Source organism: Pseudomonas sp. NMI542_15 (assembly GCF_021283425.1).
GTDB classification, from domain to species: Bacteria; Pseudomonadota; Gammaproteobacteria; order Pseudomonadales; family Pseudomonadaceae; genus Aquipseudomonas; species Aquipseudomonas fortuita.
Genome location: NZ_JAJSRO010000021.1, coordinates 57,442 through 113,566 on the forward strand (window position 1 = coordinate 57,442; position 56,125 = coordinate 113,566).

At 62.3% G+C, this 56,125-nt stretch carries 56 protein-coding genes and 1 pseudogene (1 of these 57 cut by a window edge); 11 read left to right on the forward strand and 46 right to left on the reverse strand.

Features of this window, described 5'->3' with window-relative positions; translation table 11 throughout:
* From flhA to LU684_RS24255, 42 genes are all read right to left on the reverse strand, one after another.
* Positions 1–649, reverse strand: the beginning of a protein-coding gene (gene flhA, locus LU684_RS24050) for a flagellar biosynthesis protein FlhA (RefSeq protein WP_016488417.1). Its footprint begins 1,481 nt before the window's first position; the window shows 649 of its 2,130 coding nt (coding positions 1–649); its start codon is at positions 647–649; the stop codon falls past the left edge of the window.
* A 199-nt stretch (positions 650–848) separates the two neighbouring features.
* Positions 849–1,991, reverse strand: coding sequence for a flagellar biosynthesis protein FlhB (gene flhB / locus LU684_RS24055; protein ID WP_060519412.1), 1,143 nt, complete (start codon positions 1,989–1,991; stop codon positions 849–851).
* A 2-nt stretch (positions 1,992–1,993) separates the two neighbouring features.
* Positions 1,994–2,770, reverse strand: coding sequence for a flagellar biosynthetic protein FliR (gene fliR, locus LU684_RS24060; RefSeq protein ID WP_016488419.1), 777 nt, complete (start codon positions 2,768–2,770; stop codon positions 1,994–1,996).
* Positions 2,771–2,777: 7 nt separating this feature from the next.
* The gene (fliQ, locus tag LU684_RS24065; protein ID WP_012273497.1) at positions 2,778–3,047 is read right to left on the reverse strand and encodes a flagellar biosynthesis protein FliQ; all 270 of its coding nucleotides are present in this window, start codon (positions 3,045–3,047) and stop codon (positions 2,778–2,780) included.
* Positions 3,048–3,068: 21 nt separating this feature from the next.
* Positions 3,069–3,824 carry a flagellar type III secretion system pore protein FliP gene (gene fliP, locus LU684_RS24070; protein WP_016488421.1) on the reverse strand — a complete coding sequence of 252 codons (756 nt, stop codon included), beginning with the start codon at positions 3,822–3,824 and terminating at the stop codon, positions 3,069–3,071.
* Positions 3,824–4,258, reverse strand: coding sequence for a flagellar biosynthetic protein FliO (gene fliO / locus LU684_RS24075; RefSeq protein WP_033734953.1), 435 nt, complete (start codon positions 4,256–4,258; stop codon positions 3,824–3,826). Before fliO ends, fliP begins: the two co-directional genes overlap by 1 nt.
* A 12-nt stretch (positions 4,259–4,270) precedes the next feature.
* On the reverse strand, positions 4,271–4,738 hold the full coding sequence (gene fliN / locus LU684_RS24080; RefSeq protein WP_023048288.1) for a flagellar motor switch protein FliN: 468 nt from the start codon (positions 4,736–4,738) through the stop codon (positions 4,271–4,273).
* 47 nt (positions 4,739–4,785) lie between these two features.
* Positions 4,786–5,754 carry a flagellar motor switch protein FliM gene (fliM, locus tag LU684_RS24085; protein ID WP_013973595.1) on the reverse strand — a complete coding sequence of 323 codons (969 nt, stop codon included), beginning with the start codon at positions 5,752–5,754 and terminating at the stop codon, positions 4,786–4,788.
* 9 nt (positions 5,755–5,763) lie between these two features.
* Positions 5,764–6,261, reverse strand: a complete 498-nt coding sequence (fliL, locus tag LU684_RS24090) for a flagellar basal body-associated protein FliL (protein WP_016488424.1) — start codon at positions 6,259–6,261, stop codon at positions 5,764–5,766.
* Between the two features lie 157 nt (positions 6,262–6,418).
* Entirely contained in the window at positions 6,419–7,675 is a 1,257-nt protein-coding gene (locus LU684_RS24095; RefSeq protein ID WP_232895120.1) for a flagellar hook-length control protein FliK, read from the reverse strand.
* 72 nt (positions 7,676–7,747) lie between these two features.
* Complete coding sequence (locus tag LU684_RS24100) at positions 7,748–8,095, reverse strand: Hpt domain-containing protein (protein WP_016488426.1); 348 nt, start codon at positions 8,093–8,095, stop codon at positions 7,748–7,750.
* A gap of 48 nt (positions 8,096–8,143) precedes the next feature.
* Positions 8,144–9,835: a fused response regulator/phosphatase gene (locus LU684_RS24105; protein WP_016488427.1), complete on the reverse strand. Its 1,692-nt coding sequence runs from the start codon at positions 9,833–9,835 to the stop codon at positions 8,144–8,146.
* An 8-nt stretch (positions 9,836–9,843) separates the two neighbouring features.
* Positions 9,844–10,149 (reverse strand): STAS domain-containing protein, encoded by a 306-nt coding sequence (locus LU684_RS24110; RefSeq protein WP_016488428.1) that lies wholly within the window; start codon positions 10,147–10,149, stop codon positions 9,844–9,846.
* Positions 10,150–10,369: 220 nt separating this feature from the next.
* The gene (gene fliJ, locus LU684_RS24115) at positions 10,370–10,819 is read right to left on the reverse strand and encodes a flagellar export protein FliJ (protein WP_016488429.1); all 450 of its coding nucleotides are present in this window, start codon (positions 10,817–10,819) and stop codon (positions 10,370–10,372) included.
* Between the two features lie 6 nt (positions 10,820–10,825).
* On the reverse strand, positions 10,826–12,181 hold the full coding sequence (fliI, locus tag LU684_RS24120) for a flagellar protein export ATPase FliI (RefSeq protein WP_060519404.1): 1,356 nt from the start codon (positions 12,179–12,181) through the stop codon (positions 10,826–10,828).
* Positions 12,171–12,965 carry a flagellar assembly protein FliH gene (fliH, locus tag LU684_RS24125; protein WP_095117236.1) on the reverse strand — a complete coding sequence of 265 codons (795 nt, stop codon included), beginning with the start codon at positions 12,963–12,965 and terminating at the stop codon, positions 12,171–12,173. Before fliH ends, fliI begins: the two co-directional genes overlap by 11 nt.
* Positions 12,966–13,129: 164 nt before the next feature.
* Positions 13,130–14,149, reverse strand: coding sequence for a flagellar motor switch protein FliG (fliG, locus tag LU684_RS24130; RefSeq protein WP_016488432.1), 1,020 nt, complete (start codon positions 14,147–14,149; stop codon positions 13,130–13,132).
* A complete protein-coding gene (fliF, locus tag LU684_RS24135; RefSeq protein WP_016488433.1) occupies positions 14,142–15,920 on the reverse strand; it encodes a flagellar basal-body MS-ring/collar protein FliF in 1,779 nt (592 codons plus the stop codon). Before fliF ends, fliG begins: the two co-directional genes overlap by 8 nt.
* A 15-nt stretch (positions 15,921–15,935) precedes the next feature.
* On the reverse strand, positions 15,936–16,268 hold the full coding sequence (gene fliE, locus LU684_RS24140) for a flagellar hook-basal body complex protein FliE (protein ID WP_003254438.1): 333 nt from the start codon (positions 16,266–16,268) through the stop codon (positions 15,936–15,938).
* A gap of 229 nt (positions 16,269–16,497) precedes the next feature.
* Positions 16,498–17,853, reverse strand: a complete 1,356-nt coding sequence (locus tag LU684_RS24145; protein ID WP_232895122.1) for a sigma-54-dependent transcriptional regulator — start codon at positions 17,851–17,853, stop codon at positions 16,498–16,500.
* Positions 17,853–19,070: a sensor histidine kinase gene (locus LU684_RS24150; protein WP_060519401.1), complete on the reverse strand. Its 1,218-nt coding sequence runs from the start codon at positions 19,068–19,070 to the stop codon at positions 17,853–17,855. The genes LU684_RS24145 and LU684_RS24150 overlap by 1 nt, the downstream gene beginning before the upstream one ends.
* Positions 19,071–19,482: 412 nt before the next feature.
* A complete protein-coding gene (gene fleQ / locus LU684_RS24155; RefSeq protein ID WP_232895124.1) occupies positions 19,483–20,958 on the reverse strand; it encodes a transcriptional regulator FleQ in 1,476 nt (491 codons plus the stop codon).
* A gap of 168 nt (positions 20,959–21,126) precedes the next feature.
* The gene (gene fliT / locus LU684_RS24160) at positions 21,127–21,468 is read right to left on the reverse strand and encodes a flagellar protein FliT (protein WP_232895126.1); all 342 of its coding nucleotides are present in this window, start codon (positions 21,466–21,468) and stop codon (positions 21,127–21,129) included.
* Entirely contained in the window at positions 21,437–21,838 is a 402-nt protein-coding gene (gene fliS / locus LU684_RS24165) for a flagellar export chaperone FliS (protein ID WP_060493036.1), read from the reverse strand. Before fliS ends, fliT begins: the two co-directional genes overlap by 32 nt.
* Positions 21,839–21,965: 127 nt before the next feature.
* Positions 21,966–23,354: a flagellar filament capping protein FliD gene (gene fliD / locus LU684_RS24170; RefSeq protein ID WP_232895128.1), complete on the reverse strand. Its 1,389-nt coding sequence runs from the start codon at positions 23,352–23,354 to the stop codon at positions 21,966–21,968.
* An 83-nt stretch (positions 23,355–23,437) separates the two neighbouring features.
* Complete coding sequence (locus LU684_RS24175) at positions 23,438–23,788, reverse strand: flagellar protein FlaG (RefSeq protein WP_232895130.1); 351 nt, start codon at positions 23,786–23,788, stop codon at positions 23,438–23,440.
* A gap of 76 nt (positions 23,789–23,864) precedes the next feature.
* Positions 23,865–25,289 (reverse strand): flagellin N-terminal helical domain-containing protein, encoded by a 1,425-nt coding sequence (locus LU684_RS24180; protein ID WP_232895132.1) that lies wholly within the window; start codon positions 25,287–25,289, stop codon positions 23,865–23,867.
* Positions 25,290–25,688: 399 nt separating this feature from the next.
* Entirely contained in the window at positions 25,689–26,618 is a 930-nt protein-coding gene (locus LU684_RS24185) for a ketoacyl-ACP synthase III (RefSeq protein WP_232895134.1), read from the reverse strand.
* 404 nt (positions 26,619–27,022) lie between these two features.
* On the reverse strand, positions 27,023–28,585 hold the full coding sequence (locus LU684_RS24190) for a flagellar hook-associated protein 3 (protein ID WP_060519389.1): 1,563 nt from the start codon (positions 28,583–28,585) through the stop codon (positions 27,023–27,025).
* Between the two features lie 13 nt (positions 28,586–28,598).
* Positions 28,599–30,641, reverse strand: a complete 2,043-nt coding sequence (gene flgK / locus LU684_RS24195; protein WP_060519388.1) for a flagellar hook-associated protein FlgK — start codon at positions 30,639–30,641, stop codon at positions 28,599–28,601.
* A 12-nt stretch (positions 30,642–30,653) separates the two neighbouring features.
* A complete protein-coding gene (flgJ, locus tag LU684_RS24200) occupies positions 30,654–31,808 on the reverse strand; it encodes a flagellar assembly peptidoglycan hydrolase FlgJ (RefSeq protein WP_016488458.1) in 1,155 nt (384 codons plus the stop codon).
* Between the two features lie 11 nt (positions 31,809–31,819).
* Entirely contained in the window at positions 31,820–32,929 is a 1,110-nt protein-coding gene (locus LU684_RS24205) for a flagellar basal body P-ring protein FlgI (protein ID WP_024717755.1), read from the reverse strand.
* Positions 32,930–32,941: 12 nt separating this feature from the next.
* Positions 32,942–33,637, reverse strand: coding sequence for a flagellar basal body L-ring protein FlgH (gene flgH / locus LU684_RS24210; protein WP_016488460.1), 696 nt, complete (start codon positions 33,635–33,637; stop codon positions 32,942–32,944).
* A gap of 36 nt (positions 33,638–33,673) precedes the next feature.
* Entirely contained in the window at positions 33,674–34,459 is a 786-nt protein-coding gene (flgG, locus tag LU684_RS24215) for a flagellar basal-body rod protein FlgG (protein WP_012273525.1), read from the reverse strand.
* 47 nt (positions 34,460–34,506) lie between these two features.
* Positions 34,507–35,247 carry a flagellar basal body rod protein FlgF gene (locus tag LU684_RS24220; RefSeq protein ID WP_016488461.1) on the reverse strand — a complete coding sequence of 247 codons (741 nt, stop codon included), beginning with the start codon at positions 35,245–35,247 and terminating at the stop codon, positions 34,507–34,509.
* A gap of 160 nt (positions 35,248–35,407) precedes the next feature.
* Positions 35,408–35,590, reverse strand: a complete 183-nt coding sequence (locus LU684_RS24225) for a hypothetical protein (RefSeq protein WP_024717754.1) — start codon at positions 35,588–35,590, stop codon at positions 35,408–35,410.
* 74 nt (positions 35,591–35,664) lie between these two features.
* Positions 35,665–36,987, reverse strand: a complete 1,323-nt coding sequence (flgE, locus tag LU684_RS24230; RefSeq protein WP_016488463.1) for a flagellar hook protein FlgE — start codon at positions 36,985–36,987, stop codon at positions 35,665–35,667.
* A 28-nt stretch (positions 36,988–37,015) separates the two neighbouring features.
* Positions 37,016–37,717, reverse strand: coding sequence for a flagellar hook assembly protein FlgD (gene flgD / locus LU684_RS24235; protein ID WP_016488464.1), 702 nt, complete (start codon positions 37,715–37,717; stop codon positions 37,016–37,018).
* A 12-nt stretch (positions 37,718–37,729) separates the two neighbouring features.
* The gene (gene flgC, locus LU684_RS24240) at positions 37,730–38,173 is read right to left on the reverse strand and encodes a flagellar basal body rod protein FlgC (RefSeq protein WP_024087485.1); all 444 of its coding nucleotides are present in this window, start codon (positions 38,171–38,173) and stop codon (positions 37,730–37,732) included.
* Positions 38,174–38,175: 2 nt separating this feature from the next.
* Complete coding sequence (gene flgB, locus LU684_RS24245) at positions 38,176–38,586, reverse strand: flagellar basal body rod protein FlgB (protein WP_016488466.1); 411 nt, start codon at positions 38,584–38,586, stop codon at positions 38,176–38,178.
* A gap of 367 nt (positions 38,587–38,953) precedes the next feature.
* Positions 38,954–39,781 (reverse strand): protein-glutamate O-methyltransferase CheR, encoded by an 828-nt coding sequence (gene cheR / locus LU684_RS24250; RefSeq protein ID WP_023047020.1) that lies wholly within the window; start codon positions 39,779–39,781, stop codon positions 38,954–38,956.
* 51 nt (positions 39,782–39,832) lie between these two features.
* Positions 39,833–40,762, reverse strand: a complete 930-nt coding sequence (locus LU684_RS24255) for a chemotaxis protein CheV (RefSeq protein ID WP_016488468.1) — start codon at positions 40,760–40,762, stop codon at positions 39,833–39,835.
* A gap of 76 nt (positions 40,763–40,838) precedes the next feature.
* Here LU684_RS24255 and flgA point away from each other — a divergent pair, with 76 nt between their 5' ends.
* From flgA to LU684_RS24275, 4 genes are all read left to right on the forward strand, one after another.
* Positions 40,839–41,591 (forward strand): flagellar basal body P-ring formation chaperone FlgA, encoded by a 753-nt coding sequence (flgA, locus tag LU684_RS24260; RefSeq protein ID WP_016488469.1) that lies wholly within the window; start codon positions 40,839–40,841, stop codon positions 41,589–41,591.
* Positions 41,592–41,753: 162 nt separating this feature from the next.
* A complete protein-coding gene (gene flgM, locus LU684_RS24265) occupies positions 41,754–42,068 on the forward strand; it encodes a flagellar biosynthesis anti-sigma factor FlgM (protein ID WP_023047021.1) in 315 nt (104 codons plus the stop codon).
* A 49-nt stretch (positions 42,069–42,117) separates the two neighbouring features.
* Entirely contained in the window at positions 42,118–42,585 is a 468-nt protein-coding gene (locus LU684_RS24270) for a flagella synthesis protein FlgN (RefSeq protein WP_016488471.1), read from the forward strand.
* Positions 42,586–42,664: 79 nt separating this feature from the next.
* Positions 42,665–43,408, forward strand: coding sequence for a flagellar brake protein (locus tag LU684_RS24275; protein ID WP_016488472.1), 744 nt, complete (start codon positions 42,665–42,667; stop codon positions 43,406–43,408).
* Between the two features lie 169 nt (positions 43,409–43,577).
* On the opposite strand, the gene LU684_RS24280 is transcribed toward LU684_RS24275, so the two are convergent.
* The 3 genes from LU684_RS24280 to bkdR form a co-directional block, all read right to left on the reverse strand.
* Positions 43,578–44,918, reverse strand: coding sequence for an MFS transporter (locus LU684_RS24280; RefSeq protein ID WP_023047023.1), 1,341 nt, complete (start codon positions 44,916–44,918; stop codon positions 43,578–43,580).
* 128 nt (positions 44,919–45,046) lie between these two features.
* The gene (locus LU684_RS24285; RefSeq protein ID WP_232895138.1) at positions 45,047–46,288 is read right to left on the reverse strand and encodes a glutamine synthetase family protein; all 1,242 of its coding nucleotides are present in this window, start codon (positions 46,286–46,288) and stop codon (positions 45,047–45,049) included.
* A 274-nt stretch (positions 46,289–46,562) separates the two neighbouring features.
* Complete coding sequence (gene bkdR, locus LU684_RS24290) at positions 46,563–47,048, reverse strand: Bkd operon transcriptional regulator BkdR (RefSeq protein ID WP_012273540.1); 486 nt, start codon at positions 47,046–47,048, stop codon at positions 46,563–46,565.
* Positions 47,049–47,246: 198 nt separating this feature from the next.
* On the opposite strand from bkdR, the gene LU684_RS24295 reads away from it, so the two are divergent.
* From LU684_RS24295 to lpdA, 4 genes are read left to right on the forward strand one after another with little or no spacing between them, the layout of a single operon-like run.
* Positions 47,247–48,479, forward strand: coding sequence for a 3-methyl-2-oxobutanoate dehydrogenase (2-methylpropanoyl-transferring) subunit alpha (locus tag LU684_RS24295; RefSeq protein WP_016488475.1), 1,233 nt, complete (start codon positions 47,247–47,249; stop codon positions 48,477–48,479).
* Position 48,480: 1 nt separating this feature from the next.
* The gene (locus LU684_RS24300; RefSeq protein WP_016488476.1) at positions 48,481–49,539 is read left to right on the forward strand and encodes an alpha-ketoacid dehydrogenase subunit beta; all 1,059 of its coding nucleotides are present in this window, start codon (positions 48,481–48,483) and stop codon (positions 49,537–49,539) included.
* Positions 49,540–50,811 (forward strand): dihydrolipoamide acetyltransferase family protein, encoded by a 1,272-nt coding sequence (locus LU684_RS24305; protein WP_016488477.1) that lies wholly within the window; start codon positions 49,540–49,542, stop codon positions 50,809–50,811.
* 2 nt (positions 50,812–50,813) lie between these two features.
* Positions 50,814–52,193, forward strand: coding sequence for a dihydrolipoyl dehydrogenase (gene lpdA / locus LU684_RS24310; RefSeq protein ID WP_145913871.1), 1,380 nt, complete (start codon positions 50,814–50,816; stop codon positions 52,191–52,193).
* A 115-nt stretch (positions 52,194–52,308) separates the two neighbouring features.
* Here lpdA and LU684_RS24315 read toward each other — a convergent pair whose 3' ends face one another.
* Positions 52,309–53,307 carry a sensor domain-containing diguanylate cyclase gene (locus LU684_RS24315; RefSeq protein WP_016488479.1) on the reverse strand — a complete coding sequence of 333 codons (999 nt, stop codon included), beginning with the start codon at positions 53,305–53,307 and terminating at the stop codon, positions 52,309–52,311.
* A 273-nt stretch (positions 53,308–53,580) separates the two neighbouring features.
* On the opposite strand from LU684_RS24315, the gene LU684_RS24320 reads away from it, so the two are divergent.
* The 3 genes and pseudogenes from LU684_RS24320 to LU684_RS24330 all read left to right on the forward strand — a co-directional run.
* On the forward strand, positions 53,581–54,201 hold the full coding sequence (locus LU684_RS24320) for a GntR family transcriptional regulator (protein ID WP_096426987.1): 621 nt from the start codon (positions 53,581–53,583) through the stop codon (positions 54,199–54,201).
* A 347-nt stretch (positions 54,202–54,548) separates the two neighbouring features.
* Positions 54,549–55,922, forward strand: coding sequence for a fosfomycin efflux MFS transporter AbaF (gene abaF / locus LU684_RS24325; RefSeq protein ID WP_096426605.1), 1,374 nt, complete (start codon positions 54,549–54,551; stop codon positions 55,920–55,922).
* A gap of 37 nt (positions 55,923–55,959) precedes the next feature.
* A pseudogene (locus LU684_RS24330) lies at positions 55,960–56,125 on the forward strand (dihydrodipicolinate synthase family protein); the annotation flags it as partial.

Genomic DNA, 56,125 nt, shown 5'->3' on the forward strand with positions numbered 1-56,125 from the left:
ACAGGATAAGCAGGCCGGCAATGGCGTCACCGCGCACGAACTTGCTGGCACCGTCCATCGAGCCGTAGAACTCCGCCTCCTGCGCCACCTCGGCACGGCGGTGCTTGGCCTGGGCCTGGTCGATCAGGCCGGCGTTGAGGTCGGCGTCGATGGCCATCTGCTTGCCGGGCATGGCGTCGAGGGTGAAACGCGCGCTCACCTCCGAAATACGCCCGGCACCCTTGGTCACCACCACGAAGTTGATGATCATGAGGATGGCAAACACCACGGCACCGACCACGTAGTTGCCGCCGATCACCACCTCACCGAAGGCCTGGATTACCTTACCGGCAGCACCGTGGCCCTCCTGGCCGTGCAGCATGACCACACGGGTGGACGCCACGTTCAGGGCCAGGCGCAACAGCGTGGCCACCAGCAGGATGGTGGGGAAGGCGGCAAAGTCCAGTGGGCGCAGGGCGTACACGCAGACCAGCAGCACCACGATCGACAGGGCGATGTTGAAGGTGAAGAACACGTCGAGCAGGAACGGCGGTATCGGCAACATCATCATTGCCAACATCACCAGCAGCAGCAACGGCACACCCAGATTGCCCCGGCCGAGGCCGGCCAGGTTGTTGCGGGCGTTGCTGATTAACTGAGTGCGATCCACCGCGAGTCCTCTTGATGCAAAACTTTGACGCCCAGGGGGCGCCTGGGCGTGGCTTTGCAAGAAGCCTTCCAACTTTGCTCGGTGGGAGATTTATGTTTCCTGTGCTGGCCTCTTCGCGGGCATGCCCGCTCCCACAGGCCCCCGCAATACCTGTGGGAGCGGGCGTGCCCGCGAAAGGGCCAGAAGCCCTGACACAAGGTCAACTGTCGCGGCGCAGGTCCGGCGGGATCGGCAGGTCTTCTTTCAACGGCTCTGGCCGCTTGCCCCTGCCAGCGCGGTACTGGCGGATCTGGAACACATAGGCCAGTACCTGCGCCACGGCCAGGTACAAGCCGGCAGGGATTTCCTGCTCAGGCTCGGTGGAGTAGTAGATCGCCCGCGCCAGCGCCGGCGATTCGAGGATCTGGATCTTGTGCTCCACACCAATCTCACGAATCTTCAGGGCCATGAAGTCGGTGCCCTTGGCCAGCAGCAAGGGTGCTGCCCCGCCCTTCTCCGGGTCGTACTGCAGGGCCACCGCATAGTGCGTCGGGTTGGTGATGATCACATCGGCCTGCGGCACCGCCGCCATCATGCGCCGCTGCGACATCTCGCGCTGCAGTTGGCGAATACGTTGCTTGACCTCGGGCTTGCCCTCGCTGTCCTTGTACTCGTCGCGCACTTCCTGCTTGGTCATCTTCATTTTCTTGTGCGTCTGGTACAGCTGGATGGGCACGTCCGCCGCCGCAATCAGCAGCAGCCCGGCCGACATCCACAACGCACTCCAGCCCACCACCTGCAGGCTGTGAATGATCGCCTGCTCAAGCGGTTCGTTGGCGATCGACAACAACGCCTGGCGGTCGCTGACCAACACCACCACCGCCACCGCCAGAATCACGAAGAACTTGGCCAGCGCCTTGAGCAGCTCGGTCAAGCCATTCACCGAGAACATCCGCTTGATCCCCGCCAGAGGGTTCATGCGGCTGAATTTTGGCTGCAGCAAGCTGCCCGAGAACAGGAAACCGCTAAGGGCAATGGGCGCAACGAAGGAAATCACGAACAGCAGGATAAGCACCGGCTGCACCGCCCATATCGCCATCTTGCCCGAGGCCAGCAGGAAGGCGCCCATTGCCCGCTCGTCGACAATGATGTCGCGCGTGAGGCTGAAGTTCATGCGCATGATGCTCAGCAACGTCTCGGCCATGTGACCGCCGAACGCCAGCAGGCCTCCAGCGCCAGCCAAGGTCACCGCCACCGTGTTCAGCTCCTTGGAGCGCGCGATCTCGCCTTTCTCGCGGGCATCGCGCTTGCGTTTCTCGGTGGGGTCTTCTGTCTTGTCCTGACCGCTCTCGCTTTCTGCCATGCTCAGCGCGCCCTCGCCAGTTCACGCAGCCATTGCAGCGCTTCGCTGGCCAATGCCTGATAGTGGGACAGCACATCGGCCAGACCCACCCAGAAAATGAGCATGCCCAGGACCAGGGTCAACGGGAGGCCAATGGAGAAGATGTTCAACTGTGGCGCGGCTCGGGTCATCACGCCAAAGGCGATGTTCACCACCAGCAAGGCGGCGACGACCGGCAGGATCAGCAGCAGGCCGGCCGCAAACATCCAACCCACTCGCCCGACCAGTTCCCAGAACTGGTTGACCACCAGCGCATTGCCCACCGGCAAGGTGGTAAAGCTTTCGGTCAGTACTTCGAACACCACCAGGTGGCCGTTCATCAACAGGAACAGCACGCTTACCAGCATGGTCATGAACTGGCTGATCACCGTGACGTTCACGCCGTTGGCGGGGTCGACCATCGAGGCGAAGGCCATACCCATCTGCACCGCGACGATCTGCCCGGCAATCACGAAAGCCTGGAACAGCAACTGCAGGGCCAGGCCGAACAGCGTTCCGACGATGATCTGTTCGCCACACAGCAACAGGCCTCGCAGGCTCAGCGGGTCGAATTCGGGCAGCGGCGGCAGCGCCGGCACGATCACCACGGTAATGGCCACCGCCACGTACAGGCGCACCCGCGCCGGCAGCATGCGAGTGCCAAAGATCGGCATGGTCATCAGCACCGCAGTCACCCTGAACAACGGCAGGATGAAGGTGGCGACCCAGGTGCCGATCTGCGCGTCGGTCAGCTCCAGCATGTCAGCGTCAACCGATGAGCTGCGGGATGTTGGTGTAGAGGGTGGTGATGTACTCCATGAACTTCTGTACCAGCCATGGCCCGGCAACGATCAGCGTAATCAGCATTACCAGCAGGCGCGGCAAAAAGCTCAGGGTCTGTTCGTTGATCTGCGTGGCGGCCTGGAACATCGCCACCACCAGGCCCACCAGCAGGCTCGGCACCACCAGCACAGCGACCATCAGGGTGGTCAGCCACAGGGCGTCACGGAACAGGTCGACGGCTACTTCGGGTGTCATCGGCGGCTCTCCTTGACGGCGTCAGACGCCGCCGAAACTGCTGGCCAGGGTGCCCATGATCAGCGCCCAGCCATCCACCAGCACGAACAACATGATCTTGAACGGCAGCGAGATGATCAGCGGCGACAACATCATCATACCCATGGCCATCAGCACACTGGCCACGACCATGTCGATGATCAGGAACGGGATGAAGATCATGAAGCCGATCTGAAACGCGGTTTTCAGCTCGGAGGTAACGAATGCCGGCACCAGAATCGTCAGCGGGACCTGATCGGGGCCGGCGATGTCGGTGCGCTTGGACAGGCGCATGAACAAGTCCAGGTCGCTTTGCCGGGTTTGCGCCAGCATGAAGTCCTTGAGCGGCACCTGGGCCTTGTCGATGGCCTGCTGGGCAGTCATCTGCTCCTTGAGGTACGGCTGCAGGGCGTCCTGGTTCACCCGGTCGAACACCGGCGCCATGATGAACATGGTCAGAAACAGCGCCATGCCGGTCAGGATCTGGTTGGACGGCGTCTGCTGCAGGCCCAGGGCCTGACGCAGGATCGAGAACACGATGATGATGCGGGTAAAACTGGTCATCAGGATGACGAACGCCGGGATGAAGCTGAGCGCCGTCATGATCAGCAGAATCTGCAGGCTGACCGAATACTCCTGCTGCCCGTCCGCCCCGTTGGACAGGGTAATGGCCGGGATCGACAACGGGTCGGCGGCCAGGGCCAGCGGCGCAGCCAGCAGCAGCGCCAAAGTCAACAACATACGCAGCGGGCCGCTCATCACTTCTTGTCCTTAGGGTCCTTGCCCATCAGCTCCATCAACCGCTGGGCAAATTCCGGCGTTGCCTGACGTGCGCCAGCCGGCACTTCCACGGGTTCGGCCAGCACATGCAGCGCCTCGATGCTACCGGGGGTGTGGCCAATCAGGATCTGCTCCTTGCCCACCTGCACCAGCAGCAGGCGGTCACGCGGGCCGATGGCCCGGCTGCCGACGATCTCGATCACCTGCCCGCCCTTCACCGCCGTGCTCTGCATGCGCCGCAGCACCCAGGCCAGAAAGAAGATCAGGCCCACCACCAGCAGCAGACCGAAGACCATCTGCGCCAACTGACCGCCAAGGCTGCCAGGCGCCGTCGCCGGGGTTGCCGCCGGCGTGGCTGCAGCCAGACAGGCCTGGCTGGCCAGCAGCGCAGCGAACGCCGCAAAGGCGCGCATCGTGCCCTTCACTCAGCGCAGCTTCTTGATACGTTCGCTGGGGCTGATCACGTCGGTCAGGCGAATGCCGAACTTCTCGTTGACCACCACCACTTCGCCATGGGCAATCAGTGTGCCGTTGACCAGCACGTCCAGCGGCTCGCCGGCCAGGCGGTCAAGCTCGATCACCGAGCCCTGGTTGAGCTGCAGCAGGTTGCGGATGTTGATCTCGGTGCTGCCCACTTCCATGGAAATGTTCACCGGAATGTCCAGGATCACATCCAGGTTCGGGCCTTCGAGGCTGACGTTTTCGTTCGGCTTCGGCGAGCTGGCGAACTCTTCCATCGGCATGCGGCCGGGGCCCCCGCTGCTGCCGGTGTCACCGCCCAGCAGCGCATCGATGTCGGCCTGCCCCGCCGAGCCGGTCTCTTCAAGGGCCGCAGCCCACTCATCGGCCAGCGCCTGGTCCTCTGCGGAGGTGATCTCGTTTTCGTTAGCCATGGTTTCCTCTACAGGCATTCAATTCGTTATGAGCGACCGGCACGCCGTCAGCGGCGTTCGATCGGGTCGATGATCTGCAGGGCCAGGTTGCCCTTGTGCGAACCCAGGCGCGCCTTGAACGACGGCACGCCGTTGGCACGCAGCACCAGGTGCTCGGGCAGTTCCACCGGGATCACGTCGCCAGGCTGCATGTGCAGAATGTCGCGCAGTTTCAGCTGGCGGCGGGCGACCGTGGCGGTCAGGGGCACGGCCACATCCAGCACGTCCTCGCGCAGGGCCTTGACCCAGCGCTCGTCCTGGTCGTCCAGGTCGGACTGGAAACCGGCATCGAGCATTTCCCGCACCGGCTCGATCATCGAGTACGGCATGGTCACGTGCAGGTCGCCGCCACCGCCGTCCAGCTCGATGTGGAAGGTGGACACCACCACAGCCTCGCTGGGCCCGACAATGTTGGCCATGGCCGGGTTGACTTCGGAGTTCATGTACTCGAAGGTGACCGGCATGATCGCCTGCCAGGCTTCCTTGAGGTCGACGAAGCACTGGTCCAGCACCATGCGCACCACGCGCAGTTCGGTAGGGGTGAATTCGCGGCCTTCGATCTTGGCGTGGCGGCCATCGCCACCGAAGAAGTTGTCTACCAGCTTGAACACCAGCTTGGCATCGAGGATGAACAGCGAGGTGCCGCGCAGCGGCTTGATCTTCACCAGGTTGAGGCTGGTCGGCACGTACAGCGAGTGCACGTATTCGCCGAACTTCATCACCTGCACACCGCCCACGGCCACGTCGGCAGAACGGCGCAGCAGGTTGAACATGCTGATACGGGTGTAACGGGCGAAGCGCTCGTTGATCATTTCAAGGGTCGGCATGCGACCCCGTACGATACGGTCCTGGCTGGTCAGGTCGTAGCTTTTGATACTGCCAGGCTCGGATGCGCTTTCGGTCTGCACCAGCCCGTCGTCGACGCCGTGCAACAGGGCATCGATTTCATCCTGGGACAGCAGGTCCTGTACGGCCATTGCGGACTCCTACTGCAATACGAAATTGGTGAACAGCAACTGGTCGATGACCGGCTTGCCGACTTCCTTCTGCGCCACTTCCTGGACCACTGCGGTAGCCTTCTGACGCAACATCTCCTGCCCGACCGGGCTGCTGGCCAGGGTGTCGAAACCCTGCCCGGAGAACATCATCACCAGGTTGTTGCGGATCACCGGCATGTGCACCTTCAGGGCATCCAGGTCAGCCTGGTTACGCGCCTGCATCGTGATGCTCAGTTGCATGTAGCGCTGGCGGCCGTTCTGGTTGAAATTCACCACGAATGCCGGGGTCAGCGCCTCGTAGATCGCCGCAGGCTTGACGTTGCCGGCGGCAGGCTCGGCGGCCGGGGCCGACTCGCTCTTGTGCATGATGAACCAGGTAGCGCCCACCGAAAGGCCGATCGCCAGCAACAGGCCTACGACCGCCAGCAGGATCAGCTTGAGTTTGCCTTTAGTGGCGGGGTCTTTGACTGCTTCGCTCTTCGCCATGCCAATAATCCGTCGTCCATCGGGGGTTCAAAGGTGGATGGCTTGGCTTGAGCAAGTGTTATGCCAGAATTCGGCTTCAGGGATTTTACGGCGGTGAGATCGAGCGCCGCGCGGGCGGCGCTCGATCTAAGTAGGCGCCACCCCCCCCAGCCATGCATCACGCGTAGTAATCAACCGCACTGTCGCCGATAACCACTTGCTGTTCCACAGGTCGGGCGCTTTCGACTGGCTCGGCCCCACCCTGCTCCGCCTGCCGTGCCGCCACCCCGGACAGGTTGCTGCCCTGCGCCTGCCCCTGCTGCTGTTGCTGCCCGCGCGACTGGTCGGCCACGTTGACATCTGGCTGCGCCAGCCCCTGCTGGGCGAACAGTTCGCGCAAGCGGTGCACCTGGCTGTCGAGTGCATCACGCACACCGGCGTGGCCGCTGATGAAGGTGACTTGGGTCGATTGGTCCGTCGCAACATTGACGCGAATATCCAAACGGCCCAGCTCGGCCGGCTCCAGCTGGATATCCGCCGACTTGAGGTTCTGGCTGGACAAGTACATGACCCGGTTGACCAAGCTCTCGGCCCAGGCGCCCTGGTTCATCGGCAATGGCTGGTGCAGCGGGCCGGCATTGGCCGGTACGGCGTTGGCGGTCTTGGCCGTGGCAGCCTGGGTCAGGCTGGCCAGGCGGTTGGCAAAATCATCGATGCGGGTGTCGCTATCGGCGCTCTTGGTGTCTTTCAGGCCATCTTCAAGCAGGGCACCAAAAGCCTTGTCACCCGACTCACCCGCTTCACCCTCGGCATGCTCCACCAGGTTCGCCAAGGTATTGACGGTTGCCTGCCCATCTTCGCCCTGGGCGCGGGACGGGTCCAGGGCATGCGCCGAGGTAGCGCCTTTGGCCTGGGCGCTGTGCTCCAGCGCCAGGCGCAAGGTTGGCAGGTTGGCCAACGGGTCGGCATCGGGGTCGAAGGCTTCTTCGGCAGATGGCGCTTCGGGCAGTGCCGCAGCCTGCGCCGTGGCCGCCTGCAGCACCGGCGCGACAGCCTCGGCCTGCGCCTGGATCAGTTGGGCGCCAGGCTGGGCGTCGGTGACCTGGCCGGCCACCAGGCTGGCATCACGCAGCCCGGTATCGGCCTGGGCAGCGTCATCAGCTGGCAACTTGTTGCCGTCATCGGCAACCGCAGTTTTCTCGGCGGGCTCTTTCTTGCCCCCCGCTGCCGCCTCAGGTTTGTCCTTGGGTTGGGCCGGGGCGACCTTGTCATTTTGCCCAGCGGCCTTGTCACGCCCCTGCCTGGCCATCACCTGGCCAAAGCCGTCACCCTTGTCACCCAACGCCTGCAGCGGTTTATCCGCCTGCGCGGTGGCCGAACGCGAGGTGCTTTTAATGGCGTTGGCTTGCAACAAAGGGTTGGGTGCGACAGGCATTGAGCGGTCTCCGCGCCAGGAACAGTAAAATCATCCAGCCAGAGAAAAGCAAGACTCGCGCCAACTCACGCATCAGCCTGCAGAAATACGCTGCTGCTCATCACGGTAGAAGCGCTGCACCACGCCATATTCCAGATCGATACGGTTGATCAGGTCTTCGATACCATACAGTGGACGCTGCCGGGCGCGGTCTTCCAGTTGCTGACACAAGCGAGCCAGGGCCACTGCGCCCATGTTGCTGCTGCTGCCCTTGAAACTGTGGGCGGCAGCACCGAGCTCTTCGGCGCTTTTGGCCGCGTGCAACTGGCTCAAGCGCCGCTCGGAATCGTCGAGAAAGGTCTTCACCAACTGCAGGAAGCCATCTTCCATGACTTCACGCAGGTCACTGAGGACCTTGTGGTCAATATGCATGTCAGTCACTTGCTCACTCCTTGATCAAGCCAGATTATGCCCGAGCCAACCTGTGGCTCACCATATGAACTCCACATGCGCGCGACGCCCGTCCTCGCTCCAGCGGGCGTTGCTGGCCAGCCGCTGGACCAGGTTCAGGCCACGCCCGCTCAGGCCTTGCGCCAGCGAAGGCCGCGACAGCACACGCTGCACGTCGAACCCGGCCCCGCTGTCGAGCACCTCAACTATCAGACGCCCGCCATCGGCGTGCGGTTCAACCGTAAAGTCGATGCGCACGAACCCGTCGGTCAACGCACCCAGACGCCGGGCGCGCTCCTGGTAATAGTCGGCAAACCCCTGCCCATCGCGCTTGAGCCGCGAATCCAGGCCCAGCACCCCATGTTCCAGCGCATTGGAATACAGTTCGCTGAGCACTGCGTGCAGGCTGCCGGTGCGTGCGCGCAGGCCGTGAATTTCCTGCAACAACTGCACCAGGTACGGCACCGGATTGAAGCGCTTGAGGCTTTCGCCCCGCACCTCGAACCCCAGCGACCAGTCCAGCGGGCTGGAGCGGCCGCTATCAGAGTAGATGATCGGCGCCGGCACCCGCTCCTCAGCGCTGAACATGCGAATGTCGCACAGGCTGATATCGTCCCGCGGGCGCCCGCCAAAGCGCTTCAATGCCTGCATCACCTCATCGAACAGCCGCTCCGGGTCGCGATTGTCGGCCAGCACCGTACGCAGGCGCCGGACGCCGAATAACCGCTCCTGGTCATCGGCGGTATCCAGCACGCCGTCCGACAATAATAACAGCCGCTCACCCGGCGCCAATGGCAACACTTCGGTGCTGTCATCGAAACGCTCCGCAGCCAGGATGCCCAGTGGGAGGTGCCGCGACCTCAGCGATGATAGCACCTGGCCATCAATCGACAAGTGATAACCATCGGGCATGCCCCCATTCCACACCTCTACTGCGCCACGCTGCAAGCTGAGGTCGAGCAGCAGCGCACAGCAGAACATGTCCACTGGCAGGATGCGTTTGAGCTTGGCGTTCATCTCGCGCAGGATCTGCGCCATGCCGTAGCCCTTGGCAGTCATGCCGTAGAACACCTCTGCCAGTGGCATGGCCCCCACCGCCGCCGGCAGGCCGTGGCCGGTGAAATCGCCGAGCAGCACGCGCATGTCACCGGCCGGCGTGAACGCGGCCAGCATCAGGTCGCCATTGAACAGCGCATAGGGCGATTGCAGGTAGCGGATGTTGGGGGCAGACAGGCATCCGGAGTGAGCCACCTTGTCGAACACCGCCTTGGCCACCCGCTGCTCGTTGAGCAGGTGGTGGTGGTGCCGGGAGATCTGGTCGCGCTGCTCCAGCACGGTAGCCTGCAGCCGGCGCAGGCGGTCCATGGCGCGAATCTTGGCGCCGAGGATCACCGCACTGTAAGGCTTGGCCATGAAATCATCGCCCCCGGCCTCCAGGCAACGCACCAGGCCCTCTTCTTCATTCAGCGACGTCAGGAAAATGATCGGCACCAGCGCCTCGCCGGCCAGGGCCTTGATCTGCCGCGCCGCCTCAAAGCCATCCATCACCGGCATCAGTGCATCCAGCAGCACCAGCTGCGGGCGCCGCTCGACGAACAGCGCCACCGCCTGCTCGCCATTTTCTGCGGTGACTACCTGATGGCCCTGGCGTCGCACGATCTGCGCCAACAGCAGTCGGTCGGCGGCTCCGTCTTCGGCGACCAGCACTGTCAACGCCTGTTCGGCGGGCATGTCGACGCTCAACTGATGTCGAAGAGTTTTTCGAAATTGGAGATCGCAAGGATCTTGCGCACATCAGAGCTGGCATGCACCACGCGCACGTCCGACTCATCGCCGCCCGCGTGGTCCCTGAGCAACAGCAGCATGCCGAGCGCGGAACTGTCGAGGTAGGTGGTGTCTTTCAGGTCAACGATCACCGAATCGGGCCGGTACGGCTGGCGTTCGTAGGCGTCACGAAATTCCTGATGCTTGCCGAAATCGAAGCGCCCCTTGATCTTGATTGTCAGCTTTTTCCCTTCCTGCGAAAAATCAGTCTCGACTGCCATGCTAGCGATTCCTTCGATGATGGCGAATGCAACTCCAGTAAGGTTTAGCAGGCGATGGCATGGGTCGCAAGAACGCGCCCCCTGTAGGAGCGGCCTTGTGCCGCGAAAGGGGCGCGTAGCGGCCCCAGATTTTCAGCTTCGCAGCAGATATCGCCGGGGCCGCTCTGCGGCCCTTTCGCGGCACAAGGCCGCTCCTACAAGGCACAGCGCAAGGCTTTGGCTAAAGGATTTGGCGGGGCAGGCGCTGCGACAGTTCGTCCAGCAACCGCTGCTCACGCTTGTCTTCGGCGCGCCGGGCTTCGTCCATGTAGCGCTGCACCAGCTTGCGCAACCCCTCTACCCGGGCATAGGCCTGCTGCCAAATGCCACGGGCATTGTTGAGGTTGTTCTGGTGCCAGACCAGGCTCTGACGCTGCTGGGTCATGGCCGTTTCAAGCTGCCCCAGAAAACGCTGGTAGTTGACCAGCCAGCTGCCATTTACCCCCTGCCCGCCACGGTTGATCCACTGCAGCTGGTAATCCTCACGAAAACGCTCCAGTTCGGCCAGCTTGGCCTGAGCCGTGGCCACTTGCTGCTGGAAATGCCCCAGGCGCTGGGCGGCCTTGCGCTCGGCCTCTTCGGCCATGCCCACCACCGGCGTCAGGCGCGCCGCGCGCCCAGGCAGGGCCATGCCCTATCAGCCTGCCGGGGGCGTGAAGATCGCCCCCAACTGTTCGCGGCTCTGCGCCATGCCCACATTCTCCTGCAGGCCTTGGCGCAGAAAATCCACAAGCCTGGATTGCAAGGCAATGGCCAGGTCGGTTTCCGGGTCGCCGCCGGCCACGTAGGCGCCCACGCTGATCAGGTCGCGGCTTTGCGACAGGCGCGACCACAGTTGCTTGAACTTTTGCGCCTGGCGCAAGTGGTCGGCGTCGACCACCTGGGGCATCACCCGGCTGATCGAGGCTTCGATGTCGATCGCTGGGTAATGGCCCTCTTCGGCCAACCGGCGCGACAGCACGAAGTGGCCGTCGAGTACACCGCGCGCCGAGTCGGCGATGGGGTCTTGCTGGTCATCACCTTCGGACAATACGGTGTAGAACGCGGTAATCGAGCCACCGCCCGGCTCGCCATTGCCCGCCCGCTCCACCAGCTTGGGCAGCTTGGCAAATACCGACGGCGGGTAACCACGGGTGGCCGGCGGCTCACCGATGGCCAGGGCAATTTCCCGCTGGGCCTGGGCGAAACGGGTGAGCGAGTCCATCAACAACAGCACGTTCTTGCCTTTGTCACGGAAGTACTCGGCAATGCGCGTGCAATACATGGCAGCACGCAGGCGCATCAGCGGCGCATCGTCGGCAGGTGAAGCCACCACCACCGAGCGCTTGAGGCCCTCCTCACCCAGAATGTGCTCGATGAATTCCTTCACCTCGCGGCCCCGTTCGCCGATCAGGCCAACCACGATGATTTCGGCTTCGGTAAAGCGGGTCATCATGCCCAGCAACACCGACTTACCCACGCCGGTACCGGCGAACAGGCCCAGGCGCTGGCCGCGACCGACGGTCAGCAGGCCATTGATACTGCGGATGCCCACGTCCAGCGGCTTGCTGATGGGGTCACGGTTGAGCGGGTTGATCACCGGCCCATCCATCGGCACCCAGTCCTCGGCCTTCATCCCGCCCTTGCCATCCAGCGCACGGCCGGCGCCATCCAGCACCCGACCGAGCATGCTCATGCCCATGGGCAATCGGCCGCCGTCGTCCAGCGGCACCACCCGGGCGCCGGGGGCGATACCGACAATGCTGCCGACCGGCATGAGGAACACCTTGGGCCCGGCAAACCCCATGACTTCGGCTTCCACCTGGACCGGGTGATAGCTGTCGTCGTTGATTACCAGGCAGCGGCTACCCACGGCGGCGCGCAGGCCTTCGGCCTCCAGGGTGAGCCCGACCATGCGCAGCAGGCGGCCTTCGACGATGGGTTGGGTCGGCAGCGCGATGGCCTCGGCATAACTGCCCAGGCGCTTGCCGAAGCTGGTGCGCTTAAGGTGCATCAGGGCTTTCCACCGAACGCTCGACGGGGGCGTCCAGGTCTACCGACATGTCTGGCGCCGCCGGGTGCAGAGAATGATCGTGCAACTGGTCGAACAGCTGCGCCACGGTTTTCTCGATGCGCGTTTCCATGGTTGCATCAATGCGGCTATGGGCAGTCTCGATACGGCAGCCCCCCGGTAGCAGTGCGCTGTCTTCCAGCAACCGCCAGTTTTCCTCATGGCGTTCGCGCAGGGCCTTGACCAGCTCGAAGTCCTGCGGGTTGAGGTGAATGCGGATATTGTCCGCCCCCATGGGCAGCAGCTTCAGTGCTTCGCGCAGCACCTGGGTGATCTGGCTGGAGTCGTTGCGCAATTCGCGGCCAATCACCTGGCGGGTCATGTGCGCCACCAGGTGAACGAGGGTTTTCTCGATCTGCGTGTCTTGCTCGGCGATCGGGTCCATCAGGTGGGTCATCAGTTGCTCGAGGCTGTCGAGCTTGGCCTTCAGGGCCGCTTCGGCCTCTTGGCGGACCTTGAGCTGAGTGCTGTGAAAGCCCTCTCGCTCGCCGGTGGCGAAACCTTCGTTGTAGGCTTCCTGGCGGATCGCCTCGAGCTCTTCCAGGGTGAGTGGCTGGACTTCTTCCAGCGGCACTTCCTCGATTTCTTCCTCGACCGCCTCGGGTTCCGGCTCAGGCTCGGGTACGGGCTCTGGCTCCGGGTCGAAGCTGGGCAGCGTCCACACGTCCACGCCCTCGAGGTCGCGGGCGCGGATCAGGTCGCTGGGGTGATGTTCTTTGCTGGACATGTTTTCAGGTACTCACAACCCTGTTCAAAGGGATACAGGTCTGGCCCCTGTGGGAGCGGGCTTGTCCCGCGAAGCAGGCGCCGCGGTGCATGGCACCGGCGTTGCCGGTGTTCGCGGGGCAAGCCCGCTCCTACACAGAACCCTCAAGGCCCGCCGCTAGTGACTCAGATCATTTCCTCGGCACCCTTGCCGCCGAGCACGATCTCGCCGGCCTCGGCCATGCGGCGGGCGATGGTGAGGATTTCCTTCTGCGCCGTTTCCACGTCGCTGACCCGCACCGGCCCTTTGGCCTCCAGGTCGTCGCGCAGCAGTTCCGAGGCACGTTTGGACATGTTCTTGAAAATCTTGTCCTTGACCCGCTCGTCGGCGCCCTTGAGCGACACCACCAACACGTCGGACGACACTTCGCGCAGCAGCGCCTGGATACCCCGGTCGTCGACGTCGGCCAGGTTGTTGAAGACGAACATCAGGTCTTCGATCTGCTCCGACAGGTCGCTGTCGACTTCGCGGATCGCATCCATCAGTGCACCTTCCACGGAGCTGTCGAGGAAGTTCATGATGTCGGCAGCGCGCTTGATACCGCCCAAGGTGGTGCGCGCGGCGTTGGAGTTGCCCGAGAACTGCTTCTCCAGAATCTGGTTCAGCTCTTTGAGCGCCGCCGGCTGCACGGTGTTCAGCGACGACACGCGCAGGACGATGTCCAGCCGCACCTTGTGGTCGAAGTTGCTCAGCACTTCACCCGCCTGGTCAGGGTCGAGGTAAGCGACCACGATGGCCTGGATCTGCGGGTGCTCGTAGCGGATCACGTCGGCAACGGCGCGCGGCTCCATCCACTTCAGGCTGTCCAGGCCGCTGGTGTTGCCACCCAGCAGGATGCGGTCGACCAGGCCGTTGGCCTTGTCCTCGCCCAGCGCCTGGTTGAGCATCTTGCGGATATAGGCATCGGACCCCACGCCCAGGCTGGTCTGGTCGCCGACAATGTCGACGAACTCGCTCATCACCTGCTCCACCTGGTCACGGTGCACATTACCCATCTGCGCCATGGCCACACCCACCCGCTGCACTTCCTTGGGGCCCATGTGCCGCAGTACCTGGGCCGCATCGGTCTCGCCCAGCGAGAGCAACAGGATTGCCGCTTTGTCGACGCGGCTCAGCTTGGCGGTAACGGCTCGGTTATCACTCATCGGCGTTGATCCAGTCTTTGACGACCTGGGCTACACGGCCCGGGTCTTCGGCCACCAGGCCTTTGATTGCGTTGAGCTGTGCCTCGTAACCCTCGCTCGGGCTAGGCAGCAGAATGCTTGTCGGGCCACCCAGGCTGACGCGGTCGTTGGCCAGTTCGCCATCCAACCCCACCATGCCGCCCAGCTCCATGTCGCTATCGGAAGCCGCCTGCTTGCCGCCCCCTGTGATGTTGTTAAGCACCGGCCGCAGCACGCCGAACACCAGCACCAGAATGAACACCACGCCCAGCACTTGCTTGACGATGTCCCAGAACCACGGCTGCTGGTAGAAGGCGATATCGGCGATTTCTTCGCCACGGTCGGCGGCAAATGGCACGTTGATCACCGTCACGCTGTCACCACGGCTGGCGTCGAAGCCGACCGCGTCCTGCACCAGGCGAGTGAAGCGCGCCAGGTCTTCGGCAGCCCACGGCGCACGGCTGGTGTTGCCGGTGGCCGGGTCGATCTTGACCTGGTCGTCCACGACCACCGCCACCGACAGGCGGGTCATGCGCCCCTGCTGCTGACGGGTGTGGCTGATGGAGCGGTCCAGCTCGAAGTTCTTGGTGCTTTGCTGGCGTTTGTCCGACGGGTACGGCGCGAGCATCGGCTGACCGGTGGCCGGGTCCATGACCTGCTGGCCGTTGGCATCCACCAGCGGCTGGCCAGGCTGAATGGCGGCGGCCGGGGTAGCGGCGCCACCGGTGGTTTGCGGTGCCGAAGCGGCGCCTGGCGGCTGGTTGCTCAGCGCACCAGGCACGCCTTGCGGGCCTTGGCTGCTGGCACGTTGCTCTTCAACCGACTGCTCGCTGCGCAATGCTGGCTGATCGGGGTTGAACTGCTCGGCGGTCGACTCGACGGCACTGAAGTCCAGGTCGGCAGACACTTCGGCCTTGTAGCGGTCATTGCCCAGCACGGGCTGCAGGATGTTGCGCACGCGCTGGGTGAGCATGCTTTCCATGCGGCGGCTGTAGTCGTACTGCTTGCCGGCTTCGGTCAGGGCAGAGTCCTGCAACTGCTCGGACAGCAAGTTACCCTTCTGGTCGACCACGGTGACCTGGGATTTATCCAGCTCCGGCACACTGGTCGCCACCAGGTTGACGATGGCCAACACCTGACCGGCCTCCAGGGCACGGCCCGGGTACAGCTCGACCAGCACCGAGGCGCTGGGCTTGCGATCGTCACGCACGAACACCGAGCTTTTCGGGATGGCCAGGTGCACGCGCGCGGCCTTCACGTTGTTCAGGCTGGAAACGGTACGCGCCAGCTCGCCTTCCAGGCTGCGGCGGTAGCGCGTGGCCTCCATGAACTGGCTGGTGCCCAGGCCTTGCTCCTTGTCGAGCAGTTCGAAGCCAACATTGCCATCGCTGGGCGCTACGCCGGCAGCCGCCAGTTTCAGGCGCGCACGGGAGAGGTCGTCGGCCTTGACCAGCAGAGCACCGGAGTTGGGCTCAACGTTATAAGGGATATCAGCGGCACCCAGGGTGTCCATGACCTGCTTGGTGTCCATGCCCGACAGGCTGCCGTACAGCGGACGGTAATCGGGTTGTTGCGACCACAGCACCACGGCAAAGCCGATCGCCACGCTGGCCGCCAGGCCGACCATGAGGCCGACCTGGCGCAGCATGGGCATCTGCGCGATGTTTTCCAGGAACGACATACCTGGCAGCGGGCGCTTGGCCGCTGCCGGGCCCGTCTTGGCGGGGGCGTTGTCGACGACTGCTTCAGCCATGGTTTACGTCCGTCCTCAAACCGGCATCTGCATGATGTCCTGATACGCCTGGACCAGCTTGTTGCGTACCTGGGTCATGGCCTGCATCGACACGCTGGCCTTTTGCGAAGCGATCATCACGTCAGTCAGGTCGACGCCGCTCTTGCCGATCTCGAAGGCATTGGCCAGTTGGGTCGATGCCTGCTGCGTCTCATGCACCTTGCCGATGGCCTGGCCAAGCATGTCGGCAAAGGTACTCTGCCCCGGTGCCAGCTCGGGGGCTGCGGTGACCTTTGGCAGCGACATGGCATCGGCCTGCATGGCCCGCATGTCCAGCATCAGACGATTGAATTCAACACCTTGGCTCATGACCCTTCTCTCTCCTGCGGCCGCATTTTTTTGACACTCATGCGGCGAATAGCCTACGTAAAGCAACAAAGGTGCCAGCCTTGGCAATCACCTTCACGGGTTGGTGCGGCCCCTGTGGGAGCGGGCGAGCCCGCGAACACCGGCGCAGCCGGTGCCAGCCACCGCGTGGGGTTCTTCGCGGGCATGCCCGCTCCCACAGGGTGGTATCCATTCACAGCGGGGCGCAGTGTCAGCCGAACAGGCTGGCCTCGACGTCGAACCCGGCATCGCGCATCTGCGCCAGCTTGTAGCGCAAGGTGCGTGGGCTGATGCCCAGCCGTTCGGCCGCCTCTTTGCGCCGACCGCGCTCGGCGCGCAGGGTGTCGATGATCATCTGGTACTCATGGCGACGCATGTCATCGCCCAGCCCGCTGGCCTCGACTGACACTCCAGGTGATGGCTCTGTGCCAGCTGACAATGGAATGGCGCCTGCCAGACAGAAATCCGCCGCCTCGATCACCCCGCCCTGCTGCAGGATCAGCGCCCGCTGAAGCGCGTTGTCGAGTTCGCGCACGTTGCCCGGCCAGGCATAGGCCTGCAGGCAAGCCCGGGCCTGCGGCGACAGGCGCACCGGGGCGTGTTTCATCTTGGCCGCGTGGCGCGCCAGCAGGCGCTCGGCCAGTTGCAAGATATCGCCCGGGCGCTCACGCAATGGGCACCAGGCCAGGGGGAACACTGACAGGCGGTAGTACAGGTCTTCACGGAAGCGCCCGGCGGCCACTTCGCCAGCAAGGTCGCGGTTGGTCGTGGCCAGCACACGGATGTCCAGGCTGATCGGCTTGCGCCCGCCGACCCGCTCCACCTCGCGCTCCTGCAACACGCGCAGCAGCTTGGCCTGCAAGGCCATTGGCATTTCCGAAATCTCGTCGAGCAACAAGGTGCCCCCTTCGGCCTGCTCGAACTTGCCGGCCTGGGCAGCGATAGCACCGGTGAAGGCACCCTTTTCATGGCCAAACAAGGTGGCTTCGAGCATGTTGTCGGGGATGGCCGCGCAGTTGATTGCCACGAAGGGCTGCGTTGCCCGCTGCGATTGCTGGTGGATGTAACGTGCAAGCACTTCCTTGCCGGTGCCGGATTCCCCGGAAATCAGCACAGTCGAATCACTGCGCGCCACGCGCGCGGCCAGCTCCAGCAACTGGCGGCTGGCCGGCTCGCAGGCCACCGGGCCTTCTTCGGCGACCACCCGCCCCGCGGCATGCCGCTCGACCAGGCTGAGCAGCGCCTTGGGCTCGAACGGCTTGACCAGATAGTCGGCAGCCCCCTGGCGCATGGCCTCGACGGCACGCTCGACGGCGGCGTGCGCCGTCATCAACAGCACCGGCAACTGGGGCTGCTGACGGCGCAACTGGCTCAGCAACTGGTGCCCGTCCATACCGGGCATGTTCACATCGCTGACCACCAGGCTGAAAGCATCATCCAGCACCGCCTCCAGCGCTTCCTCAGCACTGCCCACCGCCTGGTAGGCGAAACCGCCGATTTCCAGGGTATCGCCCAGCGCCTGGCGCAATACGCGGTCGTCCTCGACCAGCAGCACCTTGATTGCCATTACACCCCCTCCGCCAATTGCCCGTCGATCAACGGCAGCTCTACCCGCACGCAGGTGCCACGGCCCACTTTCGAGCGCAGATGCAAACGGCCCTGATGGGCACGCACCACAGCCTGGACCACCGCCAGGCCAAGGCCGGTGCCAGTGGCTTTGGTAGTCAGGAACGGCTCACCCAGACGCGCCAACAACCCGGCGTCGATACCACTGCCCGCATCACTTACGCACAGCTGCAAGGTGCGCTCGCGGCGGAACAGGTGCACCTTCAACCGCGCCGGGCTGTCGCTGGCCTGCAGGGCATTCTCGATCAGGTTGAGCAAGGCACCGACCAAGGTATCGCGATTGCACAACAGCTCACCCAGATGGCTGTCGCACTGCCAGCGCACAGCGTGCCCCTGCACATGGGCCTGGGCCGCCTGCTGCAGGGCCTGGAAAAGGGCTTTTGGGGTAACCCGGTCACCCAGCGGCAACTCGCCACGGGCGAACACCAGCATGTCGCGCACCTGATGCTCCAGCTCGTGCAGGCGCTCCTTCAAGGTACCGGCGAAACGCTGGCGGGTTTCCGCGCTCAACGCTTGCTCGCTATCGGCCAGGTGGCTGGCATAGAGCATGGCTGCCGACAGCGGCGTGCGAATCTGGTGGGCCAGCGAGGCGACCATCCGCCCCAGCGATGACAGGCGCTCGTGGCGGGCCAGTTGGTCTTGCAGGCGACGGGTTTCAGTCAGGTCGTTGAGCAGCACGAGTTGGCCGGGTTCGGCATCCAGCGACCGGGTGGAGATCGACAGGCGGCGGCCATCGCGCAGCGAGATTTCATGGCCGTCGTCCTTGCGCGGCGCAAAGCTGCGGGCGATTACCTGGCGCCACAATTCGCCGATCAGCGGCTCGCCGAGCAGTTCGCAGGCAGCCGGGTTGGCTTCACGTACAAGGCCATGACCATCGATCACGATTACCCCGCCAGGCAGCAGGTCCAGCAGGTTCTGCAGGCGGTTGGCCAGGCGTTCCTTTTCGCTGAGTTCTTCGATGCGCTGCGCACTGACCACCGCCAGCTCGCCTTTCAGCTCACTGACCCGGGCTTCGAGCAGGCTGTAGGACTGGCTGAGTTGGCTGGACACCTGGTTGAACAGGGCGAAGGCGTGCTCGATACCCTGGTGGCTGTCCTGCTCGATCGGGGCATGCCCCTGCTGATTGGGGGCTCGGGTTACGTGGGCGGCCTGGGGCATCGTGCTCTCTCGCGTGGCTGACCGTCATAAAAACGGTGTGTTGCCAGCGGTGTAGCAATAGCCGTGCCGGAGATGGGGGATTGGGGGATTGGGGGGACTGCGTCAGGGCTGAGAAGCGTTCGTCTTGAGTTTTGTTGCGCCTGGAAGATCGAGCGCCGCCCGCGCGGCGCATCGCGAGCTGCGCTCGCTCCTACGTTTGTTTCGGGCCAATTATTCCTGGGGGATTTGCGCGCGTAGGTTTTGGTGTACGGCACGATATCGCGTCGTATGAACCCGGCGGTCGCGCGCGCCTGTCACAAGCGTTACTGGCCCGAAACAAACGTAGGAGCGAGCGCAGCTCGCGATGCGCCGCGCGGGCGGCGCTCGATTTGCGCCCAACCGCAAAACCCAAGGCGAACACCCCGCCCAAACATCAATCCTCTGCCTGGTCCTCACCGCCTTGGCGGCTCATGCCGTACTTGCGCATCTTCTCGACCAGGGTGGTACGGCGAATACGCAAACGTTCAGCCGCGCGTGCAACGACACCGCTGGCATCGTCCAGCGCCTGCTGGATCAGGCCTTGTTCCAGGCTACCGAGGTAGTCCTTCAAGTCCAGGCCTTCAGGTGGCAGCATCGCAGGGTTGCTGAAGTTTGGCGTGTGACCGTTGATGGCCACGCGCTCTTCCAGATCGCTGCGCAGGCTGTCGACCATCTGCTCGTCTTCGTCATCGACGTAGCGGAATTTTTTCGGCAGCTCGGACACGCCAATCACCCCGTACGGGTGCATGATCGCCATGCGCTCTACCAGGTTGGCCAGCTCGCGCACGTTCCCCGGCCAGCCGTGGCGGCACAGCGACATGATCGAGGCGGAGTTGAAGCGGATGGAACCGCGCTTCTCGTGCTCCATGCGTGAAATCAGTTCATTCATCAGCAACGGGATGTCTTCCACCCGCTCACGCAGCGGCGCCATCTCGATGGGGAACACATTCAGGCGGTAGTACAGGTCTTCACGGAAGGTGCCGTCCTCGATCATGGTCTCGAGGTTTTTGTGCGTTGCAGCAATGATGCGCACGTCAATGCTCTGGGTTTTATTGCTACCCACACGCTCGAAGGTACGCTCCTGCAGCACGCGCAGCAGCTTGACCTGCATCGGCAATGGCATGTCGCCGATTTCGTCTAGGAACAGGGTTCCGCCGTTGGCCAGCTCGAAACGCCCGGCACGGCTGGTGATTGCCCCGGTAAAGGCGCCCTTCTCGTGGCCGAACAGTTCGCTTTCCAGCAGCTCGGCCGGGATCGCGCCACAGTTCACTGGCACAAACGGCGCTTCGCGGCGCTTGGAGTGGTAGTGCAGGTTGCGCGCCACCACTTCCTTGCCGGTGCCCGACTCACCCAAAATCAGCACGCTGGCGTCGGTATCGGCCACTTGTTGCATCATCTGCCGCACGTGCTGGATGGCACGGCTGGTGCCGACCAGGCTGCGGAACAGGTTGGGTTCACGTTGGCGGCCGCGCTCGCGCGCCTGGTCGTACATCTCGCGATAGACCTGGGCACGGTGCAGCGAATCCAGCAACTGGCTGTAGCTTGGCGGCATTTCCAGGTTGGACAGCACCCGGCGGCGCAGGTCTTCCGGGAGCTCCGCAGAAGAAATTTCACCTAAAAGCAGCACCGGAAGGAACTCATCCCACCCAGCCACTGTCTTAACGAGCCCAAGGAGATTGCCCGGAGCATCTACGCTGCCGATGAGCACGCACAATATTTCACGGCTCGAAGACAACGACTCTACCGCGTGCTGCCAGTCATGGCTTGAGCAAGCGAGGTTTTCTTCCCCGAGGAAATTCAGCACCACCGCCAGATCGCGGCGGCGCGCGCTGTCGTCATCGATCAGCAGAATCTTGGTTTCACGCCACATGCAATAGCAACTTCCCTAGTCATATCGCCGCCCTGCAGGGGCATGCTCGACATCATTCCGACTGAATGGTCAGTGTTCGGACGTCTGGAATTCGAGAACAGACACTAGTTAAGTCAAAAAGGCCCGCACAGTCAAATTTATGGCGCCTTTTGTCAAGTCGTGCGCATCTTAACTGAACAGATGGTAAACCTTCGAAGCATTTTTCGCTTGGTTGATCTGCATCATCTCTTTGGCAATTGCCTGGCGTTCACCGGTTGTCACGTCGATCAGGTTGCGGTAGACCCCCAGCACCCCTTCCAGTTTCTCGCGCAGCAACGCCTGGTCCATCGCATGGGTTTCCAGCACCTCGTCAATGCAAGCGCGGCACGCCACATCCAGTTTGGCAATGGCATCCCAGTCACGCTCACCCAGGGCGCCAACCAGGGCTTCGCAGGTGTCATCGAGGCGTTGCAGTGCGGTCACGGTAATCTCCTTGCCGTCAGCTGGCAGGTTGGGCGTCGGCAATGCCATCCCAACCGCTTTTCACGGTAATCAGCAGCTGGGCAACTTCGTCGATAATGCCGGCATCATTGTCGACATTGGCCTGCATCAGGCGATTGGTCATATAGACATAGAGAGCGTCGAGCTTCTCTACCGACTCTGGGTTTTCGCTTTTTTCAGGTTGCAAGCCATCGCGCAGGCCGATGATGATGTCGATCGCCTTGCCGAGCATCAGGCCCTTTTCCGCAATGTCGCCGCGCGCCATGGCACCCTTGGCCTGGGCCATGCGATCAAGGCCACCTTCCATCAGCATCTGCACCAGGCGGTGCGGCGTGGCTTCGGAAATCTGGGCATGGGAATTGACCTTCTGGTACTGACGAAGGGCTCTCATGGGATTCATCTTGCGACCTCGTGACGGGCAGGCTTAAGGGGGAGATATTCCTTGTATCGGGCAGGTGCGGGAAAACTTTACCGGCCGCTGACAAGAAGCCCGGCATCATGCCCGGACTTCATGCAATGTTCACGCATCAATCGTCGCTGTTCGACTTGTTCAGCGCATTGAGCGTGCTGAGCACCGAGCTCTGCTGCTGGCGCAACTGGGTGACCAGGGTGTCCATGTTGTTGTACTTGTCCTGCAGGCTCTTCTGCAGGGCCTCCATACGGGCGTCCAGGGTGTCCTGCTCGGTCTTGAGCTTGGTCAGGCTTTCGCTCAGGACCTTGGAGCGCTCGGCGAGGGTACCGGTAGCGGCCTTGGCAAAAGGCTCGGTGACCTTTTGCAGGCGCGCCAGCAGGCCATCTTTGCCATTGAAGATACTGGTCAGGTCTGTGGCGTTGGTGGTAGCGGCCTTGTCCCACTTCTTGTCGTCCAGGCTCAGCGCACCGCCATCCTGGGCAGAAGTGACGCCAAAGGCCGCCAACGACTTCAAGGTACCGTTGCCCGATACCGCGTTGAGTTCTTCGCGAATGGAAGTCATCAGCGTGCGCATCGTGGCATCACCGGTCAACGCAGCTGCCGTCATGGTGCCATCGGCATTCTTGGTAACCTTGGTTTCTGCGTTCATGACAGTAAGTAAGGCATTGTATGTATCGATGAAACCCTTGAGGCCTGACTTTAACGTCGTGGAACTGGTGGTCAGCGAAAGGATGGTCGCTGTAGCTTCGCCACTTGTAGTGTTTGTCGGCGAAGTGCCGAGCAGCTTGATATTAAGACCACTGACGGCATCGTTGATGTCGTTGGTCTTGGACTTCATGGCAATGCCGTCCAAAGTGTACTCGGCGTCCGTCGGTTCATCGACAATGGTATAACCGGTATGGATGCCCGAATTACCCGAAAGGGTAATGTCAGAGCCCTCACCCATTTTGGTCGAAGTCACGATCAAGCGGGAACCATTGGCATCCGTCAGCACGTTGGCGCTCAGGCCCGCCACGCCGAACTGGCTGTTGATGCTATCGCGCACCTGCTGCAATGTTGCGCCAGCGGGCACACTCAAATCGAAGTCCTTGCCACTCTGACTGATTCTCAAGGTGGCGGGAACGGTGCCGCTATTGACGACCGAGCCCGCCCCGTTCGCATAAACCTTGGTCGAAACCTTCGACGCCGTCGCCAGCTTGTCAACAATCAACTTGAACGAACCGTTGGCAGCCCCCGTCCCCATGGTGACGGTCGCGACCTTCTCATCCGAAGACTTCAAGCTCAGACCACCGAAACTATTGCTGTCGGTCATGGTGGTCAGAGCGCCGCGAAAGGCATCCAGAGCCGCCTGAATCTTGCCGATAGAGGACAACGTGGTGGTTGCCTTCAGCGTTTGGGTATTGATCTGGGCCTGCTTCGGCGCCTTTTGCGCGGCCACCAGGGATTCGACGATCGCCTGGGTATCGATGCCCGAGCCAATACCGCTGACTGTTGTACCTGCCATCATTGCTCTCCTTGTTCAGTAGCTGCCGGATCCTTGGCGGAAAATTCCATCCAAGGGTCGACAGCAACAAAAATCATGCCAGCTTATGCCTGATAATCGAACAGCAGGCTGCTGGCTTCACTGAGGCTTTGCGCCAGTTTCAGCGCAAGTTCCGACGGAAGCTGCCGGATCACCTGGCCGGACTGGGTGGCAATCACCTTGACCACTACCTGACCGGTGGAATCATCAATGGAAAAGTCCAGCTGACGCTGGCTCGACTGGACGAAATCACGTATCTCGCCAACCGCCTTTTCCAAGTCTTCGCGCGAGTGCGGCTGTTTTTCGGGCGCTGTTGCTTCCTGCACTTTGGCAGGTGCAGCAGGGCTCCGGTCAGCTACTGGCGCCTGGGGTAACACAGACGGATACACCTGGCTCAGCTTGACACTCATGTCCATGTTTCGAACTCCTCATGTCAAAAACGGCAAAAGGGCACGTAAACGCGCCCTTTCACCCTTTACTCAGGCGCCTGAATTACTGGAGCAGTTTCAGGACCGAAGATGGCAGCTGGTTGGCCTGCGACAGGATTGCGGTGGAAGCCTGCTGCAGCGTCTGCTGCTTGGTCAGCTCGGCAGTTTCCGAAGCGAAATCCACGTCCTGCACGGTGGAGCGGGCAGCCGTAGAGTTCTTCTGAATGTTCTGCAGGTTGTCGACGGTGGTTTGCAGACGGTTCTGAGTAGCACCCAGGCCGGAACGAACGCTGTCGATGGAGCCGATGGCTTTGTCAATAACCGCCAGAGCGTTTTGGGCATTTGTAGCATCAGTAACATCAGTGCTAGCAATCGTGGCTTTTTTAGAAGTAGTTTCGGCACCAAATACATCCGAAACCCCATCACCAGTCAAAGAGTAACCTTTGGCAGAGTCAAGTGATACCGCACCATTCGCAATCAAATTTTCAGCAATTTCTATATCACCACTAAATTTGCCATCCGCACCTTTAGAGGCAACAGTAACAGCAGTAGTGTCACCGGCCATGCCGCTGAACGAGACGTTTTCACCGGTATCAGACTTAATAGAGAGCGAACCACTTGTCTGATCATAGTTAACGCTGATGCCCAGCTTGGCCGCGTTAGACTTAAGTTGGTCCGCGAGACTTTCAGTGCTAGTAATACCTTTGAGCTCTACCTCTTGATCATCACCAACCTTAATCTTGAAGCCCACTGCATCCGCAGCAGCTTTAGTACCGTCGACCTTGAAACTCACTTCAGTGCTAGCAGTAGCTGTTAGGCCACCAATAATCCCGTTGAGCCCCTTCGCGATATCCTTAGCAGATGCCTTAGCTGCAACATCGTAAGTTTCGCTCTGACCATTGCCAGTTACAGTAATTTTGTTGCCGCCTGCCAGCCCATCTACCACCGGATCATTGGTAGCACTCTTGATTTGGTGGGAGCCGATGTTATTAGCAGACACGTTTTCAAGAGACAGGTTGATGGTTTCGTTAGCATTCGCACCAACCTGAATCGCCTTGGTTCCATAAGAACCGTCCAGTAGCTTCTGGCCACCGAAGGTAGTGGTCTGCGAAATACGGGTCAGTTCTGCCGTCAGAGCCTGGTATTCGTCGTTGTTCGACTTACGGTCGTCAGCGCTCAGCGAGCCAGTAGCAGAGGACAGTGCCAGGGTACGCATTTTCTGCAGGATGTCGGTCGAAGCCTGCATTGCACCTTCAGCGGTCTGGGCGATCGAGATACCGTCGTTGGCGTTCTTCACAGCCTGGCCCAGGCCATTGATCTGGCTGGTCAGACGGTTGCTGATCTGCAGGCCGGCAGCGTCGTCTTTAGCGCTGTTGATGCGCAGACCCGAGGACAGACGCTGCATCGAGGTGGTCTGGGCGTTGCTCGCCTTGGTCAGGTTGCCCTGAGTAGTGATCGACGCAATGTTGGTATTAACGGTTAACGGCATGACGAAATCCTCGTTGGATGGGTACTGCGGCTTCCGGCCTTGGCAACCGCCGGACTGGCCTAGAGAACCTTCGTAATAGTTATCGTCGGGTGCGCGGGATGCTTGAGGGGTTTTTCGAAAAAAAAATGCTGGCATGGGGCCAGCCCCGAGAAATCAAGGGGTTAAGGGCATTTTATTGGCGTCAAATTCCACTCCCAAGCACACTGAGCATCACCTACCAGCCTCCACCTGTGGGAGCGGGCGCGCCCGCGAACACCGGCAAAGCCGGTGCCATACACCGAGTCGCCTGCTTCGCGGGCATGCCCGCTCCCACAGAAGCTGCGCCATGCCACAGCATTTTGCAGGCAAAAAAAAGCGCCAGGCGGTGGCCGCCGGGCGCTTCGGGGGACTGCTGAGGGATCAGTCGCGGTACAGGATGGCCGAGCCCCACGACAGACCCACGCCAAAGCCGCTGATCGCCACACGCTTCCAACTGCCGTCGAGCATGTGCTTCTGCAGCAGCAGCGGCACGCTGGAGGACACGGTATTGCCGGTTTCCAGCATGTCCTTGACGAACTTCTCCGGGTGTTGCTCTTCGAAGCGCCGCGCCACGGCGTCGACAATCGCCGCACTGCCTTGGTGAATGCAGAACGCATCGATATCCGACGACTTCAGGCCGCTGGCATCCAGCAGCTCGTGCAGGTGCGCCGGCACCTTGACCAGCGCGAAGTTGAACACCTGGCGGCCGTTCATGAAGAATTTGCCGTCGGTCACTTTCAAGTGCTCGGCACCGGAGCCGTCAGTGCCGAAGCGCGCCTGACCCAGGTTCCATACGGCGCCTTCACCCATCCAGGTGGCTGTGGCGGCATCGCCGAACAACATGGTGGTGTTGCGGTCTTCCGGGTCGACGATCTTCGAATACGGGTCGGCGGTGATCAGCAGGCCGTTTTTCAGCCCTGCAGCTTCCATGAAGCCTTTGATCGCATACAGGCCATACACATAGCCGGAACAGCCCAGCGACACGTCGAACGCCGCCAGGCGGGTAGAGAGACCGAGCTTGCTCTGGACGATGGCTGCGGTGTGCGGCAGGCCTTCTTCGTCACCGTTCTGGGTGACCACGATCAGCGCATCGATCGACTGCGGATCCAGGTCAGGGTTGCTGGCGAACAGGGCCCGGGCGGCTTCTACGCACAGATCGGAGGTTTCTTGCTCTTCGGCCTTGCGCGGCAGGAACGACGCGCCGATCTTGCCGAACATGAACTCTTCGTCCTTGCCAAACTTCGCACCCTGGACGTAGTTGTCCAGGCCAGCGGTAGGCACGTAACTCGCGATGCTTTTGATGCCAATCATTCTGGCTTCCCAATGAAAACAGCCAAAGACCACCACTCGATGAATTGAGGGCGCCAAATACCGGGGCGTCACCGCCAGGGGTTGAAGGCAGAGCTCACCTGCGCACCGGTAACAAAATGCTGCAACAGCTGCTGCATAGAATACAGGGAAGATGATCGTTTTGACTCATTGGTCACATTGAAATGCTACGAAAGCCGTGGCGAGGGCGTGGAGACTGGGGAATTCGGGGAATGACCAGGCGGACACAAATCCCTGCAGGAGCGGCCTTGTGCCGCGAAAGGGCCGCAAAGCGGCCCCGGCGATCTCAGCGTTAATGCAGAATGCCAAGGCTGCTTTCGCAGCCCTTTCGCGGCACAAGGCCGCTCCCACAGGGCATTCCCAGCCTGATGGAGCAGCAAGACAGATCAGAGCTTGTTGAACAGGCTCAGTTGCGAAATGCGCGAGAAGGCCAGTTGTGACGCCTCCAGCATGGCCTGCTGCAAGGTCAGGGTGATGGCCGCCTGCGACATGTCGGTGTTGCCGATGGCGTTCTGGGTGGTCTTGTTGGCCAGGCCCAGGCTGGTGTTCTCCTGGCGCTGGATCTCCAGCGAGTTGCCACGGGCGCCGATCGAACCACGGGTGATATCGACCTGCTCACGGGCACTGGCCAGGTTGGCGATCGCCGAGGCCGCTGCATCCTTCAGCGCATTGGCCTGGCCTACTCCCGTTACCGGCGTATCCAGCGCAGCACGCAGCTGGCTGAGGGTTTCCAGAACATTCTGGTTCTGGTGCGTATTGGCGGTGACCGCAAACTGGTCACCCGCCTCCGGCGAACCGGTTACCTGGTAGGTCACACCTGCAACCGTCAAGGCTGGCGCGGTGTAGGTACCCGTGGCCACGGCCTTGCTGTCAGCCGTCAGCGGCTGGGCGTAGAGCTCGTAGGCGCCGGGCCCGGTGAACTTGATCACAGCCCCGTTACTGGGGAAGGTGCTGCGATACGCCGCTTGGTCGGTCACGGTGCTGCTGGTGATCTGGGCGCTGGAGGTATTGCTGGCGTTGCGGGTAGCGTTGAACGAGTCCGGGCGCGCCGCCAGGGAAAACTCGCGCCCTGCCACCGCGGCGTCGGCGTCGGCGCCCTCCTCCACGGTAACGGTGATTTCAAACTCGACGCCACGCAGGGCAATGCTGTTGGCGCCCTCGGTCTTGCTGTCGAAGGTACCGTTGGTGGCGGTTTCAGACGTGATGTCCCTGCCACTTGCATCGGTGATGGTGTACTGGGTCGCGCTGGTGAAGGTCAGCTTGTACGGCTGGCCGGCAGTAAAGCTGTTGTTGTAGGTGGTACTTGAGGTCATCAGGCCAGACGATACCCCGACAACGCCATCGTCAGTTGCCGGTACCACCAGGGTCGACTGCGTGCGGCTCTTGTTGCTGGCGGAATCAAAGATGGTGAAGCCGGTGTCGTTGGTGGCCAGATTCAGGGTGTCGGAGACCTGCAGACTCAGCTGGGTCTGGTCACCGTGATAGCTGTAGGTGCCATCGGAGTTGCGCACATAGGGTGGCGTGGTGCTCTTGGAGCCGCCGAACATGTAGTCGCCGTTGGCATCGCGCGAGTTGAGCAGGCCAAAGATGTTGGCCTCGATCTCTTTCAGCTCGGTACTGATGGCCACACGGTCAGAGTCGGTAACCCCAGGGCCGCCAGCACGGATCGCCAGCTCGCTGGCGCGCTGCATGGTGTCGTTGATGGTGGAGAGCACGCTCTCCTCCTGCAGCAGGGCGTTGCTCACCGTGTTGATGTTGCCGCTGTACTGGTCCAGCAGCGACTGCTGCTGTTGCAGCAGCAGCAGTCGCGCCGCGCCGACCGGGTCATCGGCGGCCGTCTGGATACGGATACCCGACGTGACCTGATCGTTGGTCTTGTTCATGGTGGAGAAGTTCTTGGAGTAGCTACTGGCGCTGGCCTCATAGAACTGAGCAGTGGAAATACGCACGAGAGTCTACTCCTTACAAGGCATTGATCAGGGTGCTGAAGGTTTCTTGCGCCGCCTTGATGATTTGCGACGAAGCCGTGTAGTAGTGCTGGAATTTCACCAGGCTGGCCGCCTCGTCATCGAGGTTGACGCCAGACACCGCGCTGCGGCTTTCGCTGGCGGACTTGAGTACCGCCTCGGTCGCCGTGGTGTCGATGGTCGCCTGGTTGGCCTTGGCACCCACGCGCTCCACCAGCGAGGCATAGGCCGACGTGAAGCTGGTGCCACCGCCGGACCCAGTGTTCACCGTCGACTTGGTCTGCAGGCCCAGCAGCGCCGTTGCGTTGCGGTTGTCGGCCTTGCCGTCGGCATTGAACGACAGGGTAAAGCTGTCGTTGGCCGCCGGGCTGCCGCCGATGGTGGTCTCGACACTGAACGTGCGCGGGTTGCCGCTGCCATCGAGAATCGGCTGCCCAGCCGCATCGAGCATTGGCACGGCCACCGACAGTTTGTTGTCCGTTCCCGGCACCACGCTGCCGGTGCCGATCTGGGTGCCCTTGGCATCGAACAGCTTGTAGCCTTGTGAGCCACCACTGGCAGCGTCGAACACCACGCGCACCGGCATCGAGTCGCGAATAGACTGCTGGATCAGTGCGGTGTCGGCACCGCCATAGATATCCAGCGACTGGCTCAAGGTAGGCTGGGTAATGGTGCCGGTGCCGCTGTTGCCGCTACCCGAGGCGGCGCTGATCGGCCCGGCAAAGGCCAGCTTGTTGGCATCGGTCAGGGTTGTGGTGATGCTGCCTGCTGCGGCACGAGTGGGGATGACCTTGAAGCTGTCGCCTGCCGCCAGGCCACCGCCTTTCAGCGACAGGCTGAAGCCGTCGATGACCGGCGCCGGGTCGGTGTTCAGGTCAAAGCTACCCATGTCGGTGCCGTCGGAGCGGCGTACGCTGTACTGGTTGGCGCTGGTGAACTTCACCTCGTAGTCGTAGGTGGTCAGCGCGCCGCTGTTGGCAATGGTCACGTCCAGGTTGCCGGAGCCGGTGCTATTGCTCGACGAGGCCAGGCTGCGCTGGGCAACGGCAGTGGCGCTGTTGATGCTGGAGAACAGCGAGCTGCCGAACTGGCCATTGGCATCCAGGCCCTGCCCCAGCTGGCTGTTGATGCTGTCCGAAACCACCAGGGCTACACGGCCCAATTCGTTCATGGACGGTGTCAGCACGTCCTGGCGGTAGCGCACCAGGCCGCCGATCGCGCCACCGGTCACGACCGAGGTCACGTCGGAGCTGAACGACTCGTAGTTGATACGCAGGCTGGCCTGGCTCTTGTCGGCAGTACCCGGTTGCACCGACAAGGTGTTGGCCTTGTTGCCGGTGACCAGCGACTGGCCGCTGCCCAGGTACACGTCGTAGTTGCCGTCACGCTCCTGCACAGTCACGCCAACCAGCTCGTTGAGCTGGCGTACCGCTTCGCTGCGCGCATCCAGCAGGCTGTTCGGCGTGTTGCCAGTGCCCGAGGCCGCCGCGATCTGCTTGTTGTACTCGGCAATGCTGGCCGTGAGCTTGTTGACCTGGCCAGCCATGGTGTCGAGCTGGGAGTTGATCGTTTCGTTTTGCTGGGTCAGCTGGGTACTCACCGCGTTGAAACGGTTGCTCAGGGTTTGTGCCTGGGTCAGCAACAGCTGCCGGGAGGCAACGTCACCGGGCTTGGCCGCTGCCGTCTGCAGGGCCGAAAAGAACGCCGTGAGGACCGAGCTGATGCCGGTATCGCGATCGGCCAGCAGTTTGTCGATGCTGGTGATCTGGTCCTGGAAGGCAACCGAGTCCGCCTGCAGCGAAGTCGCGGTCTGCAGTTGGTTGTCCAGGTAGGAGCTGTAGATGCGACGCACGTCCGACAGCGTGGTACCGGTACCCAGGAACCCCGCGCCGATGTTGTGCGAAGGCCCCGCCGCCTGAATCGTCTGCTGGCGCGAATAGCCACTGGTCGCGGCGTTGGCGATGTTGTTACTGGTTACCGACAAGGCCGCCTGGCTGGCACTCAGGCCACTCAGGCCGATGGAAATCAGGCTCGACATGATTTAGTCCTTTTATAGATTCGTGGTTCTGCCAGCCATGGCGTATTGCGGGGTTGTCTGCATTTGCTGGGCGATGCTGATGATCTTCTTCGCATAGCCCGGGTCGGTCGCATAACCTGCCTTTTGCAGCTCTCTTGCAAACTGCTCAGGGTTATCGGCCGAGGCCAACGCATCTTGATAGCGAGAATTGCCCTGCAGCAGGTTTACCAGGTCGTGGAAGCTGTCCTGGTACGAGTCGTAGCTGCGGAAGGCTGCGGTTTCCTTGACGAACTGGCCATCACGGAACTCGCTGGTGATCGCCCGTGCCTGCTCACCCTGCCAGTTGCCGGTGGCCTTGATGCCGAACAGGTTGTGGCTGCTGCTGCCATCGGTATTGCGCATCACTGATTTGCCCCAGCCGGTTTCCAGTGCAGCCTGGGCCACCAGGTAACGCGGGTCGATGCCAATGCGCTTGGCGGCCTGCTCGGCCATCGGCAGCATGGTGGCAACGAATTCGTCACTGTCGGCAAAGGCCTTGTTCGGCGCCAGCGGGGGCTGGGCCACGGCGCGGCCGACAATGCGCAGGCCGTTGTCCGGCACAGCGAAAGCCTTGGCCACCTGCTGGCCGTCACGGGCAGGCACGGCGGCGGCATTGGCACTGGCGGCCGATGGCACGATACCGGCCAGCAGGCGATCGGTGAGTTTGCTCGGCAAGGCCAGGCGCCGCGAGTTGAGCGCAGCGACGTCGTTGCGGGTGCTGACCGAGTCCGTGGCATGCACCGGCTCCGCCACCTTGTTGCCCCACAGCGCCGGGCCACTGCCATCGGCACGCGGGAACGGGCTGGTATTGATTGATGCACTGCGGCCCTTGGTCAGCTGGCGCACCAGCACGTCCTGCAGGCCGATACCGCCACCTTCGCGGGACATGCTCACGGCCAGCTGCTGGTCGTACATGTCACGGTACTGCTTGACCGTTTCGGTGTTCATCGGGTTGTCATCGGCCAGCACGTCGCTGGCCTTGCGCGAGGCCTTGAGCATTTCGCTGATGAACAGCGACTCGAACTCCTGGGCCACCTTGCGCACGTTGGCTTCGCTGTCGCGGTCACCGTGCTTCAGAGCACTCAGGCGGTTGAGGTCGGTATAGGCACCGCTGTCGGCACTGCCGGAGACCTGGCTTTTGATATTCATCCGCGCCGTCCTCAGATCACGATCAGGTCGGCCTGCAAGGCGCCGGCCTGTTTCAGGGCTTCGAGAATGGCCATCAGGTCGCCGGGCGCCGCGCCCACCTGGTTCACCGCCCGGACGATCTCATCCAGTGTGGTGCCTGGGCCGAACTTGAACATCGGCTTGGCTTCCTGCTCGGCGTTGACCCGCGAGCGGGGCACCACGGCCGTCTGGCCATTGGAGAAGGCCCCCGGCTGGCTGACGATCGGGTCTTCGGTAATGGTCACGGTCAAGCTGCCGTGGGTCACCGCCGCGGGCGACACCTTGACGTTCTGGCCGATGACAATGGTGCCGGTACGCGAGTTGATGATGACCTTGGCCACCGCCTGGCCCGGGTCGATTTCGAGGTTCTCGAGGATCGACAGGTAATCCACGCGCTGGCTGGGGTCCATAGGCGCACTGACCCGCACCGAACCACCGTCCACGGCCTGGGCCACACCCGGGCCAAGCAGCTCGTTGACCTTGTCGACGATACGCTTGGCCGTGGTGAAGTCCGGCCGATTCAGGTTCAGGGTCAGGCTGTTGCCCTGATTGAAGCCGCTCGGCACAGCCCGTTCAACGCTGGCACCGCCCGGAATACGACCCGCCGACGGAACGTTGACGGTGATCTTCGAGCCGTCACGGCCTTCGGCGTCAAAGCCACCCACCACCAGGTTGCCCTGGGCGATGGCGTAGACGTTGCCGTCGATACCCTTGAGCGGGGTCATCAGCAGGCTGCCGCCACGCAGGCTCTTGGAGTTACCGATCGACGACACGGTAATGTCCACCACCTGGCCGGGCTTGGCGAACGCTGGCAGGTCGGCATGCACCGACACCGCCGCGACGTTCTTCAACTGCACGTTGCCGGAGCCGGCCGGCACCTTGATGCCGAACTGCGACAGCATGTTGTTGAAGGTTTGCAGGGTGAACGGCGTCTGGGTGGTCTGGTCACCCGTGCCGTTCAGGCCCACCACCAGGCCGTAACCGATCAACTGGTTGGAACGCACGCCAGAAATGCTGGCGATGTCCTTCAGGCGCTCTGCCTGGGCACCGAAGGCACAGGACAGGAGCAGGGTTGCGGCAATCAGCTGCCTCACGTTGAACATGGTCATCCGTACTCAGAAAGGCCAAAGCGGGCTGATGAAGAAGCGGTCCAGCCACCCGGGCTGGCTGGCATCGGCGAACGAGCCGGTACCGGAATAAGTGATGCGCGCGTCGGCCACCCGGGTGGACGGCACGGTGTTGTCGGTGGCGATGTCATCGGCGCGGATCATGCCGGCAATGCGCACCAGCTCCTCGCCGGTGTTCAGGGTCAGCCACTTCTCGCCGCGCACAGCGATAATGCCGTTGGGCAGCACTTCGGCCACGGTCACGGTAATCGAACCGGTCAGGGTGTTGCCCTGGGTGGCCTTGCTGTCGCCCTTGGTGGCACGCTCGCCGTTGTACCCGGCCTCCAGCGACAGATCACCACCGCCGAACGGGTTGTTGGTGTTCGGTGTGCTGCCAAACAGCGAGGTCAGGCCGATATCGGCCTTGCTGTTTTTCTGGATCTGCGAACCTGCGTTCTTGCTGGCCGAGGTTTTCTCGTTCAGGGTGATGGTGATGATGTCACCCACCCGGAACGCCTTGCGGTCGCTGTACAGGTTCTGCTCGAAACCGGCCTGGTAGATGGAACCGTTGTTGGCCGCTGCCGGTAACGGGGTGCGCGGCAGTACCGGCGCGTAGTACGGGTCGTTGGGCTTGGGCGTCGGGCCGACGCAACCTGCCAGCAACACCGCCCCCCCCAGGGCGAACACGGACAACAGACGATTCATGGTGCATACCTCACGGGTGTAACGAAGCGACAGGGCTTAGAGCTGTTGTGTCACGAACGACAGCATCTGGTCGGCGGTGGAAATGACCTTGGAGTTCATCTCGTAAGCGCGCTGGGTGGTGATCATGTTCACCAGCTCTTCCACGGTGCTGACGTTGGAGTTTTCCAGGGTCTGCTGCTGGGTGGTACCGAAGCCGTTCAAGCCCGGTGTGCCGACTTGCGGCGCACCACTGGCGGCAGTTTCCAGGAACAGGTTGTCGCCGATGGCCTGCAGGCCAGCCGGGTTGATGAAGTCGGCGGTCTGGATGTTGCCGATCACCTGCGCAGCCGGGTTGCCGGCGGTGGTGATCGATACGGTGCCGTCCTGGCCGACGGTGAAGGTTTGCGCGTCGTTCGGCACCACAACGGCAGGCTCGAGGGCGTAGCCATTGGCGGTGACGATCTGGCCGTCGGAGTTCAGGTGGAAGGTGCCGTCACGGGTGTACGACACGGTGCCGTCTGGCTGCAGGATCTGGAAGAAGCCACGGCCGTTGACCGCCATGTCCAGCGGGTTCTCGGTGGTTTGCAGGCTGCCAGCGACGAAGCTTTTTTGCGTGCCGACAATGCGCACACCGGTACCGACCTGCAGGCCCGAAGGCAGCTCGCTGTCCTGGGTCGACTGCGCGCCAGGCTGACGCTTGATCTGGTAGAGCAGGTCTGCGAATTCGGCGCGATCACGCTTGAAGCCGGTGGTGGAGACGTTGGCCAGGTTGTTGGAAATGACCGTCAGGTTGGTGTCCTGGGCGGACAGGCCGGTTTTAGCGACCCAAAGAGCCGGAAGCATATAGTTTCTCCTCGTGCGCCTGTTTTACGGCACCCGTTCAAAAGTGATTAGCCGATTTGCAAAACCCGAGCCATGGCTTCGTCGCCTTCCTTGGCCGTGTTCATCATCTTGACGTGCAGTTCGAACTGGCGAGACAGCGCCAGCACCGAGGTCATTTCCTCGACAGCATTGACGTTGCTGCCTTCCAGGAAGCCCGACACCACCCGAACGTTGACGTCGGCATCGGCCGGTTGGCCAGAAGCGGTATGGATCAAGCCATCCAGCCCTTTTTGCAGGCCTTTGGTGTCTGGGTTGACCAGCTTGATCCGGTCGACCTCGGCCATTACGCGGGGGTCTTCACCCATGGAGCGAATGCTGAGGGTGCCGTCGGCACCCACCTCAACCTTCTGCTCTGGCGGGATGGCAATCGGGCCACCGTTGCCGATCACCGGCATGCCGTTGCCGGCACGCAGCACGCCGAGGGCGTCGATGTTCAGGCTACCGGTACGCACGTAGGCTTCGCTGCCGTCCGGGGCCTGCACGGCAATGAAGCCCTTGCCGGTCACGGCGACATCCAGGTCACGCCCCGTCTCGACCAACGGGCCCTCGCTGAAGTCGGTGGCCGGGCGTTCGGTCATGGCAAAGGCGCGCGCCGGAAAGCTGTCGCCGAACACCGGCATCGAACGGGCCTGCTCCAGGTCACGCTGAAAACCGTTGGTGGAAATGTTCGCCAGGTTGTTGGCGTGGGCCTTTTGCGCCAGCGCGTTCTGGCTGGCGCCGGTCATGGCCACATAAAGCAACTTGTCCACAGTATCTCCTCTGCGCGTCGCTGCCGCGCTGTCACTGGCCAGGTCCGAAGCAATAATCGAACCAATTCTGAAACCGCCTGTTTACAGGGGCTCCAGCGCAGCAAGGGGCAACAAACGTCAGTTTGTCGGCGGAAGTTTGCCGCCTGCGGCAAGGGCGTGCTCAGAAGGTGCGGCAAGCGGCGTTGTTGTAGGGGCCGGAATGGCGTACCCAGCCCTCGCCCGGGTTGTTGGCAGAGCACAGGTAGCGGCCGGTGGCCAGGCTTTGCCATTGGTAGAACGGGGCGGGAGCGGCCGAGAGCGGCAAGGCCATGGCCAGGAGGGCGGTGAGCATTAGCCGTTTCATGGGCGTGAACCTTGAAGAACCTGGGGCCGCAAGGCAGCCCCAATTACAGACAAAACCACACTAGCAGGCGGCCATCAGGTCATCTGAATGATGGTCTGCATGATGGTGCTTTCGGTGGAAATGGTCTTGGCGTTGGCCTGGTAGTTGCTCTGCGCCTTGATCAGGTTGACCAGCTCACCGGTAAGGTCGACGTTGGAGTCTTCCAGCGCACCGCCAGTAATCTGGCCCAAGGTACCAGTATCCGGGGCGCCGATCACCGGCACACCCGAGCCATAGGATTCTTTCCAGCTGGTGCCACCCACCGGGGTCAGGCCCTGCAGGTTGGCAAAGTTGGCGATCGCCACCTGGCCGATCACCTTGTCCTGGCCATTGGTGAAGTTGGCGAACATATTGCCGCTTTCGTCGATGGTCAGGCCCGAGAGCTCACCCGTGGCAAAGCCATCCTGGCTCTTGGCAGTGGTGGCGGAGGCTGCGTTGTACTGGGTGGTACCGAGCATGTCCAGGTTCACCCCGGCGACGTTGGCGGTAGCGCCGTTGGCGCTCCACACACCGGCGGCGTTCTTCTGTGCCGGGATCCAGTTGTCGAGGGTGAAGGTCTTGTTGGCCGCGATGGTCATGCCACCGGCCACCGGGCCTGCCGTCATCGAGGCAGAATCCAGGGTGCCGTCAGACTTGAACGGCAGATTGTTGGCCAGCGGCGTGGTCGAGGCCGGGTTGGCCGGGTTGCGCCCGTCGATGGTGGTGTACATGGTCCAGGAGTTGCTGGTGGCGTCCTTGACGAAGTACTGGTTCAGCTGGTGCGCGTTACCCTGGCTGTCATACACGTCGGTATTGAACGTGTAGTTATAGGTGCTGGTATTGGTCGGATCGAACGGCGTCTGGCTGGGCGCAGTCGCAGTGGAGTTGAGGTTGACGTTCTCGGAGATGCGCCCGGTCGGGTTGGGCGTCAGGTTCGAGGTGTCGATCTGCAGGTTGGTCAGCACGCCCTGGACGATCTTACCGTTGGCATCCACTGCATAACCTTGCAGGTTGGAGCCCGACGAGTTGACCACGTAGCCGTCCTTGTCGCTGTAGAAAGCACCGGCACGGGTGTAGATCTTCGAGCCGTTGTCGTTCATCACGAAGAAGCCGTTGCCATCGATGGCCATGTCCAGCGCCTGGCCGGTGCCATTGATGTTGCCCGGCGTGAACAATTGCGACACAGCGGCAGTCTTCACACCCGTGCCGACCACGTTCTTGCCGGCACTGGTGCCGCGGATGGAGTTGGAATACTGGTCGGCGAACTCGGCGCGCGAGGACTTGAAGCCAGTAGTGGCAACGTTGGCAATGTTGTTGCCGGTAACGTTCAGGGCCTTGTTCGCTGCATAGAGGCCGCTAAGGCCGGTATTGAAAGACATGTGTAACTCCTGTCGTTTTGCTCAGGCCCTAGATGCCGATGCTTTGGATTTTGGAAAGCGCAACACTGCCCAGCCCAGCCAGGTTGAGCGTCATCTCAGAACCGTTGGTGCCCATGGTCACACTGGTAACGGAGGCCGGCAGGTTGGTGGTCATGGCCGTGGCCTTGCCGTCGATCGAAGCGGTGGCCTTGAAGGTGTAGGTACCGGCTGGCGCCGCTTCGCCGTCGTCGTTCAGGCCATTCCAGGTAAAGTCGACCTTGCCGGCTTTCTGGGTACCCAGGTCGAGGGTGCGTACCAGCTTGTCATCCTTGTCGTAGATGCCCACCGAGGTGGCGGTGCTGGACGACGTCAGGTTGACCGTGCCTTTCATATCCTTGCTGGTGTCGACCACAGCCTTGTCGGTCTGGACAATTACATTGCGCCCGACCAGTGACGAGGCCTGCAACGCCTGGGAAGACTGCAACCCTGCCGCGATATAGGTCACAGAATCGTTCAGCGACTGCATGCTCTCGAGGCTGCTGAACTGCGCCAGCTGCGCCACGAACTCGCCGTTTTCCTGTGGATCGAGCGGGTTCTGGTTCTTCATCTGGGTAACCAGCAACTGCAGAAAAGCATCTTTGCCCAGCGCGCTGCCGGCAGCGCCGGTGCTGCTGTCGGTCTTCGACGTCTGCTTCTGCAGCGAGGTCAGGTACGCGCTGCTGACGTCAGAGGTGGAATTGGTGGTGGTCATGTCGGCTTCCTATCACTGCCCCAGGGTCAGGACTTTCTGCATCATGCTCTTGGCCGTGTTCATCAGCTCGGCGTTGGTCTGAAACGCACGGCTGGCGGAGATCATGTCTGCCATCTCCTCGACCACATTGACGTTCGGGTAATAGACGTAGCCGTCCTTGTTCGCCGCCGGATGATTGGGCTCGTAGCGTGCTTCCAGGGTGCTCTGATCCTCGACGATGCCTTTTACCTGCACGCCCTGCCCTGCTTCGCCCTGGTCTTCGAACAGCGACTGGCTGCTGCCGGCTTGCGCATCCTGGAAGGTGGTGGCGAACACGGGGTGGCGGGCGCGGTACGTCTGGTCGATGCTCGAAGAAACGGTTTCGGCGTTGGCAATGTTGGAAGCGACGGTGTTAAGGCGCGTGTTCTGCGCGCTCATGCCGCTACCGGCAATATTGAAGACACTGGAAAGGGACATGGTCATTCTCCCCGCAGGGCCGATACCAGCCCTTTGAATTTGCTGTTGAGCAAGGTGAAGCTGGCCTGGAAGCCAATGGCGTTTTCGGTGTAGTTCGATTGCTCGATCTGCGCGTCCACGGTGTTCTGGTCGATCGACGGCTGCAGCGGCGTGCGGTACTTGAGGGTATCGTCGGCTGCGATGGCGAGGCCTTCGGCTTCGATGTGGCGGCTATTGGTGCGATCCATGGCGAAGCGGCCGCTCTGCTGCTTGTCGCTTTCGGCGGCGAGTACAGAGGCGAAGTCCATGTCACGCGCCTTGTAATTGGGCGTGTCGGCGTTGGCGATGTTGTTGGCCAGCACTTCGGCGCGCTGGGCGCGGAAGCCCAGAGCCTTTTCGTGAATACCAAGCGCCTTGTCGAAGCTGATGCTCATGTCGGGGAAACCTTCGGAGGTTGACCGGAATATCGTTGAGCAAGGTATAGCAAGGGCTGTGCCAACCCATGCAAAGCCCGAAAATACGGGGCTACGAGGCGCAGTGCTGTCAGGGTGATGCCAGAAAAGCGGCAAAGGCCTTCCGCCCACGGCGGCGAAAGCGGCAATTGCCGGGCGGCAAATGCGGCAAATCAAAAAATTGACGTCAGGGATTTTCCTGTGCCGGCCCCTTCGCGGGTAAACCCGCTCCCACAAGGACCCGTGCAAGGCCTGAGGGCGGCACCGAACCTGTGGGAGCGGGTTTACCCGCGAAGAGGCCGGCACATACAGCAAAAAGGCCGGCAGTTTTCGCTGCCAGCCTTCTTGATTACTTGGCCTGGTAGATGATCCCCGGGCTGCACTGGACCATCTGGTAATGCTCCGGCAACCCGTTCAGCGCTTCCGAAGCACCAAGGAACAGGTAGCCACCTGGCTTCAGTGTGCTGTGAATGCGCAGCAGGATGTCCCGTTTCACCTGCGCCGAGAAGTAAATCAGCACGTTGCGGCAGAACACGATGTCGAACTTGCCCAGGGCGGCATAGCTGTCGAGCAGGTTGAACGAGCGGAACTCGACGCGGCTGCGAATCGCCGGCTTGACCGCCCAGCGCCCGGGCCCCTTGGGGTCGAAGTAGCGCTGCAGGCGCTCCTGGGACAAGCCGCGGGCGATGGCCAGGCTGTCATACTCACCGGTCTTGCAGTTGGTCAGCATGGTGCCGGACAGGTCGGTGGCAACGATCTGCGCGCCCATCTTCAATTGGCCAAGGTTGCTGCGCTCGAACTCGTCGATGGCCATCGAAATGGAATACGGCTCCTGGCCCGACGAACAGGCCGCCGACCACATGCGCAGGCGCTGGCCGGGGTTGTTGCGGATGAACTCGGGAATCACCTTGTTCTTCAGCACTTCGAACGGGTAGGTATCGCGAAACCACAGGGTTTCGTTGGTGGTCATCGCATCCACCACCTGCTCACGCAAACCACCGCGCGGCTGGGCCTGGATGCGTTGCACCAGTTCGCCCAGGCTTTTGATGCCCTGTTGCTCCATCAGCTTGTTGAGACGGCTGGAAACCAGGTACTGCTTATTCTCGCCCAGCAGGATGCCACAGGCTTTCTCCAGGAATACCCGGAACTGTTCGAAATCCAAATTACCCGTAGACACTCTTGCCGCCTCTTTTCAATCACTGGTGCCGGGGGCGTGCCCCCGGCTGCTTCAATGCGCTGCCTTGATCCGGTCGACCACCCGCTGGGCCAGGTCGTCCGGTTTGAACTTGGCCAGGAAGTCATCGGCACCGACCTTCTTGACCATCGCCTGGTTGAACACCCCGGAAAGTGAAGTATGCAGGCAGATGTGCAATTTTTGCATGCGCGGGTCGCTGCGGATCTCCGCCGTTAGCGTATAGCCGTCCATTTCCGGCATTTCAATGTCCGAGATCATCATCAGGAACTCTTCTTCCGGCTTTTTGCCCTCCTCCACCAGCTGGCGCAGGTAGTTCAGGGCCTGACGGCCATCATTGAGCGCCACCACCTCCACCCCCACGGTCTGCAGGCAGCGGCTGACCTGCTTGCGTGCCACCGACGAATCGTCCACGGTCAGCACCCGCATCAGCACGGCCTTGTCCTGCGTCTCGGCATCGATCACCCCGGCCGAGACCGACTCGGACGACGGCGACACTTCGGCCAGCACCTTCTCCACATCGATGATCTCGACCATGCGGTTGTCCACCCGGGTGACCGCCGTCAGGTAGTGGTCACGGCCGGTGCCCTTGGGTGGCGGATGGATCTCTTCCCAGTTCATGTTGACGATGCGCTCCACCGAGTGCACCAGAAAGCCCTGGGTCTTGGTGTTGTACTCGGTGATGATCACGAAGCTGTTGCGCGTCTCTTCCTGCAGCGGCCGCAACCCGGTGGCCATCGACAAGTCGAGGATCGGGATGGTCGCCCCGCGAATGTTGGCAACGCCACGCACCACCGGGTGCGCCTTGGGCAGCAGGGTCAGCGCAGGGCATTGCAGCACTTCCCTGACCTTGAACACGTTGATGCCGTAAAGCTGTTCGCCGTTGAGGCGGAACAGCAGCAATTCCAGGCGATTCTGCCCCACCAGCTGCGTGCGCTGGTTGACCGAATCCATAACACCCGCCATGCCAGACTCCTTATCTTTCAGCCTTTCGTTGCAACTCAGGTTACGAGTCGGCACGGGCTTTGCTTTTTTGAGCGTCATGCATACGAAAACGACATTTTTCCGACGATTGACGCGCCTGCTGACGGGCTCGCTGGCCACGTTGTGCCTGCTGGTGCCCGGCGTTCGCACGGTAGCGGACGCGCTCACCTTGCCTGAACAGCTTATCGGTGTCACCCAAGGGTTTCTTGAATTCACCGTCGAAGATTACCTGGCTACCACCCAGACCCCCGGCCGCTATGAAATCCAGGTCAACCCGCTGGACCCACGCCTGCGCATGCCGTTGTGCAGCCAGCAGCTGGACGCCTCGCTGGAAAGCCCTTCCCTGCCACTTGGCCGGGTAACGGTACGGGTGCGCTGCGACAGTGCGGCCCCGTGGACGGTGTTTGTCCCGGCCACGGTACGGCTGTTCCGCGACGTGGTGGTGGTCACCCGCCCGCTCAAGCGCGACAACACAGTGGGCGAAGGCGACGTGGCCCTGCGCGAGCGCGATGTCGGCACCCTTGGCCAGGGTTTTCTGACCGAACTGGACCAGGCAGTGGGCATGAAGATGCTGCGCCCCACGGTGATCGACCAGGTACTTACCCCGCAACATCTGGAGCAGGCCGAGGTGGTGCGCAAGGGCGACCAGGTGGTGATCATCGCCCGCAGCGGCAGCCTGAGCGTGCGCATGCCGGGCGAGGCCCTGAGCAAAGGCGGCCTGAGCGAACAGATACGGGTACGCAACCTGAATTCCAAACGGGTGGTCAAGGCCAGGGTGACGGGCCCGGGCCAGGTCGAGGTGAGCATGTAGCCCGCCACAGATTGCGCTGGCAGGGAGGAACCGCTTTTCCTAAACTGTGTCAGAGAACGGGTTGGCGAGCTTGCTGACAGGCGGCCAAGCATTTGTGCCTAAAGTTTCTTTCGGGCTGGCCGAAAACAAGGCAAGCGTCCAAATACCCAGAGGTTCCTGATCATGGTCATCGACTTCAGTCGTTTGAATAACTCTCCGTCCGTCACGGGCGGCGTGCGCGGCAACACCGCGGCGGGCAATGCCGAAAAACCGGCAGCCAGCCAGGAAGCGGTGAAAGACACCAGCGCCAGCGGAGAAGCGGTACACCTCAGCCAAGAGGCACAGCAGTTGCAAAAGATCAGCGACAAGCTGCGCGACGAGCCGGTTGTCAACAGTGCCCGTGTGGCCCAGTTGAAACAGGCGATCGCCGACGGCAGCTACCAGGTCGATGCCGGCCGGGTCGCCAGCAAACTGCTCGATTTCGAAGCCCAGCGCTGACCCCTCGGCGCGCTGACTTCACGGACGCTAGAAAAGCCAAGAGTTAGCCATGCACGACACCACCTTGCTGCAACTGATCGAAGATGACATTGCCCCGATGCAGGAACTGCTCGACCTTCTGAATAAAGAAGCGATCGCCCTGCATGGCCGCGACATGCCGCTGCTGGAACAGATCCTGGCGCGCAAGCAGTCGCTGATCATCTTGCTCGAGCAGCATGGCCAGCGCCGCAGCCAGTTGCTCGGCAGCCTGGGCCTGAGTGCCGATCGCACTGGCGTGCAGGCGGTAGCCGCACAATCGCCCCATGGCGACGCGATGCTGCAGCGGCTCGACATGCTGTCGAAACTGATGGACGACTGCCAGCAGGTCAACCAGACCAACGGCCGGATCATCCAGGTACAGCAACACGTCACCAACAACCAGATCAGAATCCTCATGGGCGGCGACTCACCGTCGCTCTACGATAGCCGAGGCAGCACCTCGCCGCTGGCCAAGCCACGGGCCCTCAGCCAAGTGTGATTTTTCTATCAAGGCACGGAACATACTGGCAAAATGCCGTTACTTGCGTGTGTCGCTTTTGCCTGGAGAACGATAAGCCGTGTTCAATGAAACCGAAGCCCCGCAACCGCCAAAGGTGCTGAACACCCCCTTGGAGATTGCGGCCAACTTGCGGCAGCTGCAGGAAAGCCACGACCCCCTGATCATCACCTTCCATGACCGCAGCCAGCGCTTCCAGAGCTATGTGGTGCACGTGGACCGTGAAAGCAACACCCTGGCACTGGACGAGATGATCCCGCGCGACGGTGAAAAATTCATCGAAAACGGCGAGCACTTCCGCGTTGAGGGCTTTCACGATGGCGTACGCATCGCCTGGGAATGCGACCACGCGCTGAAGATCACCGAAGTCAACGGCCACCGCTGCTACAGCGGTGCCATGCCGCAGGAGATGACCTACCACCAGCGCCGCAACGCCTTCCGCGCCGCGCTGAAGCTGTCGCAACTGGTCGACATCATTCTCGATGGCACCCACCTGAAGGGTAACGGCGCCCTGCGTGGCAAGCTGCTGGACATCTCGGCCACCGGGTGCAAACTGCGCTTTGAAGGCAATGTCGAAGATCGCCTGCAGCTGGGCCAGGTGTACGAACGTTTCAAGGCGGGTAACCCGCTGGGCCTGGTGGACACCATGGTCGAACTGCGGCACCTGCACTATGAAGAGCGCATCAATACCACCTTTGCCGGCGTGCGCTTCCACAACCTGAGCGGGCAGGCACAGCGCAAGATCGAGAGCTTTGTGTATCAGCTGCAGCGTGAGGCGCGGCGGTTTGACAAAGACGACTATTGATCGTCGCCTGAATGCGAAAACGCCACCTGCTGAGGTGGCGTTTTCATTTGCGTTCTTCCTGCCCCGGCCTCTTCGCGGGGGAAGCCCGCTCCCACAGTGGTAGCGTCAAACCTGAGGCTATACAGTACCTGTGGGAGCGGGCTTGCCCCGCGAAGAGGCCAGTACAGGCTTATACCGACTTGCTGACCTCCTCCGGTTCAGCAGCCTGTTGCTCAGCACCTTTATCTTCTTCCTCGGTATCCTCAGCCGCCACCGGCGCCTGCATCACGTCCTGCACGGTCTGCTCATCCACCCGAGGGTCCAGCGCCGCCGACAAGGGCGAACCGGCTGCCGGCATCGCCACGTGGCCCAGCGGCGCATCCTGCACCTGGTGCAGCCCGGTAACCGCCTTCGGCCGAATGCGCCACACCAGCACCAAGGCGAAAAATACAAAGAACGCATACAGCATCTGCGCGCCCAGCATTTTCATCAGAACGCCCGCCGCCAATGGCCCGATACACGCGCCTACGCCGTAGGTGACCAGCAACATGGCCGTCAGCGACACCCGCCGCTCGCTTTCCACGTGGTCGTTGGAAAACGCCACCGCCAGCGGGTACAGGCAGAACTGCAGCAACGAAATCAGGAAGCCGAACCCGAACAGCAACTCCAGCGGCACACTGGGCAGTATCGCCAATGGCGCAGCGGCCAGCGCCAGGCCTATTGCCACGCTGCGGATCAGCACCGCCCGGTCGTAACGGTCAGACAACCAGCCCAGCGGCCACTGCACCAGCAGGCCGGCAAAAATGCAGCTACCCATGAACAGACCGATCTGCTCGGTCGTCATCCCTTGGCTTGAGGCATACAAAGGCGCCAGGCCGTAGAACGAGCCAACGATCAACCCCGAGCCCAATACCGTACTGAGCGACTGCGGCACGCGCTTGATGAAGAACTTCGGCTCCATCGGTGCCGGGCGCAAGGGTGCCGGGTGAATACGCCGGGTCATTGCCACCGGCACCAGGCACAGGGCAAAGCACATCGCCACCAGCATCAGCAGCTCCGGGCCAAGCTCAGGGTGCACCACCAGAATCAGCTGGCCGAGCACCAGCCCCAGGTACGAGGCGATCATGTAGCCGCTGAACACCGCGCCGCGGTGCTTCACATCGGCCTGCTCGTTGAGCCAGCTTTCAATGACCATGTACTGGCACATCATCCCCAGGCCGACGATCATCCGCAGCCCGACCCAGGCCGGTAGCCAACTGGTCATGCCATGGCCAAGTACCGCCGCGCCAACGATACCGGCGCAGGTGGCGTAAGCGCGAATGTGCCCTACCCGGCCAATCAGCCGGTGGCCGACCTTGCCGCCGACGGCCAGGCCAAAGTAGTTGGCCGCCATCAACGCACCCACCCACAGGCTGTCGACATGGTCGGCCGCCAGGCGCAGGGCCAGGTAGGTACTGAGCAGGCCAGAACCGATCAACATCATCAGCGCGGCGAAATACAACGACTGAAACGGCTTCCATACATTTCGCATACGTACCGAGAAGCTCCCTGATCAGGTGACGGTTGGGTGCTAGAAGCATAAGGGCAAAAATTGTGTCGCGCAGGCCCCGGCAGCGAAATAGCGCTACCAGGGCGTGTCCGGTGCAGGTGATGTCGCGATCAGGCCTGCGCCGCCAGCACCCGGCGCTCCCACGGGGTGATCTCGTCGAAGAAATCAGTCAGCTCCAGGGTTTTGCTGGCGATGTAGCCTTCGATGAACTCGCTGCCGAACAGTTCCCGTGCCAGCGCGCTGCGCTTGAGCCGTTCGAGGGCGGCATGCAGGGTACATGGCAGGCTCAGGTGCTCGGGCACTTCGAACTCGCCCTGGATGGCCGGCGATGGCTGCAGGCGCTGCTCGATGCCGTGCAACCCGGCGGCCAGGCTGGCGGCGATGGCCAGATAGGGGTTGGCGTCGGCGCCGGGCAGGCGGTTTTCGACCCGCCGCGCTGCCGGTGCACTGGCCGGAATGCGCAGGCCGGCGGCACGGTTGTCCTCGGACCAGCAGGCATTGTTTGGCGAGGCATAGGGGTGGCAAAGGCGCTGATAGGAATTGACGTTGGGCGCGAACAGCGCGGTGAAGTCGGCCATGCACGCCTGCAGGCCACCGATGAAATGGTGGAAGGTGTCGGTCGGCCGGCCTTGCTCGTCATTAAACACGTTACGCCCGCTGCCGGTTTCGACCAGGCTCTGGTGAATGTGCATGGAACTGCCAGGCGTGCGCGCCAACGGCTTGGCCATGCACACCACGGTCAGCCCATACTTGAGCGCCACTTCCTTGAGCAGGTGCTTGAACAGGAAGGTCTGGTCAGCCAGCACCAGCGGGTCGCCGTGCAACAGGTTGATCTCGAACTGGCTGACGCCCATTTCGTGCATGAACGTGTCGCGCGGCAGGCCGAGCGCAGCCATGCAGTGGTACACCTCTTTGAAGAACGGTCGCAGGCCGTTGTTGGAGCTGACACTGAACGCCGAATGGCCTAGCTCGCGGCGGCCATCGCTGCCAACGGGAGGCTGGAACGGCTGCTGCGGGTCGCTGTTGGGGGCAAACACAAAGAATTCGAGCTCGGTCGCCACCACAGGCGCCAACCCCAGCGCGGCATAGCGGGCGATCACCGCCTTGAGCTGGCCCCGGGTGGACAGTGCCGAGGGCCGGCCATCCAGTTCATTGGCATCGCAGATGGCCAGGGCGCGGCCGTCGCTGCTCCAGGGCAGGCGATGCACCTGGCTGGGTTCGGCCACCAGCGCCAGGTCACCGTCGTCGCTGCCGTAGAATTTCGCCGGTGGGTAACCGCCCATGATGCATTGCAGCAACACTCCCCGGGCCATCTGCAGGCGGCGGCCCTCCAAAAAGCCTTCGGCAGTCATCACCTTGCCGCGCGGGACGCCGTTGAGGTCGGGGGTGACGCATTCGATTTCGTCGATGCCGTGAAGCTGAGCAGTGCTCATGACGCTTGTCCTTGTTGTTGTACGCTGACAACAACATAGGCTGGGGGTGTTTAAAATATCAAGCACCCGCTTTCAACACCGCGTGCTCCCCTTCGCGGGCATGCCCGCTCCCACAGGTACGGCGCCGCCCTTGAAGTTAGCGAGATCCCTGTGGGAGCGGGCGCGCCCGCGAAGAGGCCAGCACTGGCAACCTCTATTCCCGCAAGGTCATGCCGTTGGCCGGCAGCGGCAAAGCAGTCTTGTACCGCACCTGCTTCAAGGCAAAACTCGAGCGGATATTCGCCACCCCCGGCAACCGCGTCAGGTAGTCAAGAAACCGCTCCAGCGCCTGGATGCTCGGCAGCAGTACCCGCAACAGGTAATCCGGGTCCCCGGTCATCAAGTAGCACTCCATCACCTCGGGCCGTTCGGCAATTTCCTCCTCGAAGCGGTGCAACGACTGCTCCACCTGCTTTTCCAGGCTGACATGGATGAACACGTTTACATCCAGCCCCAGCGCTTCGGGTGACAGCAACGTCACCTGTTGGCGGATTACCCCGAGTTCTTCCATGGCCCGCACGCGGTTGAAACAGGGCGTGGGCGACAGGTTGACCGAGCGGGCCAGCTCGGCGTTGGTAATGCGGGCGTTTTCCTGCAGGCTGTTGAGAATGCCGATATCGGTACGATCGAGTTTGCGCATGAGACAAAATCACCGGTTTTTTGTGTTTATGCGGAATGTTTATCTGCACCGCTCGGCAAAGGCAATCAACTTGAGAGAAAAATTCTCCTGCCGGACCACTAAGATGTAGATGACGCTGACCTACCAGTCACAAGCCGGTGTTCAGCGGCGGCCGCTTCAGAGCTCACAAAAACAAATACCCGAGCGAGCGTAAAAAGCATGAACGAGTACGCCCCCCTGCGTTTGCATGTGCCCGAGCCCACCGGCCGGCCAGGCTGCCAGACCGATTTTTCCTACCTGCGCCTCAACGACGCAGGTCAAGCCCGTAAACCCCCCGTCGATGTCGAGGCTGCCGACACTGCCGACCTGGCTCACAGCCTGGTCCGCGTGCTCGATGAGCAGGGCGACGCCCAAGGCCCTTGGGCTGAAGACATCGACCCGCAAGTCCTGCGCCAAGGCATGCGTGCCATGCTCAAGACGCGGATTTTCGACAGCCGCATGGTGGTTGCCCAGCGCCAGAAGAAGATGTCCTTCTACATGCAGAGCCTGGGCGAAGAAGCCATCGGCAGCGGCCAGGCGCTGGCGCTGAACCGCACCGACATGTGCTTCCCTACCTACCGCCAGCAAAGCATCCTGATGGCGCGAGACGTGTCGCTGGTCGAAATGATCTGCCAGCTGTTGTCCAACGAACGCGACCCGCTCAAGGGCCGCCAGCTACCAATCATGTACTCGGTACGCGAGGCTGGCTTCTTCACCATCAGCGGTAACCTGGCGACCCAGTTCGTGCAGGCGGTCGGCTGGGCCATGGCCTCGGCAATCAAGGGCGATACCAAGATCGCCTCGGCGTGGATCGGCGACGGTGCCACGGCCGAGTCAGACTTTCACACCGCCCTCACCTTTGCCCACGTGTACCGCGCCCCGGTAATCCTCAACGTGGTCAACAACCAGTGGGCCATTTCTACCTTCCAGGCCATCGCCGGTGGTGAATCGACCACCTTCGCCGGCCGTGGCGTGGGCTGCGGCATTGCCTCGCTGCGGGTGGACGGCAACGACTTTGTCGCTGTCTACGCCGCCTCGCGCTGGGCAGCCGAACGCGCCCGCCGCGGCCTAGGCCCAAGTCTGATCGAGTGGGTCACCTACCGTGCCGGCCCGCACTCGACCTCGGACGACCCCTCCAAGTACCGCCCTGCCGATGACTGGAGCCACTTCCCGTTGGGCGACCCGATCGCCCGCCTGAAGCAGCACCTGATCAAGATCGGCCACTGGTCCGAGGAAGAGCACCAGGCCACCACGGCCGAATTCGAGGCTGCGGTCATTGCCGCACAAAAAGAAGCCGAGCAGTACGGCACCCTGGCCAACGGTCACATCCCAAGCGCCGCCTCGATGTTCGAGGACGTGTACAAGGAGATGCCCGACCACCTGCGCCGTCAACGCCAGGAACTGGGGGTTTGAGATGAACGATCACAACAACAGCATCAACCCGGAAACCGCCATGGCCACCACTACCATGACCATGATCCAGGCCCTGCGCTCGGCCATGGATGTCATGCTTGAGCGCGACGACAATGTGGTTGTCTACGGCCAGGACGTCGGCTACTTCGGTGGCGTGTTCCGCTGCACCGAAGGCCTGCAGAACAAGTACGGCAAGTCCCGCGTGTTCGACGCGCCAATCTCCGAAAGCGGTATCGTCGGTACCGCCGTGGGCATGGGCGCCTACGGCCTGCGCCCGGTCGTGGAAATCCAGTTCGCCGACTACTTCTACCCGGCCTCCGACCAGATCGTCTCGGAAATGGCGCGCCTGCGTTACCGCTCAGCCGGCGAGTTCATCGCCCCGCTGACCCTGCGCATGCCGTGCGGCGGTGGCATCTATGGCGGCCAGACCCACAGCCAGAGCCCGGAAGCGATGTTCACCCAGGTGTGCGGCCTGCGCACTGTCATGCCATCCAACCCGTATGACGCCAAAGGCCTGCTGATTGCCTCGATCGAATGCGACGACCCGGTGATCTTCCTGGAGCCCAAGCGCCTGTACAACGGCCCGTTCGACGGCCACCACGACCGCCCGGTAACGCCGTGGTCGAAGCACCCACACAGTGCTGTGCCAGACGGCTACTACACCGTACCGCTGGACAAGGCCGCCATTACCCGCCCCGGCAATGACGTGACCGTGCTCACCTACGGCACCACGGTGTACGTGGCCCAGGTGGCCGCCGAGGAAAGCGGCGTCGATGCTGAAGTGATCGACCTGCGCAGCCTGTGGCCGCTGGACCTGGACACCATCGTCGAGTCGGTTAAAAAGACCGGCCGCTGCGTGGTGGTGCACGAGGCCACCCGTACCTGCGGCTTCGGTGCCGAGCTGGTGTCGTTGGTGCAAGAGCACTGCTTCCACCACCTGGAGGCGCCCATCGAGCGCGTCACCGGCTGGGACACCCCCTACCCTCACGCGCAGGAATGGGCGTATTTCCCAGGGCCTTCGCGGGTAGGTGCGGCATTGAAAAAGGTCATGGAGGTCTGAATGGGCACGCACGTCATCAAGATGCCGGACATTGGCGAAGGCATCGCACAGGTCGAGTTGGTGGAATGGTTCGTCAAGGTCGGCGACATGATCGCCGAAGACCAGGTGGTGGCCGACGTCATGACCGACAAGGCTACCGTGGAAATCCCTTCGCCGGTCAGCGGCAAGGTGCTGGCACTGGGCGGCCAGCCCGGTGAAGTGATGGCGGTCGGTAGCGAACTGATCCGCATCGAAGTGGAAGGCAGCGGCAACCATGTGGATGTGCCTCAGGCCAAACAGATAGAAACGCCCGCCGCCCCTGTGGCAGCCAAGCCGGAACTGCAGAAAGACGTAAAACCCGCTGCGTACCAGGCACCCGTCAACCACGAAGCTGCGCCCATCGTGCCGCGCCAGCCGGGCGACAAGCCGCTGGCCTCACCGGCGGTGCGCAAGCGTGCGCTGGATACCGGTATCGAACTGCGCTATGTGCACGGCAGCGGCCCGGCCGGGCGCATCTTGCACGAAGACCTTGACGCCTTCATGAGCAAGCCGCAGAGCGCCGCCGGGCAAGCCCCCAATGGCTATGCCAAGCGCACCGACAGCGAGCAGGTGCCGGTGATCGGCCTGCGCCGCAAGATCGCCCAGCGCATGCAGGATGCCAAGCGCCGGGTCGCGCACTTCAGCTATGTGGAAGAAATCGACGTCACCGCCCTGGAAGCCCTGCGCCAGCAACTCAACAGCAAGTACGGCGACAGCCGCGGCAAGCTGACCCTGCTGCCGTTCCTGGTGCGTGCCTTGGTCGTGGCGCTGCGTGACTTCCCGCAGATCAACGCCACCTACGACGACGAAGCGCAGGTCATCACCCGCCATGGCGCGGTGCATGTAGGCATTGCTACCCAGGGTGACAACGGCCTGATGGTGCCAGTGCTGCGCCATGCCGAAGCGGGCAGCCTGTGGGCCAATGCCGGCGAGATTTCGCGCCTGGCCAACGCTGCGCGCACCAACAAGGCCAACCGCGAGGAGCTGTCGGGTTCAACCATCACCCTGACCAGCCTGGGCGCCCTCGGCGGCATCGTCAGCACTCCGGTGGTCAACACCCCGGAAGTGGCAATTGTCGGCGTCAACCGCATGGTTGAGCGGCCGGTGGTGATCGACGGCCAGATCGTCGTGCGCAAGATGATGAACCTGTCCAGCTCGTTCGACCACCGCGTGGTCGACGGCATGGACGCCGCGCTGTTCATCCAGGCCGTGCGTGGCCTGCTCGAACAACCCGCCTGCCTGTTCGTGGAGTGAGCATGCAACAGACTATCCAGACTACCCTGTTGATCATCGGCGGTGGCCCTGGTGGCTACGTGGCCGCCATCCGCGCCGGGCAACTGGGCATCCCTACCGTGCTGGTGGAAGGCCAGGCACTGGGCGGTACCTGCCTGAACATCGGCTGCATTCCGTCCAAGGCGCTGATCCATGTTGCCGAGCAGTTCCACCAGACTTCACGCTTTGCCGGGCCGTCGGACCTGGGCATCAGCGTTGCTTCGCCGCGCCTGGACATCGGCCAGAGCGTGGCCTGGAAGGACGGCATCGTCGACCGCCTGACCACCGGGGTAGCTGCCCTGCTGAAGAAGCACGGGGTCAAGGTGATTCACGGCTGGGCGAAGGTGCTTGATGGCAAGCAGGTCGAGGTTGATGGCCAGCGCATCCAGTGCGAACACCTGTTGCTGGCCACCGGTTCCAGCAGCGTCGAACTGCCGATGCTGCCGCTGGGTGGGCCAGTGATTTCCTCGACCGAAGCGCTGGCACCGACGGCACTGCCGCAACACCTGGTGGTGGTGGGCGGGGGCTATATCGGCCTTGAGCTGGGCATTGCCTACCGCAAACTGGGCGCGCAGGTCAGCGTAGTGGAGGCGCGTGAGCGCATCCTGCCGACCTACGACAGCGAATTGACCGCCCCGGTGGCCGAGTCGTTGAAGAAGCTGGGCATCGCCCTGCACCTTGGCCACAGCGTCGAAGGTTACGAAAACGGTTGCCTGCTGGCCAACGACGGCAAGGGCGGGCAACTGCGCCTGGAAGCCGACCAGGTGCTGGTGGCCGTGGGCCGCCGGCCACGCACCCAAGGCTTCAACCTGGAATGCCTGGACCTGAAAATGAACGGCGCCGCCATTGCCATCGACGAACGCTGCCAGACCAGCATGCACAACGTGTGGGCCATCGGCGACGTGGCCGGCGAACCGATGCTGGCACACCGGGCCATGGCCCAGGGCGAGATGGTGGCCGAAATCGTCGCCGGCAAGGCACGCCGCTTCGAGCCTGCCGCGATTGCTGCTGTGTGCTTCACCGACCCGGAAGTGGTAGTGGTCGGCAAAACCCCGGAGCAGGCCAGCCAGCAAGGGCTGGACTGCATCGTCGCGCACTTCCCGTTTGCCGCCAACGGCCGGGCGATGAGCCTGGAATCGAAGAGCGGTTTCGTGCGCGTGGTGGCGCGCCGGGACAATCACCTGATCCTGGGCTGGCAAGCGGTTGGCGTGGCGGTTTCCGAACTGTCTACGGCGTTTGCCCAGTCGCTGGAGATGGGCGCGTGCCTGGAGGATGTGGCCGGCACCATCCATGCCCACCCGACGCTGGGTGAGGCGGTACAGGAAGCGGCATTGCGCGCCCTGGGCCACGCCCTGCATATCTGACACTGAAGCGGCCGAGGCCGATTTGGCCCGCTGCGCCGAGAGGCGCCGCGGGTCTTTTTTCATTCAGGCCACAGGACGATCCAGTAACAGGCACCGCTCCCACAATCACCGCGCGCTACTCGGCTATGGCGTTCTTGCCTGCCGCCTTGGCCCGGTACAGCGCCTTGTCGGCGCGCGCCAGCAGCGCAGGCTGGTCCTCTCCTTCCTGCCATTGGACCACGCCATAGCTCAGGGTCAGCCGGCAATCGCCCACAGGCTCCAGCTGCTCAATCACCTGACGCAAGCGTACCGCCACCTCAAGTGCATCCCTCAGCGTGGTCTGCGGCAGTACAAGGACAAACTCATCCCCGCCCCAGCGGGCCAACAGGTCCAGTTCACGCTGGCAGGTGCGCAGGTTTTCGGCCACCCGCACCAGCGCCGCATCGCCCCTAGCATGGCCGTAGCGGTCGTTGATCGGCTTGAAGTCATCCATGTCCATGGCGATCAGCGACAACGGCTGGCGGAAGCGCTTGGCCCGCTCGCACTCCAGTTGCAGGGTCTTGTCCAACCGATAGCGGTTGGCAATGCGGGTCAATGCATCGCGCTCGGCCAACTCGCGGTTTTCGTCCAGTTGCCGCTGCAACTGCTGGTTCACCCAGGACAGCTCGCGAGTGCGCTCGGCCACTAGGCACTCCAGCGACTGGTTCTTCTGTTCCAACTGGGCCACCCGGCGTTTGCCGGCATCGATATTACGGTGCGCCCCAAGCATGCGCGCCACCGAACCGTCCTGGTTATGGGCAATGATGTAGCCGCTGTCTTCGATCCACAGATAGCTGCCATCCTGGCAACGACAGCGGTATTCGATGAGGTAGCGCTCGTTGCGCTGGTTGATATACGCCTCGAAATGCGCCATTACCCGCGGGTAGTCCTCCGGATGGATCACGCTTTCCCAGGTGAGGACTGAATTGGCCATTGAATGGCTGGTGTAGCCGAGCATGGCGTACCAGCCCGGGTTGCGATAGACGTAGCCGGTATTGGCATTCCAGTCCCAGATGCCATCGCTGATCAACTCGAACAAGGTGTGCAATTGCTGTTCACTGAAGCCGGCGGGTGCCGGCCCGGTTTCCTGATTCATGGACGCTCTCCCTGATGCCCAGCAACTGCGCCCCGTTCACGGGGCTGCCGACAGTGGTGGTAATTGCCGCAGGCGGCAAGAGGATGCTTGAACCGGCAAGCATATGCCCCCCGTGCTGCCACCGGAAATAGTCGCAACGCGCTATTTTCGCCCACCGCTGCAGGCGGTATGGCTGCCGAAGTGTTTCGTATAAGATATCCGCACCGCCTGATTCTGGAATTTCCCGTGCCGTTGCCGTCTTTCAAAGCTACCGACCTGGGTGCAACGCCCTCGATGTCGGAAATCATCGCCAAACACCTGCGCGAGGCAATTATCTCGGGGCAGCTGGCCGAAGGCGAACCGGTGCGTCAGGACGAAGTGGCGCAGGCGTTCAACGTCAGCAAGATCCCGGTGCGCGAAGCCCTGAAGCGCCTGGAAGCCGAAGGCCTGGTGGATTTTCAGCGCAACCGTGGCGCGCTGGTTACCCGCATCTCGGAACCTGAACTGGCGCAGATGTTCGAGGTACGTGTGTTGCTGGAAGTGCAAGCGATTCGCCTGGCGATTCCGAACATGACCGAAGCACATTTTGCCCAGGCCGAAGCCATCTGCGCGGAGTTCATCGGCGAGGACGATGTGGGCCGCTGGGCCGACCTGAACTGGGCGCTGCACGCCTGCCTGTACGAACCGGCGCGGCGGCCTTACCTGGTCGGCCTTATCCGCTCGATCCATGACAAGGTGGAACGCTACCTGCGCATGCAAATGAGCCTGTCAGCGGGCAAGCTGCGCGCGGATCACGAGCACCGGGATATCGTTGCCGCCTGCCGGGCGCGGGATGTAGAACTGGCGGCGCGGCTGATAGAAGAACACATCAATGGCGTGTGCCAGAGCCTGTACGAGCACCTGCCCCATAACTGACCCGACAGGCTATCACCGCCCCGTGCAGGAGCAGCCTCCTGCGGCCCTTACAGAAAAACCATGACGTATTGATTTAACGGGGACGCTGTGGGAGCGGGCTTGCCCCGCGAACACCGGCAAAGCCGGTGCCATACACCCCGTGGCCCCCTTCGCGGGACCAGCCCGCTCCCACAATGACCCCGTTCTATCCTGCCAATGGCTCGACTGGAAATCTCCCTTTCTGGCTTCGTTTTTGCTTATCTAGATATCGTATACGAAATACCATATAAGGAATCGGCGGCTCCGATTTCCCCGGCGCCACCCTGCCTACTCCTTCTTCCAATAATTACGTATCGGAGTGCAAAACCATGGCCACACCCTATTCGGCGGCATCAGCGAATGTCGCAAACACAGCAGACAAGGCCCCTGCGGGCATCAAGCGTGTGGTAGCTGCGGCCATGGCCGGCGCAGTCGCCGAGTGGTACGAATTCTTCCTCTACGGCACCGCCTCGGCGCTGGTGTTCGGCCAGCTGTTCTTTCGCCAGACGGGCAGCGCCATGGACGGCATCATTGCCGCCTTTGCCCTCTACGCAGTGGGCTTTCTCGCCCGCCCCATCGGTGGCCTGGTGTTTGGCCATTACGGGGACAAGGTCGGCCGCAAGCATTTGCTGCAGATCAGCCTGATCGTGGTCGGGATAACCACCTTCCTGATGGGCTGCCTGCCCACCTTCGAGCGCATCGGCTATGCCGCGCCCATCCTCCTGGTGGTGTTGCGGCTGATCCAGGGCTTCGCCTTCGGCGGCGAATGGGGCGGCGCGGTGCTACTGGTGTCCGAGCACAGCCCGGACAACCGCCGCGGCTTCTGGGCCAGCTGGCCGCAAGCGGGCGTGCCGGCCGGCAACCTGATCGCCACTATCATCCTGCTGTTGTTGTCGTCCAACCTTAGCGAGGCGCAGTTCCTGGACTGGGGCTGGCGGGTGGCCTTCTGGTTCTCGGCAGTGGTGGTGCTGATCGGTTACTGGATCCGCACCCGAGTCGATGATGCCCCCATCTTCAAGGAAGCCCAGGCCAAGCAGCAGAAGCTGGAAAGCCAGCAACTGGGCGTAGTGGAGGTGGTCACCAAATACTGGCGCGAAGTGCTGATCGGCATTGGCGCGCGCTTTGCGGAAAACATCCTCTACTACACCGTGGTCACGTTCTCCATCACCTACCTGAAACTGGTGGTGCACAAAGACACTTCGCAAATTCTGCTGCTGATGTTCGGCGCTCACCTGCTGCACTTCTTCATGATCCCGGCCATGGGCTACCTCTCAGACATCATCGGCCGCAAGCCGGTGTACCTGATCGGCGCCGTGCTCACCGCGTTCTGGGGCTTTGTCGGTTTCCCGATGATGGACACCGGCAACGACTGGCTGATCATGGCGGCCATCACGCTGGGCCTGGCCATCGAGTCGATGACCTATGCGCCGTACTCGGCCTTGATGGCCGAACTGTTCCCCACCCACGTGCGCTACACCGCCCTGTCGTTGTGCTACCAGGTGGCGCCAATCCTGGCTGGCTCGCTGGCCCCGCTGATCGCCGTCACCTTGCTGAAGGAATACAACAGCTCCACGCCTATTGCCTGGTACCTGGTGGGCGCGGCAGCGATCTCGATTGTTGCCGTGGCGGCAGCCAAGGAAACCCGCGGCAAGTCGCTGCGCGCCGTTGACGAAGAATCCGCGGCCCGCAACGCCGGCCGTTAAGCAACCCATAAAAATCACACAATAATAGGTAACCACCATGAGCAATATCTTCAACGGCACCATGCCCGCCCTGATGACCCCGTGCACCGCCGAGCGCAAACCGGACTTCGACGCCCTGGTGCGCATGGGCCACCAGCTGATCGAGGCCGGCATGAGCGCCGTGGTGTACTGCGGTTCGATGGGCGACTGGCCACTGCTGACCG

Bases quoted from the DNA above. Each gene is read 5' to 3' on its own strand.
- flhB (WP_060519412.1), bottom strand. From the start codon at position 1,991: ATGGCAGAAAGCGAGAGCGGTCAGGACAAGACAGAAGACCCCACCGAG.
- fliR (WP_016488419.1), bottom strand. From the start codon at position 2,770: ATGCTGGAGCTGACCGACGCGCAGATCGGCACCTGGGTCGCCACCTTC.
- fliQ (WP_012273497.1), bottom strand. From the start codon at position 3,047: ATGACACCCGAAGTAGCCGTCGACCTGTTCCGTGACGCCCTGTGGCTG.
- fliP (WP_016488421.1), bottom strand. From the start codon at position 3,824: ATGAGCGGCCCGCTGCGTATGTTGTTGACTTTGGCGCTGCTGCTGGCT.
- fliO (WP_033734953.1), bottom strand. From the start codon at position 4,258: ATGCGCGCCTTTGCGGCGTTCGCTGCGCTGCTGGCCAGCCAGGCCTGT.
- fliN (WP_023048288.1), bottom strand. From the start codon at position 4,738: ATGGCTAACGAAAACGAGATCACCTCCGCAGAGGACCAGGCGCTGGCC.
- fliM (WP_013973595.1), bottom strand. From the start codon at position 5,754: ATGGCCGTACAGGACCTGCTGTCCCAGGATGAAATCGATGCCCTGTTG.
- fliL (WP_016488424.1), bottom strand. From the start codon at position 6,261: ATGGCGAAGAGCGAAGCAGTCAAAGACCCCGCCACTAAAGGCAAACTC.
- LU684_RS24095 (WP_232895120.1), bottom strand. From the start codon at position 7,675: ATGCCTGTCGCACCCAACCCTTTGTTGCAAGCCAACGCCATTAAAAGC.
- LU684_RS24105 (WP_016488427.1), bottom strand. From the start codon at position 9,835: ATGCCCGCCGAACAGGCGTTGACAGTGCTGGTCGCCGAAGACGGAGCC.
- LU684_RS24110 (WP_016488428.1), bottom strand. From the start codon at position 10,149: ATGGCAGTCGAGACTGATTTTTCGCAGGAAGGGAAAAAGCTGACAATC.
- fliJ (WP_016488429.1), bottom strand. From the start codon at position 10,819: ATGGCCCTGCCTGGGCGCGCGGCGCGCCTGACGCCGGTGGTGGGCATG.
- fliI (WP_060519404.1), bottom strand. From the start codon at position 12,181: ATGCACCTTAAGCGCACCAGCTTCGGCAAGCGCCTGGGCAGTTATGCC.
- fliH (WP_095117236.1), bottom strand. From the start codon at position 12,965: ATGTCCAGCAAAGAACATCACCCCAGCGACCTGATCCGCGCCCGCGAC.
- fliG (WP_016488432.1), bottom strand. From the start codon at position 14,149: ATGAGTGATAACCGAGCCGTTACCGCCAAGCTGAGCCGCGTCGACAAA.
- fliF (WP_016488433.1), bottom strand. From the start codon at position 15,920: ATGGCTGAAGCAGTCGTCGACAACGCCCCCGCCAAGACGGGCCCGGCA.
- fliE (WP_003254438.1), bottom strand. From the start codon at position 16,268: ATGAGCCAAGGTGTTGAATTCAATCGTCTGATGCTGGACATGCGGGCC.
- LU684_RS24145 (WP_232895122.1), bottom strand. From the start codon at position 17,853: ATGGCAATCAAGGTGCTGCTGGTCGAGGACGACCGCGTATTGCGCCAG.
- LU684_RS24150 (WP_060519401.1), bottom strand. From the start codon at position 19,070: ATGCCCCAGGCCGCCCACGTAACCCGAGCCCCCAATCAGCAGGGGCAT.
- fleQ (WP_232895124.1), bottom strand. From the start codon at position 20,958: ATGTGGCGTGAAACCAAGATTCTGCTGATCGATGACGACAGCGCGCGC.
- fliT (WP_232895126.1), bottom strand. From the start codon at position 21,468: ATGGCATTGCCGACGCCCAACCTGCCAGCTGACGGCAAGGAGATTACC.
- fliS (WP_060493036.1), bottom strand. From the start codon at position 21,838: ATGAATCCCATGAGAGCCCTTCGTCAGTACCAGAAGGTCAATTCCCAT.
- fliD (WP_232895128.1), bottom strand. From the start codon at position 23,354: ATGGCAGGTACAACAGTCAGCGGTATTGGCTCGGGCATCGATACCCAG.
- LU684_RS24175 (WP_232895130.1), bottom strand. From the start codon at position 23,788: ATGGACATGAGTGTCAAGCTGAGCCAGGTGTATCCGTCTGTGTTACCC.
- LU684_RS24180 (WP_232895132.1), bottom strand. From the start codon at position 25,289: ATGCCGTTAACCGTTAATACCAACATTGCGTCGATCACTACTCAGGGC.
- LU684_RS24185 (WP_232895134.1), bottom strand. From the start codon at position 26,618: ATGATTGGCATCAAAAGCATCGCGAGTTACGTGCCTACCGCTGGCCTG.
- flgK (WP_060519388.1), bottom strand. From the start codon at position 30,641: ATGTCGAGCCTGATTTCCATCGGCCTGAGTGGCCTGAGTGCCAGCCAG.
- flgJ (WP_016488458.1), bottom strand. From the start codon at position 31,808: ATGAATATCAAAAGCCAGGTCTCCGGCAGTGCCGACAGCGGTGCCTAT.
- LU684_RS24205 (WP_024717755.1), bottom strand. From the start codon at position 32,929: ATGTTCAACGTGAGGCAGCTGATTGCCGCAACCCTGCTCCTGTCCTGT.
- flgH (WP_016488460.1), bottom strand. From the start codon at position 33,637: ATGAATCGTCTGTTGTCCGTGTTCGCCCTGGGGGGGGCGGTGTTGCTG.
- flgG (WP_012273525.1), bottom strand. From the start codon at position 34,459: ATGCTTCCGGCTCTTTGGGTCGCTAAAACCGGCCTGTCCGCCCAGGAC.
- LU684_RS24225 (WP_024717754.1), bottom strand. From the start codon at position 35,590: ATGAAACGGCTAATGCTCACCGCCCTCCTGGCCATGGCCTTGCCGCTC.
- flgE (WP_016488463.1), bottom strand. From the start codon at position 36,987: ATGTCTTTCAATACCGGCCTTAGCGGCCTCTATGCAGCGAACAAGGCC.
- flgD (WP_016488464.1), bottom strand. From the start codon at position 37,717: ATGACCACCACCAATTCCACCTCTGACGTCAGCAGCGCGTACCTGACC.
- flgC (WP_024087485.1), bottom strand. From the start codon at position 38,173: ATGTCCCTTTCCAGTGTCTTCAATATTGCCGGTAGCGGCATGAGCGCG.
- flgB (WP_016488466.1), bottom strand. From the start codon at position 38,586: ATGAGCATCAGCTTCGACAAGGCGCTTGGTATTCACGAAAAGGCTCTG.
- LU684_RS24255 (WP_016488468.1), bottom strand. From the start codon at position 40,762: ATGGCGGGTGTTATGGATTCGGTCAACCAGCGCACGCAGCTGGTGGGG.
- flgA (WP_016488469.1), top strand. From the start codon at position 40,839: ATGCATACGAAAACGACATTTTTCCGACGATTGACGCGCCTGCTGACG.
- flgM (WP_023047021.1), top strand. From the start codon at position 41,754: ATGGTCATCGACTTCAGTCGTTTGAATAACTCTCCGTCCGTCACGGGC.
- LU684_RS24270 (WP_016488471.1), top strand. From the start codon at position 42,118: ATGCACGACACCACCTTGCTGCAACTGATCGAAGATGACATTGCCCCG.
- LU684_RS24280 (WP_023047023.1), bottom strand. From the start codon at position 44,918: ATGCGAAATGTATGGAAGCCGTTTCAGTCGTTGTATTTCGCCGCGCTG.
- LU684_RS24285 (WP_232895138.1), bottom strand. From the start codon at position 46,288: ATGACTGCCGAAGGCTTTTTGGAGGGCCGCCGCCTGCAGATGGCCCGG.
- bkdR (WP_012273540.1), bottom strand. From the start codon at position 47,048: ATGCGCAAACTCGATCGTACCGATATCGGCATTCTCAACAGCCTGCAG.
- LU684_RS24295 (WP_016488475.1), top strand. From the start codon at position 47,247: ATGAACGAGTACGCCCCCCTGCGTTTGCATGTGCCCGAGCCCACCGGC.
- LU684_RS24300 (WP_016488476.1), top strand. From the start codon at position 48,481: ATGAACGATCACAACAACAGCATCAACCCGGAAACCGCCATGGCCACC.
- LU684_RS24305 (WP_016488477.1), top strand. From the start codon at position 49,540: ATGGGCACGCACGTCATCAAGATGCCGGACATTGGCGAAGGCATCGCA.
- lpdA (WP_145913871.1), top strand. From the start codon at position 50,814: ATGCAACAGACTATCCAGACTACCCTGTTGATCATCGGCGGTGGCCCT.
- LU684_RS24315 (WP_016488479.1), bottom strand. From the start codon at position 53,307: ATGAATCAGGAAACCGGGCCGGCACCCGCCGGCTTCAGTGAACAGCAA.
- LU684_RS24320 (WP_096426987.1), top strand. From the start codon at position 53,581: ATGTCGGAAATCATCGCCAAACACCTGCGCGAGGCAATTATCTCGGGG.
- abaF (WP_096426605.1), top strand. From the start codon at position 54,549: ATGGCCACACCCTATTCGGCGGCATCAGCGAATGTCGCAAACACAGCA.